Origin of the sequence: Paenarthrobacter sp. MSM-2-10-13, from assembly GCF_011605365.1 — a bacterium.
In the GTDB taxonomy this organism is placed as follows: Bacteria; Actinomycetota; Actinomycetes; order Actinomycetales; family Micrococcaceae; genus Arthrobacter.
The window spans coordinates 57,230-112,603 of record NZ_JAAOXO010000011.1; the positions used below are offsets into that span (position 1 = coordinate 57,230).

The window sequence follows — 55,374 nt, forward strand, 5'->3', positions numbered from 1 at the left end:
TTCCCGTGTTTGCCCTGACATCCTTTACGCGCTGTTCACCGTGTTTGTGGCGGTTTATGCCACCAAGGAACTGGGCATGACCACCGGCAACGTCCTGTCCGCCATCCTCATTGGCTCCGCGTTCCAGCTCTTCCTGATTCCGCTGGCCGGGGCCCTGACGGACCGCTTCAACCGCCGCTGGGTCTACGGCATCGCAGCGGCGGCCACCGCAGCCTACATCCCGCTGTTCTTCCTGATGATCCAGGGCAAGTCCGTAGCCATGCTGACAGTCGGCACCGTGATCGGCCTGGCACTCCACGCGTTCATGTACGGCCCCCAAGCGGCCTTCATCACCGAGCAGTTCCCGGCCAGGCTCCGGTACGCCGGCAGCTCGCTGGCCTACACCCTGGCCGGCGTGATTGGTGGAGCCGTTGCTCCCATCATCTTCACCGCCCTCTACGGCGCAGCAGGTGGCGGATGGTACTTGATCGCCGTCTACATCCTCGTCGCTGCAGTAGTCACCATCGTCGGCATGCTCCTGGGCCGCGACCCCAAGCCGGAAGAAGATGTCCGACTGATGCAGGGGACCCAAGCTCAGCCGGCGGCGTAGCGAAAATGGAAACCGTAATGCAAACCACCACTGCTAAGAGGGTCCGCTCCGTCAGGCCCGTCGGCACCCGGGCGGTTCTGGCCGAGCTGGACGGGCTGCAGGATGTCCTTGCACTGCAGGACATGCTCTACAAGTCCCCGCTTCCCGGACAGGTGGACGTTCTCGCCGCCGCGGAAACGGTCATGGTGGTAGGAGAGTCCGCAGCGGCGACCCGAGCAATAGGGTTGCGGCTCATGGAGCTCGAACTCACCGCTCCGGAGGGAACCGACTCCGGGTTGGTGGTCATCGATACTGTTTACGACGGCGACGACCTCGCCGACGTCGCGGAGCTCACCGGGCTGAGCGTGGACGGCGTCGTAGCTGCGCACACAGGCCAGATCTGGACCGTAGCCTTCGCTGGGTTCGCTCCCGGTTTTGGCTACATGGTGGGCGAAAATGAGGTCCTCACGGTACCCCGACGCTCCTCCCCACGTACGGCGGTTCCAGCTGGATCCGTTGCCCTCGGTGGTCAGTATTCTGCCGTCTACCCGCGCCGTTCCCCGGGTGGCTGGCAGCTGATCGGCCGGACCGGCGCACGGATGTGGGATCTGGACCGGGCCCAGCCAGCCCTTGTCAGGCCCGGCGACCGGGTTCAGTACCGCGCAGTCCGCGAGGTTGTGACTGCTGGAGCTTCGGAGGCCCGCGAGCCCGAAAAGGAGCACCACACTGAGTCCGGTCTTCGGATTCTCAATCCAGGTGCACAGAGCCTGATCCAGGACCTCGGCCGCCGGGGTTTCGGTCCGCTGGGTGTCTCCGCCGCCGGGGCCCTGGACAGGGCATCCCTGCGGCGGGCTAACCGGCTGGTGGGGAACGCTGCTTCAGCTGCGGCCATCGAATCGGTCAATGGCGGGCTCACCGTCGAGGCCGTCGGTGACCAGGTGATTGCCGTGGCAGGTGCGCCGAGTACGCTGACCATCCAGTCGCCGTCGAGGGTTGAGTCCGAAGAGTCCGACGACGGCGATCGGCCGGGCGCGACGCGGACCGTTCCGATGGCCACACCTTTCGCGCTGCTCGACGGCGAAGTGCTCACCTTGGGTGCTCCCGAGTCAGGGTTCCGAAACTATGTGGGAATCCGAGGCGGAGTGGATGTGCCGGAGGTGCTGGGTAGTCGCTCAGCGGACACGATGTCAGGGATCGGACCGGGCCCTCTCATGGCTGGTCAGGAGCTTCCCGTCGGCGAGGACACAGTTTCCACCGCGGTGGGTGAGCCCGAATTGCAGCCCAAGTTTCCGGGCGCCGGCGTTGCGGTACTGGATGTGGTCCCCGGGCCGCGCGCGGACTGGTTCGAGCCGGAAGCCCTTGATTCGCTCTGCGACCAGGAATGGCTTGTCACGCCGCAGTCCAACCGTGTGGGCATGCGCCTGGACGGGACTCCGCTCAAGCGCACCCGTGAAGGTGAGCTTCCCAGCGAGGGCACCATGGCCGGAGCCCTTCAGATTCCGCCGGCCGGATTGCCCGTCCTGTTCCTGGCGGACCACCCCATCACCGGCGGATATCCCGTGATTGGTGTGGTGCGCGATGAACATCTTGATCTCGCCGCGCAAGTGCCCATCGGCGGAAGGATCCGCTTCCGGCTGGTTCCGGATTCCCCAAGCTTCACCACGACTTTTACGAAGACCCCAGAGAAGTGAGTATTTGATGCGCAAGGTCCTGATCGCGAACCGTGGCGAGATCGCCGTCCGCGTCGCCCGAGCCTGTGACGACGCCGGCATCCTGTCGGTAGCCGTCTACGCGGACATCGATGCCGATGCCATGCACGTAGGCGCCGCCGACGAAGCCTACAGCCTGGGCGGAAACTCGCCGGCTGACACGTACCTGAACATCGGGAAGCTGCTGGCGGTCGCGGAGGAGTCCGGTGCTGACGCCATCCACCCCGGGTACGGTTTCCTTTCCGAGAACGCGGAGTTTGCACAAGCAGTGCTCGACGCCGGGCTTGAATGGATCGGACCCTCACCGGACTCCATTCGTCAGTTGGGCAACAAGATCACTGCCCGCGAAATCGCAGTCCGCGCGGGTGCTCCCTTGGTTGCCGGAAGCGACGGTCCCGTCTCCTCTGCAGCTGAAGCGCGGGCTTTTGCGGAGGAACACGGACTCCCGCTCGCGATCAAGGCGGCTTTCGGTGGTGGTGGCCGCGGTCTGAAGGTGGTCCGGGAGCTCGCCGAAGTTGAGGAAGCGTTCGATTCCGCGGTCCGTGAAGCTGTAGTGGCTTTCGGGCGTGGTGAGTGCTTCGTGGAGCAGTATCTTGACCGGCCGCGGCACGTGGAAGCACAGATCATCGCGGATAAACTCGGCAATGTAGTGGTGGTGGGCACCCGCGATTGCTCGCTCCAACGACGCCACCAGAAGCTTGTGGAAGAGGCTCCCGCTCCGTTCTTGAGCGATGAACAGCGTCAACGAATCTACGACGGCTCCAAAGCCATAGTGCGGGAGGCCGGGTACTACGGTGCCGGGACTGTGGAATTCCTGGTCTCAGCCGACGGCGCCGTGGCCTTCCTCGAGGTCAACACGCGCCTGCAGGTGGAACACCCCATCACCGAGGAAACTGCCGGGATTGACCTTGTGCAGGAGCAATTCCGGATTGCCGCCGGATTGCCGTTGAGCATCACGGAGGATCCTGTGGCGCGGGGACACTCCTTCGAGTTCCGTATTAATGCCGAGGACGTGGGCCGTGGATTCTTGCCGTCCCCCGGCACCGTGGCTTCCTTCGAAGCGCCCACCGGTCCTGGCATCCGCTTGGACACCGGGGTGCGGTCTGGCTCCTTCGTGGCGCCGCAATTCGACTCCCTGTTGGCCAAGCTGATCGTCACCGGAGCTGACCGGCAGCAGGCACTGCGCCGTGCCCGGCGTGCCTTGGCCGAAATCAACATCACGGGCCTGGCCACCGTCCTGCCGTTCCACCGCGCGGTCCTGGAGTCCGAAGACTTCACGTCCGTTGCCGGAATGAGGGTTCACACCCGATGGATTGAGACCGACTTCGCAGACAAGATCCCGGTGGATCCCGAATACAGCGTGGTTCCTCCCGGAGGGGAGCGGCGAACCATCACCGTGGACGTGGATGGGAAGCGCCTCGCGGTTGGCCTTCCCGCGGATCTGCTGGATGGCTGGGCGCGTTCCGGGCAGGGCATTCCTGCCTTTACCGCGCCGACCGATACGCCGGGTTCGGTCACCCGTGGAGACTCTCCCGCGGAATCAGCCCTCGTCTCCAGCATGGCCGGAACAGTGGTCAAGTGGCTCGTTGAACCTGGTGCTGAAGTAGCCGCCGGGGATCCCTTGGTGGTCCTGGAGGCTATGAAAATGGAAACCCAGGTCCCTGCGCACCGTGCAGGTACGCTATCCGAAGTCCTGTCAGCTCCCGGTGGCGTGGTCACGGCTGGTGCAGTGCTGGCGCACATCTCGTAAACCCGCTTTTCCGTTGCCAACCCGCTTTTCCGTTCCTGCCCAGCGACGGAAAAGCGGGTTGGCAACGTGATTGGGGGCTAGGACGTAACGGCAACACCCAGCACGCTGTCCAACAAGCTGTTACGGAATTTGCCCGAAGGATCGTTGGCCTGAACCAAAGACCGGAAGTCCTCGAACCGCGGGTAGAGCGCGGCGAAGTCGTACTGGCCGGGCGTGAAGAGCTTGCCCCAGTGCGGGCGGGCTCCGAACGGACGCAGGGCTTCCTCAAGCTCGGGCAGCACTGCTTCCACGTCGGTCTGGAGCGGCTTCCACGTGAAGTGCAGCGCGACACTCTGCTGCTGGTAGAACGGGCTGAGCCAGAACTCGTCAGCTGCCACGGTGCGGATCTCGGAAACGAACAGGAGCGGTGCGAGCTTGTGGGCGAGTTCCCGGACAGCCTGCAGCGCGGCTGGTGCTTGATCCAGAGGCAGGAGGAACTCGCTTTGCAGTTCCTCGCCGTTGCTTGGCGTGAACTCGTGACGGAAGTGCGGCAACCGGTCCAGCCATTTTCCTGCAACGTCCAGCTGCTCTGTGCAGTTCTCAGCGGACATATCCGGCAACGGGTGCATGGCCGCCGTCGTCGGGGTTGCACCGAACAGGTCCGGCAGGGGAGCTTCGGTGTCCAGAGCCTTGAGCCAGACTTGGGGGATGGTATCGCCGGTGTAGTCAGTGAAGAAGCTGACGCTGTAGGCACTGGATGCGATGGTTTGGAAGTTCGCCAACGCACCCTCCCAGGACAGGTTGGTGAGCACGCGCTGCCGGACCTCGTAGCTAGGTCGGATCGCGAGTTCCAGCCCTGTGACAATGCCAAGTGCTCCCATTCCCACCACGCTGGCGAGGAATTCGTCGTCGTCCGCTGTAAGGGTCACCAGCTCGCCGGAGGCGCGCACCAGGTCAACGCTGACGACGGCGGCAGCCAGCGACGGATTGTTGACTCCGCTGCCGTGCGTGCCGGTTTGGATAGCGCCGGCAACCGAGATGTGCGGGAGGGAGGCGAGGTTGTGGATCGCGTAGCCCTGTTCCTCAAGGGCGCGGCCCAAGGCCCCGTAGCTGATGCCACCGCTGACCTTGACTGTGCTTTTCGCGGTGTCCACCAATACCTCCTGGGGGAGGGCGTCGAGCAGGATGTGGGTTCCGTCGGTGTCTGCAACGGTGTTGAAGGAGTGCCGGGAACCAAGGGCCTTGATGCGGGTCGCGTGAGCTACGAGCTCGCGCAGCTGATCCACGGTGGTTGGCCGCTGGACGTCCGCTGACGAGTACTCAAGATTTCCTGCCCAGTTCTTCATCGAATGATCTCTCGCTTGTATTTTTAGACTCTGTAATTGTTAACGTTCACAACTAATTGCGTCAAGAGGAGTCCAAGTCGGCACCGGATAGAGTTCAAGAAATCCGCTGTCTATCAGGAGTCGCAACGTGAGCAAGGGATCCAAGCCCACCATTCGGGATGTGGCCAGGGCGGCGGACGTCTCGCTGACCACAGTTTCCTATGTGCTTTCCGGTCGTCACGGTGGCACTACCCGGATCAGTCAGCCCACGCAGGACCGTGTTCTGGCTGCGGTGCAAGAGCTCGGGTATGTGCCCAATCAGGCCGCGCGAGGGATGCGCCGGGGCAAGACTGACGTAGTTGCCGTGGCCATCGGAAACCTCGAGTGGCCGTGGGACCGGGCACTCGCCACCGCCGCAGCAACGATCCTGCCCCAGCACGGCTACCAACCAGTGATCCTGCTGGGTGATGACTGGCGGAAGTTCATGATGTCCGGCGGTGCGGACGGCGTCATCATCGGCTATTTCCCGGAAGCAAAGTCGGAGGACGAAACAGTCACTGAATTGGCCCGCCGTGGCGTTGCCCAGGTGGTCATTTCAGGCACCATGAAACAGGCCGGTTTCGATGTCCTTGCTCCCGAACCCGATGCCGGGCTTGCAGAATGCATGGAATTCCTCACTGCATCACACCGCAGGATCGGCTGCATTCGGAGGGCGAACCCGGCCGGCCGGCCCAAGAGTCGCTTCGCCGCCTACGCAGCAGGACTGAAGAACGCGGGCATCCCACTTGATGAGTCCCTGGTCAGAACGTCGCAGCACCGGCCGGCCATCGCATATCAGTCCGCGCTTGAGCTGCTGCAGCTAGCGGACCGGCCTACCGCGATCCTTTGCACGGACGATATGGAGGCGCTGCAGACGATCCGTGCCGCCTACCGCCTCGGCCTTCGCGTTCCCGAGGACGTTCAGGTTGTCGGGGTCGGGAACTCTACCGAGGGCCAGGAGTACGATCCAGCCCTGACAACAGTGGGCCCGGACCCGATCTTTGAGCAGGTTGTCCGCATGCTGCTCGATCGCCTGGCGGGAGTTACACCGGCGGAGGGCATTCGGGTGGCCTCGTCGTGGAAGTTGCATCGGCGAGGTACCACGGAGGGCTAGCTAGTCCTTCAGTGGGCGGCGAGCCAGCCAAGCAGCCACGATCGCACCCGAGATGTTGTGCCACAGCGAGAACACGGCCGACGGGAGTGCAGCCAAGGCACCGAAATGTGCCGTGGCCAGCGTCGCAGCCAAGCCGGAGTTCTGCATGCCAACTTCGAATGCGAGGGCACGGCGGGCCTTATCATCCAGGCGGCCGAGCTTACCGGCAAGGTAGCCGAGGCCCAGGCCGAAACCGTTGTGGAGGACCACTGCCAGGAACACGATGCCACCCGCGGCAATGATCTTGCTGGCGCTTCCCGCCACAACAATGGCCACGATCAACGAAATCACGACGGCGGATGCCCACGGAAGTGCCGGAAGCACCTTTGCGACGAGCTTCGAGAGGAAAATCCGGGCCAGAAGGCCCGCGATGACCGGCAGCAGGACGGTCTTCACAATGTCCATCACCATGGCACCGGCATCGATGTGCAGGAAGGATCCCGCCAGGAAGAGTGTCAGTGCAGGGGTCACCAAAGGTGCAATGAGTGTGGAAACGGAAGCGACGGCCACAGAAAGGGCCACGTCCCCCTTGGCCAGGAAAGCCATGACATTGGAGGCGGTGCCGGAAGGAGCGCAGCCAACGAGGATCAGGCCAACGGCCAGTTCCGGTGGAAGCTGCAGGAGGACCGCAATGAGCCACCCGGCTCCGGGCATGATCACGTAGTGCGCCACGATTCCCAACGCCACAGCCCACGGACGCCGGGCCACCGAGGCGAAGTCTGGTGGGGTCAGCGTGAGGCCCATGCAGAACATGATGACGCCCAGCAGGTAGGGAACTGCGACGCCCATGGGCTTGAACAGATCGGGAATCAGGAAGCCGAGAACGCCGGCAACCACCACCAGAAGGGGGAAAACTGTGACGGCAATACGCGCAATCTTGGCTTCAGCGGCTAGTGCGGCGTTGACGGGCGCAGCGGTTTCTTCTGTTTTCGATGGGGATTTGGTTGCCTCAAGCATTCATCCATGCTCACACTCGGCGCCCAAACCGAGCGAGTTCGTTACATCCACGCAGGGGTATATGTCAGGGGTTGAGCTTACCGGCAAGTCGCTCGCGCATACGGACGCTGGCTTCGTTGAGCCCGATGAACTCTACGTCACGCCCGTGATTCCGATACTTCTCGGTCACCGAGTCCAGCACGGCCACTGTTGAGGCATCCCAGATGTGCGAGCCGTGCAGATCGATGATCACACGGTCTATGCCCTCTGAGGAATCTTTCGCATAGTCGAACTGCGTGTACAGATCATTGGAGGAAGCGAAGAACAGTTCGCCGTCCACCGTGTAGGTGGCAACAACTTCACCGTTGAGTTCCAGTTCCGTCCGCTCAACAGTTGCGAAGTGGGCCACCCGCCGCGCAAAGAGCACCATGGCGGTCAAAACGCCGACGCCGACACCCACCGCGAGGTTGTGCGTCGCCACCACGGCGGCAACGGTAATGAGCATGACGGCGGTCTCGGACTTGGGTAGGCGCTTGAGCGTAGCAGGCCGGATGGAATGCCAGTCGAAGGTGATCAATGAAACGAAGATCATCACGGCCACCAACGCCGCCATGGGGATCATGCCCACAACATCGCCCAGGACCACCACCAATACCAACAGGAAAACGCCGGCCAGGAACGTCGAGAGCCGGCTTCGAGCCCCTGAGCCCTTGACGTTGATCATGGTCTGACCGATCACCGCGCAGCCACCCAGGCCGCCAAGGAAACCGGTGACGATGTTGGCCGTACCCTGACCCCACGAGACCCTCGTCTTGTTGGAACGGGTGTCCGTGATGTCGTCCACCAGCTTGGCAGTCATCAACGATTCCAGAAGGCCCACCAACGCCATGGACAAGGCGAAGGGTGCAATGATCTGGAACGTCTCCAGGTTCAACGGAACGTTGGGCAGGAAGAACCCGGGCAGGCTGTCCGGGAGTTCGCCTTTATCGCTGACCGTGGGAACATCGATGCCACCCACCACTGTCACCAACGTAATGAGAACAATGGCCACCAGTGGCGCGGGGATAGCCGAGGTCAAGCGGGGCAGCCCGAACACAATCACCAAGCCCACAACCACAATGGGGTAGACGATCCACGGCACGTTGAAGAGCTCGGGCATCTGGGACATGAACACCAGGATCGCCAGCGCGTTCACGAAGCCGATCATCACGGACCGCGGGATGAAGCGCATCAGCTTGGTGACGCCCAGAACGGCAAGGATGATCTGGAAGACGCCCGCCAGGATGATGGTGGCAATGAGGTAGTCGAGCCCGTGTTCCTTCATGACCGGCGCGATCACCAGGGCCACAGCACCAGTGGCAGCAGAGATCATGGCAGGACGCCCGCCCACAATCGCGGTGACCACGCCCATGGTGAAGGAAGCGAACAGCCCGATCCGGGGATCAACGCCGGCAATCACCGAGAACGCGATTGCCTCGGGGATCAGCGCCAGGGCCACCACGAGCCCCGCGAGGGACTCCGTCAGCAGGCGACGGGGCGAACGGAAAGTCGCCCGCAGTGACATGAGTTGCTCGGGAGTCATGGGTCCTTACAGTGCGGGCTTTACAAAGCAGTCTGGCGGTAACGCTCAATCTGCTTAAGACGCCGCAGGAGGCTGTCGCGCCGCGGGTGCGGGACGACGTCGGGCGCCTCAGCGGTGAGATCAATGTGTTCGGTTCCGTACTGCCACAGCAGGAGGTCATCCAGGAGGCGGTCCGGGCCGGGGGAGTAGCGGTGGTCCAGGGCCTTCCGGACCTCGGTGATCCGGTTGGCGCTGAGCAGCCCGGCAAGCTCCACGGTCTTGGTGAGTCCGTGGGCGGCGAGCAGCTCGGCAGCCCATCCCCAGTCGTCATCAACTTTACGGTCAACGTGCGGCAAGAGTGTACGCCAGACGTCACGAACCCGGTTGGGTGTCAGTGGCGCGCCCCCCTCACCCTCAAGATCCCAGTAGCCGCGGACTTCCTCATAACGCTCGTGAAGATCGGCGAAGGCGCTTTCCACGGTTTCCAACATGGCCGCGGTGGCCGTGAACTGGCGGTCGAAATGTGGTGTCCAAGCGCGCGGATCTTCGGCTTTGAAACGAATGTCGTGCTCGATCTCGCTCCAAGCGTGTGCGAACACCGTGCGGATCTGGCATTCGAAGAAGTAGCTGCCGTTGGCGGGCATGTCCGGGTTGAAGACGTGCTGGTACTCCTTCACGGCCTCGTTCTGGATGGTCCGCAGGATGAGGTGCCGGCTGGAGTAGCCGTACGTTCCGGACTCGATGGAGCCGATGTCCTTCTCACGGTCGCCGCGGCAATCAAAGAGTTGGCGCTGCCGCTTGATGATATTGGCTACGGCGGCGTTCTCCGCCGGCAGTTTGGTGATGACGCGGATGCCCACCATGTCATTCAACGTGCGGAACGGGTCCGGGAACTTCAGCAAGCGCGGCCCGCCGGGCTCCAAAGGTTCATCCGTTCGGGAAATCTTTTCGCGGAACGACTCAACGGTTTTGGTCCGCCCCGTGACGAACAAAGGGGTGACCTCGGCGTCGTTCAGCATGTCCCTCAAAGTGAGCAGCACATCCCGTGTGACCCGCTTCAATGCAGGGCGAACACGCTCATAGAGCGCCACATTCGCATCCACTGCGTCGCGCTGGGCCTGATCCAGGCTGTCCCAATTGCTTGCCATGCCCCCAGCTTACGGGGCGGGTCCGACACTGAACCGAGCCACCCGCCGTCGGGGTGCCTCTAGCCCAACAACCGAATCGTCAGGATAGGCTCAGTACAAAGGAGGGCGCAATGTTGCGGCACAAGTACAGCTACGGCGAACACCCCAGCCAATGGGGCGAACTCTTCATACCAGAACCGTCCAACGGAAACCATCGCGGCGCGGCTACAGTCGCCGGCGGAATCGCCGTTGTGATCCATGGCGGCTATTGGCGCTCACAGTACGGCGCTGAGCTTGGTGAACCCCTTGCTCGCGACCTCGCAGCGCATGGCATCACCGCCTGGAACCTTGAGTACCGGCGGGCCGGCAACGGCGGTGGTTGGCCTCATACCTTCGAGGACATCCTCGCCGGAATCGACCATCTGTCCCATATCGCCGGCGACCATGACCTGAAACTCGGCAAAGTAGTGGCGCTGGGCCATTCGGCTGGTGGCCACTTGGCCGTCTGGGCTGCCGGTCGGCAGAAGCTGTCCTCCATTGGAACGCCCGACGCCGACCGCCAACTTCAGCGCGGACCGGAGGACAACGCTGTGCATCTGACCGGTGTGGTCAGCCAGTCGGGCCTCCTGAACCTTGCTGCGGCAGAGAAGCTGAACCTCAGCAACGGCGCCGTCTGCAACCTCATGGGCGGCGATTCTGCTAGATACCCCAAACGGCATAAATACGCTGATCCCATGAGTTCGCTGCCCATCAACGTCCCCGTCTATGCCGTTCATGCCACGGATGACGAGGACGTTCCTGCGAGTCAGTCCGAAGCGTACGTGGCTGCGGCCACGGCGGCCGGAAGTGCGGCCCAGTTGCTGCGCGTCCCTGGCGACCATTTTGACCTCATCGACCCCAAGGCCGTGGCCTATAAGAAATGCCGCGAACTGGTGCAGCGGTTGCTCTCGTAATTAGTGGGCCGTAGGGGGCCGCCTCTGGCAGAGTGGTCTCCATGCTGACAGTCATTGGTGAAGCTTTGGTGGACGTCGTTCAACGCTCCTCGGGAATCGAGGCCCATGTGGGTGGGAGCCCGCTGAACGTTGCGGTTGGTCTGGCGCGGCTGGATCACCCGGTGCAATTCATTGGGCGCTACGGCCGCGACGCGTACGGCGACTCTATTGCTGCCCACCTGCGTTCGAGTTCAGTGATGGTGCCGCTTCCGCCGGATGAGAAGCCAACCAGCGTTGCCACCGCGCAGATCGACGACGACGGCGCCGCCACCTACGTTTTCGACCTCGCCTGGGAACTCCCCGGACTCGCCGGGCGGTTGCCGCTGATGCTGCAGGGCGCCACTTTGCTGCACACAGGTTCCATAGCCACCGCGTTGGAGCCAGGCGCAGCCGAGGTGCTTGCCGCCGTCGAGCACGCCCACCCGAGTAGCACCATCAGCTTCGATCCCAACTGCCGGCCCAGCATCATCACGGATGTTGAGTATGCACGAACCCAAGCCGAGCGCTTTGTGGTGCTGTCCGACGTCGTGAAGGCCTCGGACGAGGACCTCGAATGGCTGTATCCCGGCGTTGATCCTGTGGAATCCGCGCGCCGCTGGCTGTCCTTGGGCGGTGAAGAAGGACCGGCTTTGGTGGTGGTGACGCGGGGTTCACGTGGTCCGTGGGGCATCACTCGTGCGGGAGAAGCCCAGATTCCCGCGCCATCGGTGACTGTGGTGGACACCGTGGGCGCAGGGGATTCGTTCATGGCTGGGCTCTTGTCCGCCATTGTGGATCATGGGCTGGACGGCGCGCAGAACCGGGCCGAGCTCCGGGCGATGCCGGTGGAAACACTGACCGCCATCATGGATCACGCCACCCGTGCGGCCGCCGTTACGGTGTCGCGGGCGGGCGCGAACCCGCCCACACGGGCCGAGCTCAACCACGGAGTGGCCTAGGTCCTAGCCGGCCCCGTGCCCTTCAGCCACTTCTTCGCCAGCCTTCACGGGTCCCGGAGGAGTGCCCTTACCGAAGGGACTTCCGCCAAGGGACTCCCGTCCATGCGCGGTGAGCCAGCCGGATAGGTCAGGGCCGGCGGGGACGATCTTGGTGGGGTTAATGTCCTCGTGGACCATGTAGTAGTGCTGTTTGATCTGCACGAAGTCGATGGTGTCCCCGAACCCGGTTGTCTGGAACAGGTCCCGGGCATATCCCCACAGGGCCGGCATTTCGCTGAGTTTGTTGCGGTTGCATTTGAAGTGCCCGTGATAGACCGCGTCGAACCGGGCCAGGGTGGTGAAGAGCCGGACGTCTGCCTCGGTGATCGAGTCACCCACGAGGTAACGCTGACCGCTGAGCCGCTCTTCCAGCCAGTCCAAGGCAGTCCACAGCCTGTCATAGGCGGCATCGTAGGCTTCCTGGGATCCGGCGAAGCCGCACCGGTAAACGCCGTTGTTGACCTCGGTGAAGACGCGCTTGTTGACCTGGTCAATTTCCTCGCGCAGGTGCTCCGGGTACAGATCCGGCGCACCCGGGCGGTGGAATTGCGTCCACTCACTGGAAAAGTCCAGCGTGATTTGGGGGAAGTTATTGGTGACCACGGCGCCGGTGGGAATGTCCACTATGGCCGGAACCGTGATGCCGCGGGGGTAGTCGGGGAAGCGGCGGAAGAACGCTTCCTGCAAGCGCTCGATGCCGAGGACCGGATCCTTGCCGTCCGGGTCCAGATCGAAGGTCCAGGATCTGGCGTCGTGTGTGGGGCCGGGCTGGCCGAGGCTGATCACATCCTCCAAGCCAAGGAGCCGGCGCACAATCACCGTCCGGTTGGCCCAGGGGCAGGCCCGCGCCGCTATCAGCCGATACCGGCCCGGCTCAACGGGCCAGCCAGGCTCACCGTTGGGTCCGGCGGCACCGTCACGGGTGATCCTGTCCTCAATGTAATTGGTGTCCCGGGTGAACTCGCCACCAGTGACGTAAGCTCCGCGGGTGCTGTGTTCTTCGACTTCGCTGGTCTTCTCACTCATTGACCCAGCCTATGCTCTTCGTTCTGGGAATGTGCGTGACAGTGGGATTGCCGAGGATCCAAATATCCTTTGCTGCTATGATAAAACATGTCTAAGGGTTACTTGGGCCTATTTTAAGAAGGTTATAGGTGGCGAAACGGTCGGTGCCATTGCGCCCGCACATCCAGGATGCGCTTACTGTGTGGGGGCAGCTCATCAGGCGAGGGCGGCTTGAACGAAAGTGGACCGCCAAGGAGCTGGCTGCGCGCGCGAATGTCTCGGAGCAGACGGTGCTCGCAGCTGAGGCCGGCAGTCGCGGTGCGGCGGTTGGAACCATGATGGACCTCTCGGACCTCGTCGGGATTCCCATCTTCGGCATTGAGGACCGAGCCGAACTCGCGATTCGTCGTCATCGTGGCGAGGAGATGCTCGCTCTTCTCCCAAGCCGCGTGCGTCGACCTAAGAGCGGCAGTGTAGATGACAACTTCTGACGAACTCTACGTCTGGACATGGCTTCCGGGTGGGACCGAGCCCGTGGTAGCCGGGAGAGTAGAGCAAGCCGGGCCACTGGTCACCTTCATCTACGGGCTGGGCTATAGGTCCCGACCGGACGCTATCAGCCTGTTCGCACCGGAACTTCCCCTGCGACCCGGCGTCCAGGAGCCTGCAGACGGACTGAGCATCGCTGGCGTCCTGAGGGATGGGAGTCCCGACAGGTGGGGTCGCGGTGTCATCGAGAGAAGGCGGAACGTTGCACCGAACTCCCTGAGCGAAATCGAGTACATGCTAACTTCCAGCTCGAATCGCTTTGGGGCGTTGGACTTCCAAGTTGATCGTGAGAGCTACGTGCCTCGGGATGAGTCTGCGACCCTCGAGGAGTTGCATCGGGCGGCCATCATCCTCGATGAAGGCGGAGAGCTTTCGCCGAGTCTGGATGCGGCCATGATGCATGGCACCAGCCTTGGAGGCGCGCGCCCGAAGGCGACGCTCACCAACGAAGACGGGAGCGAGTGGCTCGCGAAGTTCTCGTCTTCTGACGACCGCGTCTTCTCCGCGGTGAACGCCGAAGGTGCCATGCTCGAACTTGCGCGGCGGGCCGGCATGAATGTGCCCGAAAGCAAAGTTGTCTCCTCCCTCGGCAAGGAAGTCCTCCTTGTTAGGAGGTTCGACCGTGATGGGGTCGGCGGACGGCGACACGCAGTGTCTGGACTGACCATGGCTCAGACCGATGAGATGTATGCACGGTACGTGTCATACCCCCAGATCCTTGATGTGCTCCGCGAGTACGCAGTGGATGCCATACAGCCGGGGCCGGAGCTGTTCCGACGCATCGCGATGAACATCGCCATCAGCAATAACGACGACCATGCCCGAAACCACGCAGCGTTCTGGGATGGAAAGCACTTGGAACTAACGCCAGCCTACGATCTGGCTCCAGGGCAAAGGTCCGGCGACACATTTGAGCAGGCGATGCGTTACGGGCGTGGTGACCGCGGCGCGAAGGTTTCCAACTTCGCTGCTTTGGTGGGCGAGTCCGAGACATACGGGCTGAACGCGGCACAAGGGCGGGACATCATTGACAACCTTGTGTCGAGCATCCGCGACAACTGGGACGCAGCTGCCGAGGTAGCGCGTCTGAGCAGGGCAGACAAGCACCAGCTTTACGAAACGCAGGTGCTTCCGAGAGCTGCGTTCTTTGAATATGAATCAGAGCAGTTGTAGCCGGGCGCCGATGCCCGTTCGAGCCCACGTAGACTGGCATGATGCGGCTCGTAGCAAGCGATATTGACGGCACAATCCTCGGTCACGACGGCAAAATCAGTGACCGGACCATCAAGGCATTTCAGGCGTGCCGCGACGCAGGGGTGGAGCTCGTCTTTGTCACGGGTCGTCCGCCGCGCTGGTTGTACCCGCTTCAGGAGCAGCTGGGTCACAGTGGGATCGTGATTTGTTCCAACGGTGCGGTGGTGTGGGATCTCGAATCCGAGCAGGCTCTCTCTTCATGCGCCCTTGATGCCAACGCCGTTTTTGAAGCCCGCCGCATCATCAAGGACATCCGGCCTGACGCGCTGTTCGCTGTTGAGACCCTCACGGGTTTCCAGCTGGAGCCGGGCTTCATTGAGAACGAAACCAGCGAGTTGCTTGCGGAGTTCACCCCCAAACCGCTGGCCGAGACGCTCACGGCGGAGGACGCCGTCGTGAAGTTCCTGGCGATCACCCGCAAGGGGACGCCGGATGAGTTCCTCGCCGAAGTGCAGCCGGCCGTCGCGCACTTGGTGAGCACGACGCACTCAGCGCCTCGGACCGCGATGCTGGAGATGTCTGTTCCCGGCATCAACAAGGCCGTCACACTCGCCCAGTACGCCGAGTCGCTGGGGATCGAAGCCGCTGATGTGGTGGCGTTCGGGGACATGCCCAACGACATTGAGATGCTTCGCTGGGCCGGTCACGGTTATGCGATGGCCAGCGGACACCCGGAAGCCATCCTCGCCGCCGGGCAGCAGGCGCCGCACTTCGACGACGACGGCGTAGCCCAGGTTCTCGAGGCAAAGCTCACAGAGCAGCGGGTCTAGTCAGGCTGCACCGGTGACCCTTAGGGCTGAGCGAGCCATGGGACATGCGAACCAGCGACGGCATGCCGCACGCCACTAAGACGTAGGGTTCCAGCGTGGCTACGCGAAGAATCGTTACTCTGCATGATGACCTGGACGGCACGTACGCGGAGGAGACAGTGTCCTTTTCCGTTGACGGCACTGCCTATGAAATTGACCTCAACGGTCCCCACGCCAAGGAACTCAGGGAGGTTCTGCGGCCCTTTGTTGCCGCTGCCCGGACAATAAAGCCGACCAGAAGGGCGCGGCGTCGCTTGACCAGCTAACCTCACGAATTACGGGTGCCGCACACCCTCACCGGCGAGCAAAGCGCGGTAGCCCTCTTTGTAGGTGGGGAAGGTGAAGTCGAAGCCCGTCGCCCGCAGGCGGGCATTTGAACAGCGCTTGTCGCCGGGGCCGGCGTCGGACGCGCTGTCAGGTGCCGCCGTCGTGGGTTCCGGGCACCCCATCTCTGAGGCGAGGAAGCGCATGACGTCGCCCATTTCCGCCGCGTGATCATCAACGCCTACGTAGACGGAGTCCGGAGAGGCTTCCATGGTTGTGAGGTGGACGATCATGGCCGCGGCGTCGTCCCGGTGGACGCGGTTGGTGTGCCGGGGTTGGGCGGGGATGACAGCTTTGCCGTTGCGGACCTGGTCGATCAGCCGGGTGCGTCCAGGGCCGTAAATTCCACCCAGGCGTAGGGAGATGGGCTGGGTGGCCGTGCCGCGCGTCCGGGAAAACAACAGATCCTCAGCCTCCACCAGAACTTTCCCGCTGAACCGCGTGGGCTCCGTGGGCGTGGACTCGTCCACAACAGCTCCACCGGAATCCTTATACACAGCGGTGGAGGAGACGAACAGGATCCGCTGTGGCTGGATGGACTGCCGTTCCAGCGCGTCCAGCACGTTCTTCACGCCGTTCAGGTACGCCGCCCGGTAGGCCTCTTCGGTGGAAGTGTCGGCGGCGATGGCCACCACCACAATGTCCACGTCCTCGGGCAGTTCCGGCACGGCAACCGAGAGGTCCGCAAAGACACCGCGGATCTCTCCGGGCAGCTTTTGGGGGGAACGGCGCAAGCCCACTACTTCATGGCCTGCAGCCGCCATACGCAGGCCAACTTCAGTTCCCAGGTCGCCGCAGCCGGCAATCAACACAGTCATGCCCCTAGTTTGTCAGTCCTGCAGTGTCACCTTGTTCCCAGCTTCCATACAACCTGCGTTCAACTTGCCTCTGTAGGCTTCCAGCCAAGACCCGTTCGCATCGTGTCTACCAGTCCTATTTTCAGGGTATTTGAAGGGGGAACCATGGCTAAGCGTCGGATCAACAATGTCAACACCGCGCCTTTGCGGCGCATCGAACCGGATCATCATTGGCGTTCGCTTCGTCAGGGCGACCGCGTCAATGTCACGCTGACTCCTGGTTTCGAGTCCGCAGGTGTTGTGGACGCCGTCACCGGCGATGCCACCGCGGTGTGGGTGGAGCTCGACGACGGTCGCGGCCGGACGCTGGTGCACGTCAGCGACGGCGTGGCGATCGTTCCGCAAACGACGGCGACCCTCCCGCAGGAGAGCTAAGCGCACCTTAGCGATGGGCTACGCTACGGGAGTGACGCTGCCCTATTTCCTCCGCAAGGACGGTTCAGTGGGCCCTTTGGCCTTCGCCCACCGGGGGTTCTCCTTGGATGGCTTGGAGAATTCCATGGCCGCTTTCCACGCTGCAGTGAAACTCGGAACTGTTCATCTGGAAACGGATGTCCACACGACGTCCGACGGCGTACTGCTGGTGTTCCATGACTCCTCTTTGGACCGCGTGACCGATTCCGGGGGCAAGGTTTCGGAGTTGACCGCTGCTGCGGTGGCTGCGGCGCGTATTGGCGGGGTGGAGCCGGTGCCAACTTTTGATGAGCTGGTCACGTCATTGCCCCAGGCCCGGCTGAACCTGGACGTCAAGGACTGGAACTCCGTGGGTCCTTTGGCCGCTGCGATCGAGAAGCATGGCGTCCATGACCGGGTTTTGGTCACCAGCTTCTTGGACAGGCGGCGCCGCGCAGTTCTTGCCAGGCTTTCACGGCGAGTTGCCTCTTCTGCGGGCAGCTCCCTCACCGCGATCTTCGTACTTCTTGGGCCCGTGCTTCCGGTTCCTTTGGCACGCAAGCTGCTCTCCGGCGTCGACGTTTTCCAGGTTCCTGTTCGCTACGGCCGGTTGCCCGTGGTGACGCCCGGATTCGTACGGCGCGCGCACCGTCTGGGTAGGCAGGTTCATGTGTGGACCGTCAACGATCCGGCGGAGATGGAGCGCTTGTTGGACCTCGGCGTGGACGGTATTGTGTCCGACCGGCTGGATCTCCTGAAGGAAGTCCTGGTGCGCCGGGGCCAATGGGTCTAAAACTCGGCGCAGGGGGTTGAGTACCATCGGCCGCCGCGCAAGGATATGGAGTGTGACCCGATTCCGTTTAGCCATCCTGGATGATTACCAGCAGGTCTCCGGCGATTACGCCCCGTGGGATTCACTGCTCGACGACGGCGTGAAAGTGAGCGTCTTCAGCGCGCCTTTCGTATCGCAAGAGCAAGCAGTGGCCGCTTTGGCACCATTCGACATCATTGTGGCGATGCGCGAACGCACCCGTTTCCCACAGGACGTCCTTGAGGCGCTGCCGAACCTGAAGTTGCTGGTGACCACCGGCATGGCGAATGCAGCGATCGATCTTGAGGCCGCGGCCGAACGCGGGATCGTGGTGTGCGGAACGGCGGGCTCTCCGGCTGCGGCGCCGGAACTGACATGGGCCTTGTTGATGGCCTTTGCCCGGAATCTGACGGTGGAGGAGAACTCGCTGCGGGCCGGTACCTGGCAGACCGGCGTGGGGTTCGAACTCGAAGGCAAGACGCTGGGAATTGTTGGCCTGGGCAAGATCGGCAAACGTATGGCCGGCTATGCGAAGGCATTCGGTATGGACGTCCTCGCCTGGAGCCAAAACCTTACAGCTGAGGTCGCCGCTGATGCGGGCGCCCGGAAGGTCAGCAAGGAGGAGTTGTTCCGTGAGTCCGACGTCGTGACGCTGCACCTTCGCTTGTCTGAGCGGACGGAGGGCATTGTGGGTTCGAAGGAGTTGCGTCTACTGGGCCCCGAGGGCGTGCTGGTCAACACCGCACGTGGCCCCCTGGTGGACGAAGCGGCGCTCATCCAGGCCCTTGAAGAGGGGTGGATCCGCGGCGCTGCGCTGGATGTGTTCGACGAGGAACCTCTTCCCTCCGGGCACGCGCTGCTGCATTCCTCGAGGACAGCGCTTTCGCCGCATGTCGGCTACGTGACGCACGAGAGCTACCGGCAGTTCTATGGCGGGGCTTTCGAAGATGTTAAGGGGTGGCTTGATGGGGCTCCCGTGCGGGTGATCAACGGATAGTTCTGTGGGGCTGCGGCGTAGGCTCCGCACCCTTTCGCGCGGATCGCACCAGAGGTTACGGGGGCATTTGGCGGCAACGGGTGCGACGCCCGAAGCCCCGGCCGGATCCACCCCTACGTTCAGCCCCTGAGAGCCAACGTTACGCTGCGGGCAAGCGCTTTCCGGGGCAAGCTGGCAAGATAGGACCCATGCGTATCCTCATCGCCCCGGACAAGTTCAAGGGATCACTGACCGCCGCCGAAGCCGCGTCAGCCATGGCCGAAGGTGCCCTGCGCGTTTACCCGGATGCCGTGACCACTCAGTTTCCCGTTGCCGACGGCGGGGAAGGTACCCTCGACGCCGCGATCGCTGCGGGCTACGAGGAACGGAACAACGCGGTTGTGGGCCCTATCCTCAAGCCTGTCGGAGCCTCGTGGGCCATCCGCAAGGATGCTTTCGGTGGGGCAAGCGCAGTCATTGAGACAGCCATGGCGTCCGGTCTGGCCCACATGGAGCCGACACCTGAGAATTCGCTGCGCGCCCATAGCTACGGCTGCGGCCAACTCGTAGCGGCGGCCCTCGACGCCGGCGCTACCGAGATCGTGCTCGGCTTGGGCGGCTCAGCGATGTCCGACGCCGGTAGCGGCGCCTTGCGTGCCTTGGGGCTCAAACCCCTTGATGCGGCCGGCAATGTAGTGCCCCTCGGCGGAGGTTCCCTCGCCGACGTCGTTGCCTTGGATGTCTCCGAGCTGGATCCCCGGCTGTCCGCCGTGAAGTTCAGGATCGCCGTCGACGTTCAAAACCCGCTGTACGGGCCGGAAGGTGCCGCGCACGTTTTCGGCCCCCAGAAGGGTGCGGATGAGGACGCCGTGGAAAAACTCGACGCCGGTCTCCGCAATTGGGCGTCGCTCCTTCGGGAGGCCACGGGCCGCGATGTCAACGTTCCGGGAGCTGGGGCAGCGGGCGGGTTCCCGGCGTCGTTCCTGGCTTTCAGTGACTCCGCGCTGGAAGGCGGGTTTGCGCTGGTGGCCGGGCTGACCGGCCTGGCGAAGCACTTGGGCGAGGCCGATCTGGTGATCACCGGTGAAGGTTCCATGGACGAGCAGTCGCTCACCGGCAAGGCACCCATCGCGCTGGCTGACGCCGCGAGTGTGCATGGCATCCCGGTGATCGCGGTGGCTGGACGCATCACAGTCACGCCGGAAGACCTGGCGAAACACGGCATTGTTGCTGCAGCCCAGTTGCTGGACGTTGCGCAGCGCAAGGATGGCGTCCCGGACGTCGCCGACGCCGTTGCTAACGCCGCCAAATACCTCGCGTGGGCTACCAGTCAGGTGCTTGAAGGAGCGTAGTTACTGCCGGTAGCCCTCAACTTCGCTGATGGGGCGCGGTTCAGCGCTGTCCGGGTTCTCCCCGGCATCCCGCTTCGCCCTGCGCTGGCGGAGCAAATCCCAGCACTGATCGAGCTGGGCTTCCAGGTGAGCCAGGCGCGCCGTGCTGTCGCCGCCGTCGTCGTCTGACCCGGCAGCGTCGCGGAGGCGGTGCTCTTCCTCCACAAGAGACTGAATTCGTTCCAAAAGGTCCTGCTCGTCCATGTTCTCTCTCCTTGGTTAACGTGGGGCGTACGTTGAACCTAGTCCTGCTGATGGGGTGCGTCCACCACTGACCGGCGGCATACTTGGGACATGAAATTCACAACCACCATTGTGGGCGAAGGCAACAAGGCGGGCATTGAAGTTCCCGAACAGATCGTTGAGGGGCTCGGCGCAGGCAAACGGCCGCCGGTGGTGGTGACCATCAACGGTCAGAGCTACCGCAGCAGCATCGCGGTGATGGGCGGGAAGTACATGGTGGGCGTTAGCTCGGCCAACCGGGAGCTGATCGGCGCCGCGGCAGGGGACACCGTCGAGGTGGGCCTGGAGGTGGACACCCAGCCGCGCGTTGTGGAGGTGCCGGATGATCTTACAGCTGCTCTGGACGCCGAGCCGGAGGCGAAGGCCTTCTACGGAACGCTCAACTACAGCGCGCAGCGGCGTTACGTGGAACCGATTGGGGATGCCAAGACCGCGGAGACCCGCGCACGACGGATTGCCAAGATGATCGCGGATCTTAAGGCCGGGAAGAAGTAGCCCTTTTGGCTCGGCAAACAAAAAGCGCCCTGAACCATGTCATGTTCCGCCTAGTGGCTTCACTACTAAGTAGTGACAGGCTGCAGGGCGCATCTGGAATGCGGAACCGCAGCCACGGCTGACGAGAAGACGAGACCCTTTTGTCGGCCGGTCACGGCGCACGAGCAGGGCCCCATCTGTTGGCTGGCCGGCCGTGTGTACGTCCGCTCGCTCAAGCGGACAGTGTGGCCGGTTCTGACTTAGACCCCCCGGGCCGGCCACACGCCCCTACGCGAGCGGCCCCCGTCCGGCGATCCATCAGATGCGTTACAAGAGCTCCCGCTGATATGCGCTGTGCTTCCTGCCCCACTTCCGCGCCATAAATCATCCCAGGTCGCCACAGACTAAGCGCCAGAGTTGTTGCGTTGGGGGATGATCCATGGAGCACGAGGAATGCCGGAACCACCACTGCCTGGAAGGGCGGATCTGGAAACAAATGGGTGAGTTCCCTGATGGGCCTTGCCCGGATTGCTCGGCCGTGGACGGAGCCTCCGTTCCGGACCCATGGAGTAGGCAGCCTAGAGCGTCGCGGCTGCGGAGCTTTCTGCAGCGGTTTCTCCTTGAATAGCTCCGGATCTTCCTGCCTGAGATAACTACAGTGCGGGTCTTAACTTCGGTTCGGAGCTGCGCTATCTTAATCCAACCTGCGTCGGGCTGGCTGGGGAGCGCACGCTACGTCAAACGAATCGAGGTATAGCAATGCGCATCAAAATTCTTTCCGCCGCACTCTGTGTCGGTGCCCTGACCGCGTTGTCCGCCACTCCGGCATTCGCCGCCGGCCAAGTGGAAAAGGGCCCTGAGAACTCCAATTCAATCTGCTCATATTCCGGCCTGAACGATGATCCCGATGCTGCCTACCCTGAGGGTGGAAGGGTGCAGTCCTACGGTCAAGCGGTCAGGCAGGGGCTTAAAGCTGAGCTGGCCGCCCGTGGAGAATCTCCCAGTCTCCTCTGCAACGGCCACAGGCTTCCCTGGCAGGAGGTGACGGGTAGCCACTGACGTTTGGATCAGGCAAATGGCTGTTTCTTCAGGGATCATTCCCTGCGGGAGACAGCCATCTGCGCCTGGCTGCTTAGGCGACTTCCGCCGTCGTTGATGCCTTCCGGGCTATCAGCCAGGTTCCCGCCGCCGAGGCGAGGAAGACCGCACCCAGGATGGCCCAGCCCAGCGCACCATGTTCGACGACGGTGGCGGTCACCACGAGCGGTGCGAGCATGGCGCCCAGCGCCGATCCCATACCGAACATCCCTTGGTAAGCGCCGGCTTGGAGTGGATTGGCGAGCTCGAAGCTGAGTCCCCAGGCTCCCGCTTGTGAGAGGATTTCCGCGAACGCATGCAGGAGGGCAGCGCCGCACAGCAGGGCGATGGCGGCGATGGCCGGCGCCCCGCCCGCCGAGGCGTAGAGCACGCAGGCCAGAGCCATGAGCACCCCACCAGTCAGCACGATCTTTCCTGCACGGCGAGGGTGGTCGGTGCCCCGGGAGAGCGGCACTTGCAGCAGGACGACACACAGGGTGTTGATGACAAGGATGACCGATATCAGGACCTCTGGGGCGCTGGTGTCCTGTGAAATCCACAAAGGAACGCCCATCTCGGCGAGCCCGAATTGCATGCCGAAAATACCGGACAGCACGGTCAGCAGTACGTAGCGACGGTCCCTGAAGGGGGAGATTCCGCGCTTCGGTGCAGGGGTGGCGGGATCGCGGCGCGGAGCGTCTACTCGCTTGGGGAGGCGGCGCAAGTACAGCGCGCTCAGGATGTAGACCACGCCGGCGCACACCATCATTCCCCGAAATGCGTCGGCGGTTCCGGCCAACAGTGCGAGTCCGGCAATCATGCCTCCAACAGCAATGCCGAGGTTGGTGATGGTGCGGAGGACTGCGCGCGCATTCACGCGGTTTGGGCCGTCGAACGCCCGGGCGATGATCGCGGAACGCGTGGCATTCGCGCCCCGGTTTACTCCCACTGCGATGCAGGCAATCACGACGGCGGTGCTGAAGTTCCCGGCGAATGTATAGCTTGCGATCGCGAGACCTTCGATGGCGACCATGCCCACCAGGAGTCGACGGGCTGAAAAGTGGTCGGCGAGTCGACCGCCGATATACGACGTGGCAACGCCGACCCCGCTGGACGCAGTGAGAATCATCGCGATTTCTACGGCGCTCAATCCCACGAAGCGGCTGAAGTACAGCACTGTCAACGTGAGGAAGATACCGCGGCCCACTGTGGCTACGAGGATGGCAGAAGCAAGGATCTTGAGGGTGGGATCTGAGAGTGCGACGCTGAGACTATCCGCGACCCGAGCCATTATCCACTTCAGCTGCCTTGGCTGCGCCGGACGGAAGAGGCCCGCTCCCGCTTGGACCTGGATGGATTGCTGGCTTTGGTGGACGACCGATTGTGGACACCGGACTTCCTGAACCCGCGGCCCGAGTCCCCACTTACGCGGATCGACGACGAATTTGCGGCATTGGAGCAGATTTCGGCCACCCAATTTCATGGGGACCTGATCCGGGTGCACGGCGCAGTTCCGTCCATCTTTTCCGGCCCTGTTGCTCCAGCTATCCGGCGAATGGTCCGAATCCTCCGGGAGTTTTGGGACGACTGCTTCGCGCCGCACTGGCTGCGCATGCGCACCATCCTGGAAGCGGACATCGTCTACCGCGGCCGGCAGATTGCGCAGGGTGGGTTGTTTACTATGCTGAACGACTTGTCCTACGCTGTGGAATTCGATGGCCGCGTGATTTCCGTGCGGTTGAAGAACCCGGCGTCGAGGACCGAGAAAACGGACGGCCTGGGGTTGACCTTGGTTCCCACCATGTTCACCCGCAGGGCTTCTGCTCCCGTGAACCATGGCGATCCACCGCTGCTGATGTACCCGGCTCGGGGCCAAGGTGCCATGTGGGAGGCGGAGCGGGTCACGAATCCGGCCGCCATAGTGGCCGTGTTGGGTGAGGTTCGGACCAGTCTGATCACGGCCCTTGCTGCCCCGGCCTCGTCCACCGAGCTGGGCCTACGCTTTGGCGTCACAACGTCTGCCGTAAATCAGCATCTTAGGGTGCTCCGGGACGCCGGACTGGTGACCTCAACCCGTTACGGCCGCAGCGTGCTCTACTTCAGGAGCGAACTTGGCGCGTCGTTGCTGCTGGGGTGACCGCTGAGGCGGCCCGACGGCGGCAGGCGGGTGGCGCCGTCGTGCTTTTAGTCTTTGCGCAGACTGTACGTGCTGACCACGTTGCCCTTGGTGGTGGCGTACTGGTTCTCGAGGACGAGCCGGTGCAGGGGATCGCCGTCTTCAAAAAGTCGTCGCCCGCTGCCGGCCACAACCGGGTGCGTCATCAGGGTGAGTTCGTCCAGGATGCCTGCAAATAGCAGCTGGCGGACCAGGGAAATGCTGCCGCAGACCGCGATTTCGCCGCCGTCCCGCGACTTCAGCTCTGTGACGAACTGCTCAACATCACCCTCGATCAGGTGCGAGTTCTCCCATTCAAGGGGTTCGGTGAGGGTTCGGGATGCAACGAACTTCTCGATCGGGTTGATGAAGGCTGCAAAGTCGTCGTCTTGCTGCGCGTTCGGCCAATATCCGGCCCATTCCTGGTAGCTGACACGGCCCAACACCACGGTGTCCACGGTGTTGATCATCTTGGTGAGTCCCGTACCGAGTTCGTCGTCGAAGCTGTCGAACTGGAACTTGAAGGGGTCCTGAACTACGCCGTCCACTGAGTGGAAAAGGCCAGCGGTGACTTTGCGCATGTGGATCTCCTGTTGGACGGCGGGTGCTCGATTTGTTGCTTTTAGGCGGCGCGGCTGGCGGTTTGGAGGCTGCGGGATGGAAGGGCGGTCACGTTGGCGGGTTCCGCGGCAAGGCGAACTGGAACGGCATGGAGTGCTGCGTAGCCCTGCAGCTGATCCAGTGCGTCCGGGTCAATGGTCGCTTGGGAAAGATCCATCTCAACGCCGAGTCCTCCACCCAAACCCTTGGTGCGCTGAACCACCGGGTAGAGCCCTTGGAGGCTGGAGGTGGTCACTCGACCGGTCGCTGCGATCTGGATCTGTTCGCCGTCAACGTCGACGCGAACAACTACGGAGAGCTTGTCGCTGGCCAATGTACTGCCTTTCATCTTTGCTGCCACGCTGCAGCGTCCCCCAGCGTATTCGCAGAGTGTGACCTGCGCAACATTACGACGGCGGGGCTGCCGCCAGCGCCGCGGTCACATAGCACGTATTTCTGCGAGGAAACTGTATTCTCTACCGAGAGGCCTCTATCAGGCCATCCATAGCCTGAATATTGGGGGATAAGTGCGCTCAAGTACCGCCGCTGGCGTGCCGGAAAAATCACGTCAACTTAGCCTTTTGTCGAAGCTGACGGCTGCGCTTGTGGCAGTGCTATTGATGATGGTCGCGCTCCCCGCCCTACCGGCCAATGCCGTCACAGTGGCGAGCGAAGCTCCCCAACTCACGGCCGTTGAATTGGTCTCCGCAGCCCAACTAGCGCCTGGGCAGACTGCGAAGGTGCGATTTACGCTTAGCCAGCCTGCGCAACGCGTGGAGTTCCGGTACCGTGATGCGTCCTTGTCCGAGCCTCGTAGCCTGATCTGGACGGGAGACCCTGGGCCCGGCCCATTCACAGCTGAGGCCACGGCAGCCATTGGCGCCAGCGACTTTTACGAAGGTCTGCAGCGGTTGACCGACGTTCGTATTGTCTTCCAAAAAAGCGGTCAATCCTACCCGGCCGAAACTGCGGCCCGAAGGAACAGCTCATCCGATTTTCTGTTCAGCGACAACGCTGGGGATCCGCTGCTTCAAAATGCTGACTTCGCCGTCAGTAACCCTTCGAGAGTTTTGCGGACCCCCCAAGCCTCGGTTTTGCCGAAATTCCAAGCGAAGCAAGATGTGTGGAGCAACTGGAACTATGGGGTAAACGGCACGGTATCTCCCGGTACATGGACCGCAGGCGTCACGAAGGTGCACGTGCAGTGGGTTTCGGGGGGAGTTGCGAAGCTCTTTCGCTACGAATCCGGAACGGAGCCATTCGAAGGGTCCGTCCGATCCGCTGATGCGGGGAAGGAAGTGTCCTTGCGCGTCACAACGGTAACCCCGGGGTTCACATCGGTATCCGCGGAATCGGAGCCCTATCTGTTCGTCACGAGCGGCCCGATCGCTGTCTCAGGGAAGCCCTGGATCAACTCCGCATTGAAGGCAAGTTTTGACGTCTCGTCCATCAAGGGCATCCCGGTCGGCACGACTCCCAAGGTGGAATTTTTTTGGCTTACTAAGTCCACGTCGTATTCCGCTGGCACGGGGCTTCCCCCTGGCGTGGACTATGTTGTCAAAGACGCAGACGGCGGAGGAACTGTGCGCGTCACAGCCGTTGTTTCGCTTGGAGGCAAAGTTGTAGGCCGTTTCGTCAGTGATTCCACTGAATATGTGACTAATCCGGCCCCGTCTCGGAACTATGTCAATCGGGAAGTCAGCGACTTTCTGATGGCCCGGACTAGTGACGGCAGGCTCTGGATGTGGGGCCGCAACTTCGGAGCGTTCCCCAAGGAGATTGGAACGGGTTGGAACGTCTTTGACAAGATTTTCTCTCCCGGGGACTTCAATGAGGACGGGCACGCCGATGTGCTGGCCCGGAAGCCCTCCGGAGAACTGTGGATGTACCCCGCTGACGGTCAATACTGGTGGAAACCGGCTTCGTTGGTGGGCGTTGGTTGGCAGGGCATGACTGAACTCATTGCTCCCGGCGATTTTGACTCGGACGGCCACGATGACGTCCTGGCCAGAAACCGGGACGGCAGGCTGCTCCTCTACCCGGGTAACGGCAAAGGTGGCTGGCTGGCTCCACGGCAAGTCGGTGCTGGCTGGAACATGTTCAACAGGGTCTTCTCAACAGGCGACTTTGACGGAGACTCGCACGCAGACATCCTCGCCACGAATGCGGGTGGCCAGTTGTTCCTCTATTCCTCCAATGGCAAGGGTGGTTGGCTTGGCTCGAAGGTGATCGGCTCGGGTTGGCAGTCCTTCAAGGGCGTGTTCAGCGCCGGCGACCGGGACTACGACGGCTGGACCGACATTTACGGAATCGACGGCGCGGGGTACATGTATCTCTACCCCTTCAAGTCGGGAAGCTGGAAACCCCGGACTTTGGTTGGCGCCGACTGGGACGTCTTCACCGCATTGTTCTAAAGCAGCGGGCAACTTTGCAGGGAAACGCCACGTGCCGCCGTCGTACTTCTTGTGAAAGTACGACGGCGGCACTAGCTGTAGGGGGTCGCTGGCCGCTAGGCTGTCTGGCCTGCGTGATTTACAGCCCATTGGGGAAGGTGCCAAGGACACCCCGACCTGTTGCGTCCTCAACGTTATAGATCATCGCTGATGAGACCTTGGGATCGTTGTACCAATCGTCTAGTTCAACCCGGGGTCGACCCAGGCCGCTGGCGGCTGCATCGGGTCAATACATATTCAATGGGCGTCGACAATCAATTCCGTTATGCGTCAACCGCCCCTTTCTGCACTGCAGGTGATTTCCTCCTACCGCGGCTGCCGCTATGTACGCAGAAGCGTGTCGTGCACCGTCACGTGCTCGCCGACCTGAACGGTCAACAGGCCGTCCAGTCCCTCACAGCGGGTCCACACTCGGAACACCATGCCTCCATGCTCGTCACGCACGGAGATCTTCGAGGCGGTCTCCCGCTCAAGAGCAAGCCGCACTTCATCTCCGTTAAGCCAGCGGACGCTTGCTGACCCAGCGATCTCGTCCCAGGTCACCTTGACGGTGCTCCCATCGTTCGCCCGCGCGATCACTGATACCACCCACGACTGGCTAGACGGCTCGATCACAATTCCGAGATCATTCAAGTCTTCCAGCCGCGGAACCTCAAGTTGCGCGCTCATAACCACATGCTGTCACACTCGGCAAGCGCAATGACCTGGGCTAGCTGCACGCATAGGGATCCCTGGGTTCTTGCGGTGATTGCAACACTTAGCCGATGGGTGTTGTCATGGCAGGATCTTCAATTCATGTGAGGCCTGATCTTTTGCAGGTTCCTTGGGCCGGGATGCAGGCTGGCGATTTCATCACTGATGCCGTTGTTCCGATCGATACGAGCCGGCGTACCGGGCGCAGGTTCTTGCTTGAGGCTGGTGGTGTCAGGCCTCGGCGGGGACCGTGGTCATGGACCAATCGAGGCCCGAACCAACCTCGTTGAATCCCAGCGATCTCCCATGAGCCGCCACCCAGCCCACACCAGAAACGACAGAAAAACCCGCGCAACTGTGGCAGGAACTCTACGTGGCGCTGCTCGAAGGAGTCTGCGAAAGGGCCCGCAGGTAACTTTCGGCCAGGTCAGTCCAATCCTCTGCGGATGCTTTGTCGTCGGCAACAAGCTTTAGGCAATCGGTTACCGTGTCATCCGCGTACCTCGGCATCAAATGCGGCACGGAGCGGCGTTCCCAGGCCGCAGTGAGGCCCTTACGGCTTTCTGACTTTCCCATTTCAATCCAGACGTCGTTTCCGACAGTCAAGTCATTAACGCTGTTGAATTCCGGTGCTTTGGGCCAAGAACTCCACGCACTGGTAAATGCGGACGCAACAGCCGTCCTATCGTTGGGCAGTCGCAGAATTCCGTAGTAGAGGCACCCCAATGCAAGTCCCTCGACCACCCGCTTCACTTGCTGACGCTGCGCTGTGGCACCGGTGCTATTGACAAGCTCAATCAACGGGCGAGTCTCTGCAGACTCCGGCAAGGTCTCCTCTGACACCCGGGAAATACGCGGCATCGCGGTGACCCGCGGCGCTGGCGGAACATCCGAGGTAGTCACGCTATCGAGAACCCAATAGCGGCTGCCGGCCATCTTGCGCTGAATAGACCGCAAGATCACGATTGTTTCGTCGTCTTGGAAACCAGTGGTCATAGACCAGTCCAGCCCCGATCCCACGACACCGCTGGCGAACACGATTTCCGTGGCCAACAGGGCACGGCGCCAATCGGGTTTGCTGAGAGCTCCTCCCGCCCTGATCACCTCACCAATTCGGGAGCCCTCACCAAGCAGATCATTGATACTAAGAAAACCCATGGCCACAGCCATCGCATCAGATGGGCGGGCGGGGCCACCCCACTCCAACAAGCCCCGCCAGAGAAGCAAGCGCTCCTCATCACTGAGATCTAAAGCAACTGTATTCACCATACTGACCGACGCTCTCCGATGCTGTTTCTTAACTACTGCATAAACCAGAAGCCCCATGAATCCTTCGGACGGAACACACTTCCTCCGTCTTATGGAAAAGATCCCGCATGACAACAGTTCCGTCCTTGGGGTATGCGGTCCTGCCTGGTGCTCCATTCCCAGCCGGACGACTCAGCCCGTTTTCGCGGACATCTTAAATCAACTTCGCCAGCCCCTCCTTGATATACGAGAGAAAGTCACCCCGGCTTGTCAGGAGCGTCCGGCCGACCGTTTATATGTTTCGGCCCGACATACTCTTCCTGCTGCAGATCAGCCGGGTCGGAAACTATCTCCGCGGCCGATTTTGGCATCCGGCGGCGCGGTGAGAAGTCGACTTTCCAGCTATCGAGTTCGAAGACGTCGTTGTCCTTATCGAGATTGATCGCAACTAGGACGGGAAAGCCATCCTCATCGTTAAACCAACCCTCCGAAAGGGTAAGTCCATACCTTCTGGATGGCTTCGTGCTCTCAAATAGAAGGCTGCCCATTCCACCGTCGTTCATGTCGCTAACCCGCAGGGCGTCTAGATCGAGCGCGCTCCACTTTGGCTCGTCCACACGATCAAGCAGGGTTTTCATGATGAGGACTTCGCCAGGAAGAAGCGATCTGAATGCCATCTCAAGATCTTACGTTCGCTATGTACCCTCTCGATGCCGTGGAGAAGCGGTGGGGCAGGGGTGAAGACGGCGAGTTCGTCAAGGCCCTTGCCGACAAAGTGATTGACCACTTCAAGGTCTACTAACCGACTGTCGATCCCGAGGCCTTGAGTGGATGGGACTTGCTCCGCTTGCGGACCTCAATGAATTCACGGGCACTCCTGCCCCTTTCGGCCCCTAGTCTCCGCTGATAGTTTGGCCATACTCGTTCAGGCCTATGTGGGGAGAGACTATGAAGCGTCACAAGACCATTGCCACGTTTGCAGCAGCGATCGCACTTGCCGCCGGCGGCCTCGCGGTTGCGGCGCCGGCGCAGGCTGTGGGCTACACCTACCTGTACCCGACAGACTTCAGCTCACAGTCCTCGTGCAACACGAAGCGCTTCACCATGAACTCCTCCTGGACCCGCGCAAGCCAGTGCTTCACCATGACCGACACCGGGAAAGTCGTGTGGAAGTTCTCCGTCACCGTGCGTGGCTAGTCTCGCTACCAAGCCTTCAAGTCACGAAACGCCAAGTGCCGCCGTCGTACTTCTTGTAAAAGTACGACGGCGGCACTTGCCGTAGGTGGGTCAGTGACCGCTAAGCGGTCTGGCCTGCGTGCTGGCCCTCGGAGATTTCCTCCACGAGCTTGCTGTTGAAGGCCGGCAGGTCGTCCGGGTTGCGGCTGGTGACTAGGCCTTGGTCGCACACCACTTCCTCGTCAGTCCAGTTGGCGCCTGCATTCTTCAGGTCCGACTGGAGCGTGTGGAACGAGGTGACGTTGCGGCCCTTGATGACGCCGGCGTCGATGAAAATCCACGGGCCGTGGCAGATCGATGCAACCGGCTTGTGCTGTTCGAAGAACGCGCGCGTGAAGTTTTGGGCGTCCTTGTCCACTCGGAGGTTATCCGCGTTGACGACGCCGCCCGGGAGAACCAGCGCGTCGAAATCGGAGGCGTTTGCGTCGGCCACGGCAAGATCGACGTCGAAGGTGTCACCCTTCTCCACGCCATTGAAGCCTTGGAGCTTTCCCTTGGATGGGGCCACGAGCGTTGGCTCGCCGCCCGCGTCCTTGACGGCCTGCCATGGGCTGGTGAGTTCCACCTGCTCCACGCCGTCCGTCAACAGGAATGCGACCTTCTTGCCTGCGATGTTGTGTTCTGACATTATTCCTCCTCGTTGCGCAGCGGGGTGCTTTTTGGGCGTGGACCGCCGCTGTGAGAGTTGTTTGTCTGACCTGTTCCAGCCTAAGTAATGAAACTTTAGTAAGCAAGCTGACTATCCACAATACTCTCGAAGAGTTGCTTAAGTATCGAATATCGATAGAATCAGGTTGTTGGTCGATAAAGGAGACTCATGGGAAAGCTGACAATCCTCGCGTTGCGGGTAGTCATCGCGTTAGTGCTGGCGGGTTCATTGTTCGTGCAAGTACGGATGGTCCCGCTGCTCTCAACGGACCTTGTTGAGGCCGGTGCCCCGGATGGTCCCCGCATTGCGCTGCTCGCCATCGTGGTCCTGGGTATTCTGTGCGTCCAGGTGGTGGCGGCCTGCGTGTGGCGTTTGCTGACCATGGTGCGCCGCGGGACGGTGTTCTCCCACACGGCCTTCCGATTTGTGGACGTCATCTTTGGGGCCATCGCAATCGCGTCGGTACTGATGTTTGGCATCGCAGTGATCCTGGCGCCAGGTGAGATTGCCCCTGGCGTCGTGCTGCTGATCTGTGGGGCGGCGTTGTTGATCGGGGGAGTGGCCCTGGTTGTGCTGGTGATGCGAACCCTCCTCGCCCAAGCCGTAGCCCGGGACGCAGAAGCGGAGCATCTCCGGTCCGAGCTGGACGAGGTGATCTGATGCCGATCATCGTGGACATTGACGTCATGCTCGCCAAGCGCAAAATGCCCGTAGGAGTGCTCGCCGAGAAGGTAGGCATCACCCCGGCCAACTTGGCCGTGCTAAAGAACGGCCGTGCGAAGGCGGTGCGTTTTACTACGCTCGAAGCGCTGTGTGAGGTGCTGGAGTGCCAGCCAGGGGACCTGCTGCGGTGGGAGTCCGAAGATCGCTGGGATACCGGAGACCCATCTGTCGACGCGCCTCATCCAACAGTTCCATGGTCCCAACAGACTCCTCAGGAGTCATGAACGGGCTCTTGGTCAGCCCGGCCTGCAGGCAACGCGTCACCTCGCGCAGCTCGTAACTGAACCCGTGCCCCAGCACCTCAAATTCCTCCGTCCGCAGTGTGCCACTACGAGGCTGGATAACGAGCTCGGCCGGCTTGAAAAGGGGAGCCGAGGATCGCAGCCAACCTTCCGTTCCTCCCACCGTCACCACGCCGGGGCACTCAGTGCCGATCGAGGTGATGAACTGAGCGTGTGCCCCACCCTGGTAATCCAACGTGACGGAGCTCTGCAGGTCCACTCCCTCAGGAGTCAAAACTCCGTTGGCCAGCAAACTGCGAGGCTCGCCGAAAACTCCCAGGGCCCACGTCAACGGATAGACGGCAAGGTCCAGCAACGCTCCGCCCCCGGCAGCCGGATCCCAGATCCGTGAAGCGGGATCGTAGGCAGGTACAAAGCCAAGATCGGCCTGAAGCCAGCGCGGCTCTCCAATTTCTTCCGAACGCAGGATTTCCATGGCGCGGCAGAAGCTCGGCAGGAACCGGGTCCACACTGCCTCCATGAGGAAAAGCCCCTTGTCCCGGGCGAGGTCAGCCAGCTCACGTGCCTGCACGGCATCCATGGCCAGGGGCTTTTCGCACAGTACGTGCTTGCCCGCATTGAGCGCGGCCAATGCGACGACGTGATGCTGCGCGTGCGGCGTGGCGACATACACGACGTCGACAGCGGGATCCGCCAGCAGCCGCTCGTAACCGGGCGTCTCCCCGACGTCGGAATACGCAGAGACGAAGCCAAACTTCTCAGCAAAGCTCCGCGCCGACGCCTCCGTGCGCGAACTGACAGCCTGAAGGACAGAGTCCTCCAGGAGCGCGAGGTCTTCCACCACCCGTTGTGCAATAGAGCCTGTGGCCACGACTCCCCATCGGATGGGATGGCCTGTCGCCCTGGAGGGCGCTACGGTGCTGACGGGAGCAGGAATCATGGAAAAGCCTTTCAAGGCATAGAGCTATACGGAATCGCGGATCACGATCGAGGTAGGCATTCTGTTCACGCGTTCTGCCGGTTTGCCCTCGATCAGGTTCACCAGGGTTTCGGCCATTTTCTTGCCGAGTTCAACAATCGGGTGATGCACGGTGGTGAGAGCTGGGGTTACGGAGGTAGCGAAGGAATCGTCGTCAAAACCCACCACGGCGATGTCCTCCGGGATGCGCAAACCGCGCCCTTGAATGGCGGTGTAGGCGCCGGCAGCCATCTGGTCGTTCGCTGCAAAAACGGCGTCAACAGGCACGCCGCGGTCCAACAATCGATGCATGGCTTTGGCGCCCGAGGCCAAAGTGAAGTCGCCCTCCTCCACCAAGCCTTCCCCCAGGCCTGCCTCCCGTACGGCCGTCCTCCACCCAGCAAGGCGGTCCAGCCCGGGAGGCATGTCTTGGGGGCCGGCAATGGTTGCAACGTTTTTTCGGCCGCTCTCGGTCAGTAGACGCGTGACCTCATAAGCCGCTTGCTCGTTGGCCACGTCAACGTAGTAGCTCTCCTTGCCACCTACCAAGGGCCGCCCCGCAAACACCATGGGCAAGGACCCCGAGAGGTGCGTCCAGGAGTTATCGCCACTGTGGTGCGACACCACCAGAACCCCGTCCACGTTGCCCCCAAGCAGGAAGCTGCGGGTCTTCTCCGGTTTCGACTCCGAGGAGATCACCATGTTCAGCGTGTACTCGGTATCGGTGAGATACAAGGCGATGCCCTGCACTACCGAGGCGAAGAATGGGTCTGCGAAGACCTTGGACGTCGACTCCGGAACGATCAAAGTGACCGCATTTGCCCGGCGTTTGGCGAGCGAGCGTGCTGCGCGGTTTGGCGTGTAGTCGAGGGCAAGGATCGCTTTCCTCACGGACTGTGCCATCTCCGGATCCACACTGGGGCTGCCGTTGACCACGCGGGACACGGTGGCCCGCGAAACCCCGGCCAAGGCAGCCACCATCTCAAGGGTGGGTACCGGCCGGGGGCCGCTGGTGTCCTGCGTCATGGTCATCTCCGGAACGTAAGAAAAAGTAAGCCTTTGAAGGCTACTTTAGGCGCTCACGGTGGCGTCGGCTGATGCCTTGGCCGAGGCGATGACCCTCGAATATGCCAGTCCGCTATCCTTCACCGTGCGCTCAAAGGTGTCGTAATCCACGCGAACCACGCCGAACCGTTTGCCATAGCCCCAGGACCACTCAAAGTTGTCCAGGAGCGACCAAACGAAGTAGCCGCGCACATCAGCTCCCTGGTCCAATGACTCTCCGACTGCCGTGATGTGATCCAGGACGAACTGGGTCCGCTCGGCGTCATGGACCGCCCCGTCAGGACTGACGACATCGTCGTAAGCGGCACCGTTTTCGGTGATGTACAGCGGTGGCAGCGTGGGGTATTCCTCGCCAAGACGCACCAGGAGCTTCCGCAGCCCGTCCGGATTGACCTCCCAGTTCATGGCCGTGCGCGGCAGGCCGCGGCTGGGGAATGCGATGTCCTCCGAACCAATCCAGCACGACGACGTCGGGCGGGTTGCGCCGCCCGAGTGGCCGTCGCCGTGTTCATCAGTGGGGTGACCACTGATGAGGTCATCGTGGTAGTGGTTGACCCCCAGAAAGTCGATGGGAGCACCGATGATCTCCAGGTCGCCAGGTTTGATGACGTCCCGGATGCCGAACTGCTCAAGGTCGTTGAGCGTGTCCTCCGGGTAAACACCACGGAGAATCGGATCGAGGAAGATCCGGTTCTGCAGCGAATCAAACCGGCGGGCGGCGTCAAGGTCCACAGGATCGGAAGGATCCCGTGGGATGGAGTTGCTCAGGTTGAGCGTGATCCCCAGCTGTTGGGCGCCGCGGCTCCGGAGCTCATTGACCACCAGGCCGTGGGCGAGGTGCTGGTGATGGATTGCCGCCACTGCAGCATCCGGCTCCTGACGGCCCGGAGCATGCACGCCGGCCGCATAGCCAAGGAGTGAGGAGCAGAAGGGTTCGTTGAAGGTGGTCCAGTGCTGAACCCTGTCTCCCAGTGCCGAATAGACGTCGTTGGCGTAGTCCACGAAGCGGTAGGCGGTGTCGCGGTTGGCCCAGCCGCCCTTCTCCTCCAGCGCCTGCGGCAGGTCCCAGTGGTAAAGGGTCAACCAAGGGAGGATGCCGGCGTCGAGCAGTTCATCCACCAAACGTGAGTAGAAGTCCAGGCCTTCGGCGTTCGCGGCCCGGCCACCGGGACGGACGCGTGACCAGCTGGTGGAGAACCGGTAGGAATCCAGGCCCAGCTCCTTCATGATCCTGACGTCCTGCGGCATGCGGTGATAGTGCTGCACCGCGTCCTTCAACGTTTCACCGTTGGCAATGGCGCCCGGAACGCGGGCGAAAGCGTCCCACACGGAATCTTCCTTGCCGCCCTCGTGGCTGGCACCTTCCACCTGGGCTGCGGCGGTGGCCGAGCCCCAAAGGAAGCCCTTGGGCCACACCCTGTTAAAGGGAGTGATCGCTGGGTGGGTTGTTGCTTCGAATGGCATTAGCCCTTCACTGCTCCTTGCATAATTCCGGATATGAGTTGTCGTCCCGCCACGACGAAGAGGGCCAGCAGCGGAAGTGTTGCCATGACGGCGCCGGCCAGGACTATGGAGTAATCCACATACCGGGCCGACTGCAGTTGGCTGAGCGCCGTCTGCAAGGTGGGATTGCCGGCGTCGAGCACCAGCAAAGGCCACAGGAAATCAGTCCACGCCGTCATGAACGTGAACAGGCCCAGGATGGCCATGGCCGGGCGCGCGGCCGGGAGTGCCACATGCCAGAACGTTGAGATCATGGACGCTCCATCCATGCGCGCCGACTCGATCAGCTCGTCCGGGATCACGTCCACCAGATACTGCCGCATGAAGAAGACACCGAACGCCGTGACCAGCGTAGGGATCACGACGGCGCCGATCTCACCGGTCCAGCCCAGCGTGCGCATCAGCATGAACAAGGGGATGATGCCGAGCTGCGTGGGGATGGCCATAGTGGCGATCACCGCTACCATCATCCAGTTGCGGCCGCGGAAGCGCAGCTTGGCAAACGCATATCCGGCCAAGGTGGAGAATCCCACCACGGAAATGGTGATGATGCCCGAGATCAGCACGCTGTTGCCCAGCGCAAGCCAGAACGGGACGGTGTCGAACACCTCCCCGACGTTGGTCCAGAAATTTCCGCCCGGGAACAACGGCGGCCACGTCTCCCCGAGGGCCTCGTTGGAGCGGCTGCCGATGATCACGGACCACCAGAGCGGGTAGGCCGATGCCAGGAAAAAGGCGAGCAACAACCCATAGGTGAGGAACCCGGGCCGGCGGCCGTTGCCAAAGAGTGCTTTCCTGGCGGTCAGGGACCGGGAGGTTCGCTGCGGAGCCGGCGCTTGTGGTCGGTTTTGCGTGAGGGTCATTGCCCGCTCCTCGGGGTCGATTCTGGTGCCGTTACCGGTTCTGCCGCTACCGCCTGGGCGGCCAGGCCGGCGTCGTGCGCTTTTGCTTTCGCCGCGGAAGAGCGCTTACGACGGCGGCGACTGGCTGCTCCGCGATCGTCGCCGTTGGTGGCGATGCGGCGTGAGATTAGCCAGTTCACGATGCCGAAGAGCAGGATGATCAGGAACAGGAGCCAGGCGATGGTGGAGGCTTTGCCGAAGTTCTGCCGCTGGAAGGCCATCTCCCACAGGTACAGCACGGTGGTCTGGAACTGTCGTGCCGTTCCGCCCGCCGCCACCGGATCGAACAGCCGGGGCTCCGTGAAGATCTGCAACCCGCCAATGGTCGCAGTGACAATGACGAACACCATGGTGGGCCGGATGCTCGGCAGCGTGATGCTGAAAAAGCGCCGGACCGAACCGGCGCCATCGATCGCTGCGGACTCATAGATATCCCGCGGCACCGACTGCATGGCAGCCAGGAGAATCAGGGCGTTATAGCCGGTCCAGCGCCAATTCACCATGGTGGCAATGGCGATGTGGCTGGGAAGGGTGTCGTTCTTCCACATAACGGGGTCAATGCCGAAGCTGGCCAGGATGTTGTTGATCAGCCCGTACTGCTCGCCAAACATGTTGGTGAAGATCATGGCAACAGCCACGGGAGTCACGACGTAGGGGAGCAGGATGCTCATGCGCCAGAACGTCTTGGCGCGGAGGTTCTGGTCCAGCACCGCGGCAATGATGGTTGCCATGATCAGCTGGGGAATGGTGGAGATCAGGAAGATGCTGACGGTGTTGAACAGGGAGTTCCAAAAGAACCTGTCCTGAAGAACCTCTGCGAAGTTCTGGAATCCCACAAACTCTCCCTGGCCTTTGAGCAGGTGCCAGTCGAAGAGGGAAACGAAGAACGTGTAGCCCAGGGGAAAGAGCCCCACCAGGGCGAACAGGATGAAAAACGGTGCGATATAGAAGTACGGGGATGCCTTCATGTCGAAGACATTCAGGCGTTGGCGGAACGTCGGTTTCGGTTTGGTGGCGGCCGCTCTGCCGGCTGCCGGGCGATTCAGGGTGGTGGTCATGGTCGGGTCTCAGACTCTGTGAGGGGGCCTCCGGTTTCCCGGAGGCCCCACGGCCGGGTGCTGCTAGTTGTTGACCACGAGGTCGTTGAGAAGCTTGACGGCTTCATTCCAAGCCTCATCTGCGGTGCCCTTGCCCGAGTCGAGCATCTTGAGGGCCGGACCGAAGACGTTCTCCTGAATGACAGAGTCATCCGGACCCTTGAACTGTGCGATCACACCTTCAGCGCGGGACTCAAAGATGGCGCCATAGGGAGCGTTGTTGAACAGTTCGTTCGGCTTTGCCGCTTCCACGATCTTTGCCTGTGCTTCCAGGGTGCTGGGGAAGTTGTTCGCCGCAGCGGACTGCTTGATCTGCTGCTCAGGTGCGGTCAGCCATGCTGCCAGCTTGGCTGCTTCAGCGGGGTGCTTGGAGGTCTTGGGAACCGAGAGGAAAGCACCGCCCCAGTTGGAGGCACCGCCCGGGAAGACATCCGCTACATCCCAGCCGCTTGCCGGTCCGCCGCCGGCGGACTCGAGCTGGCCCTTGATGGTGCCCAGCATCCACGCCGGGCAAACGTGGGTAGCGAAGGATCCGTCCACGAAGGCCTTGCCGTTACCCCAGTCGAACTGGGTCTGGTTGGCGGAAAGACCATCAGCGGTTCCGGCGGCGAGCATGTCGAACTTAGCCCGCATTTCCTTGTTGCCTTCGACGTTCAGCTTGCCGTCCTTGGTGTAGTAGCCCTCGTCCATCTGGTTGACCATGGAATTCCAGACGAAGCCGGACTGGTCATACCAGGCCTTGCCGGTGGCCTCTTTGTACTGGCGGCCCAACTTGAAGTACGTTTCCCAGCTTCCGTCCTTGCCGCCGAAAAGTTCCGCGACTTTCTCGCGGTCACTCGGCAGGCCCGCCGCCTCGAAGAGCTTGCCGTTGAAGCAGAGTGCCTGCGGTCCTATGTCCGTGCCGTAACCGATCACACGGCCATTGGGGTCCGTGCCCTGCTTGAACTTCCAGTCCACCCAGTTGCCCTTGATGTCCTCTGCGCCGTGCTCCTTGAGGTCCACGAACTGGTCCGAGACCTCCATGATGGAGCCGAGCCAGCCTTCCTCGATAGCCGTGACGTCGCTGAGCCCGGAGCCTGCGGCGAGCTTGGTGAACGCATCGGTCCGGGCGTTGGAACCACGGTCGATGTTGGTGGCCTCGATGGTGACGCCGGGGTTCTGCTTCTCATATTCGGCATACAGGTCGTCGTATCCGAAGGTGCCGAAGGTGGTCACGGTCAGTGTGACGGGGTTGTCGGCGCTCGCTGCCTTATCGCCTCCGCCGCTGCAGCCCGCTGCTACGAGGGCCAGTGAGGCTACGCCCGCCAGGGCAGTGAATTTCCTTAGTCGTGAAAACTCCACGATCACTCCTTTGTGTGTTCGAGCGACCGTACGCCAACGGCGAGAGAGCGCTCTCTGGGATGTGGTACCAATGTATGTGCTGCAAGTCACCTACGTCAAGAGAGCGCTCTCTGAGAATTGCTCTGTGTCTTCGGGCGACCACCTCGGTGCCCGTCACTCGAAGGGTTAGCTCTCGGGGCTTTGGGTGGCTCATGTCGCCGAGAATCTGTCCCTCGATGATCACTTCCGGGGCGGCTGAAAGTTTGAAAAATCGCGTGCAATAAGAAGCGATTAGGAGGCCAAATGCAGCTGCAGAACCCGTTGAGGGCGATTTGTCCGACGCTTGAGGCTGATGTCCTCATGGCATTGGCTGACGGTCGTCCAAGTACACCCGGGCATCTGGTTCGGGACCGCGGCATCCAAGCCTCTGTGTCGGGCACTCGGCGATGCTTGGAGCGCCTTCAAGAGGGCGGCATTGTGATGGGAATCCAAGTCGGAAACCGAACCGAGTACGCCCTGAATTCATCCCACATGCTCGCTTGCGTCATCGCAGAAGCATCCCGGGGCAGGGATCGATTCATGCGTTTTGTTTCCCGCGCAGTATTGAGATGGCCTGAACGCCCGCTGCAGGTAACCCTTTTTGGTTCAGCGGCACGCGGAGACATGCGCAATGACTCTGATATCGACTTGCTGTTCATCATTCATGACGGTGCTGACGACGACCTATATGAGCAGATTGGAAACCTGGCCGTGGACGTGTACCGCCTTACCGGCAACGACGTTCGTCCGATGATTTACGAAGCGGCCGAAGTGCGGGCGGCACCGATATTCGACTCGATTATGAGGGAAGGCGTCCACGTTCACGGTGACCGTCACTGGTTGTCGCGCGCCTGCTTGATGCGGCGGCTGCCTAGTGACGGCGAGGTCAGATGCGAGTGCGCGTCTAGAGGATTCGCGGGCTTTCCTCGACGTCGACCTTTAGTTTGGATAGTAGGCTGGGCTGAACCACGTGGGGGCGCCGGTTCCTCCCGCATGCCGAAGGAATCGTCGAATGAAACTCTCCACGCCCAGCTGCCCAAGCACCCCGGAAACGTCACCCAAACGGCGGCCGCAAGGGATTGTCGGCGCCAAAACGGCCGCTGCCTTGCTCGCCACCATGCTTCTCATCGCGTCCGGTGCGACGCCGGCCACCGCTTCCGATGAATCGCCCACAGTCCAGAACGACCACGCCATGGGATCTACAATTCGTGGTCATGAAAGCGCAGGCCACTTGTTCACCCTTCAGGCCACGGAGTCCGCCTCATCATTGCCGGGGGTGCCCGGAATGGATGTCAGTAGCCACCAAGGGGTGGTGGACTGGACCAAGGCTGCAGAAAACGGGGCCAGGTTCGCGTACGTCAAAGCCAGCGAGGGAACCGAATACAGCAACCCGTACTTCGCCGACCAGTACGCCGGGGCAGCTTCGGTTGGGATGCTGCGTGGCGCGTATCATTTCGCACTTCCCAACGCGTCTTCCGGTGCCGCTCAAGCCAGCTATTTCCTGCAGAGCGGTGCAGCCTGGACTCCTGATGGTGAAGCACTGCCTGCGCTGTTGGACCTCGAGTACAACCCCTACGGCAGCTCTTGCTACGGAATGACCCCGGGTCAAATGGTTTCGTGGATCTCCGACTTCTCCACCACCATCCTGTCGCGAACCGGGCGCCTTCCCGCCATCTACACCACCACGGACTGGTGGAACACCTGCACGGGTAGGGCCAACGGATTCGGCAACCACCCGCTGCACATCGCGAGGTGGTCAGCGACGCCCGGAGAGCTGCCCGCGGGTTGGCAGGCCTACACCCTGTGGCAGCACGCTGATTCAGGCGTGTTTCCGGGTGATCAGAATGTTTTCAACGGTACTGTCCAGCAGTTGGCAGCCTTCGCCAGCAACCCAGGCCCCATCTAGCAAGGGCATTAGTACCGGATGGGTTGAGGCGAACGGGACCAAGACGTACCGCCCGCTTGAACCGGTAGCCCGCGATGCCATGGCCGCCTTCATGTACAGGCTGGCCGGTTCGCCGGAGTTCAATGCCCCAGCGGAGTCGCCGTTTGCGGACGTTGACACCACCAACCCGTTCTACAAGCAGATCACCTGGCTCGCCAGCAAGGGCATTAGTACCGGATGGGTTGAGGCGAACGGGACCAAGACGTACCGCCCGCTTGAACCGGTGGCCCGCGATGCCATGGCCGCGTTCATGAGCCGTTTCGACACCAAGTTTGGGGACCAGCAAGGCTGCTCCCGGATCCACACCTCATCCGCAGGTCCCGGCAGGAAGCCCTACTTCCCCTTCTTCCCGCCCCTCTTGGCCGCAGCATTCATTGCTGACTTCACCGCAGGCGGCAGCCCCGCCGTCTCGGTTTCCGGCTCGGCCACAGTCCCGCGCCAGTGGGCCAGCCCCTTCATGCCGTGGTAAATCACCAGGGCAGCGGCTGACCCGAGGGCAATACCCGTGAACTTCAGCTCGCCAATGGTCCACGTGTAATCAGCAATGCCGATGATCAAAGCCACGGCGGCTGTGGTCAGGTTGATCGGGTTGGAGAAGTTCACCTTGTTCTGCACCCAGATCTTCACGCCGAGCACGCCGATCATGCCATACAGCATGGTCGCGGCGCCGCCCAGGACGCCCGCCGGAACGGTGGCGATCAATTCGCCGAATTTCGGGGAGAAGCTCAGCAGGATGGCGAAGATACCGGCCACCCAGTAGGCCGCCGTCGAGTAGACCTTGGTGGCGGCCATGACGCCGATGTTCTCCGCATACGTTGTGGTACCGGAACCGCCGCCGAACCCGGCAAGTACCGTCGCGGCGCCGTCGGCCATCAGCGCGCGGCCGGAGACGCCGTCGAGGTTTTGGCCGGTCATCGCGGCCACCGACTTCACGTGCCCCACGTTCTCGGCCACGAGGACCAGCACCACGGGAACGAACAGCCCCACTACGCCGATGTGGAATTCGGGTGTCTGGAAAAGCGGCAGGCCTACCCACGCGGCGGCGTCCATCTTTTCGTAGTTGACCTCGCCGCGCATCATCGCCACGAGATACCCCACCACAACACCCACCAGGATGCTCAGGCGGCCAAGAATCCCGCGGAACAGCACGGAAACCAGGATGATGGTAACCAGCGTGATCAGCGCGGTGACGGGAGCGGCGTCGAAGTTCGCTTTCGCGGCCGGCGCGAGGTTCAGGCCGATCAGCGCCACAATCGCGCCGGTGACAATGGGCGGCATTAGCCGGTTGATCCATTCGGCGCCAAACTTCTGGACCACCGCACCGATAAGCGCCAGTACGACGCCGGCAAGCACCACACCGCCCAAGGCGCCGCTCACGCCGTACTGCTGCTGGGACGCCATGATGGGGGCGATGAATGCGAAGCTCGAACCGAGGTAGCTGGGCACCCGGCCTTTGGTGATCACCAGGAACAGCAGCGTGCCGATACCCGAGAAGAGCAGTGTGGTGGCCGGGGGCATGCCCGTGATGATGGGGACAAGGAACGTCGCGCCGAACATGGCAACCACGTGCTGCATGCCGATGCCGATGGTCAGGGGCCAGGCGAGCCGCTCGTCGGGGGCCACCACGTGGCCGGGGCGGATGGACTTGCCATTGCCGTGGAGCTTCCATTTGATGCCGAGCATGCTCATGGCGGGGCCTTCCTCAGAAGAGTATTGGGATTCGGTGCAACATTACCGCCAATGCGGACCTTGGGGCGGCGGCGAATGCTGGTCTCTAGCGGGGAACCAGCCCGAACAGGAACTTTGTTTTGACCATTACCCACAGTGTGGCAAGCAACGCGATGTACACGGCAGTGTTCAGCCACAGGTTTCCGTCCCGCAGGGCAGGGATGTTGGCAATGGCCACAATAAAGAACACGTGCATGATGAACACGTACAGTGTGGCCTGGCCCAGAGGTATGAAGAACCAGCCCACGGCACGAGACAACGGCTTCCAGAAAGCACTCAACAATGCGTACAGGGCAATGGTGATGAGGAAGACGTTGAGCACCCGCCCCGGGCCAAGGTAGGTCCTACTGAAGAAGGTGTCGTAGACGAACCTGAACGTGCTTTCCGGGATCAGTGCGAGCCTAACGTCCAGTTGATTGGTCAGGTAAGGGCCGCTCCAGGAGAACACGGCACAGACAGCGGCCAGGAAGACGCAAACTCCCAGAAGCAGGCGGCGCTGCGGGTCACCGAACCACTCGATGATCTGACGCCGATAGAACCCGGCGGTCATCCCCACAACAAACAAGAGCTGCCACACGAGAAGCGGGAAAGAATCCTCGAACTGCGACGGCAGCAGGCGGAAACGGAAAATTGATCCCGCCGTGTAGAGGCCGACGCTGAGCGTGAGGACCAGCCACGTGAATCCGCGCGAGAGCGCAACGAGGATCAGGGGGCTAATCAGCAACAGGATCACGTAGAGCCCCATGATGTTGAACTGCCACGGCCCAACCTGCAGCAACAGCAGAGCCGGGATGAGACCCTGCGGGACGGGGAACTGCAGCAGTCCCTCCATCCCGGCGTAGAGATCGTACGTAGTGCCTGCCGCTGCGCGGCCTGCCCCGCCGGTTCCTTGATCCGTGAAGGTGGTGACTGCTGCGGCGTTTATGAAGGGAAGCAGGCTCAGCCCGTACACGATCAACACCACGGCAAGGGCCGTGAAGTACAACTTCCAAGCGCGCTTGGTGGTCCCGTCTACAACGTCACCCAGGTCGGTGGCTATCCGGGGACCGTAAACCATGCCGAGGACCACACCGGAGAGCATGACGAAGAGCTCCGCACCGGAAACCACCCCCAAGGTCTCCTGGCTGAGCAGCTGGAAAACGGAGTTGATGCCCACATGGTTCACCACCACGAACACGATGGCCAGGCCCCGGAGCATGTCGATCCGCGCATCACGCTTACCCGTGCCGGTGTAGGACCATTTACTGGCGAAAGCCCGCGAGGACAACAGCCACAATGCCGCCACAGCAATCAGCACGGACCCGGCCGAAGCCCACGCCGCCCAGCCTTGGATGACCGTCCCACTCTTCGCTTGAGGGGCTTCGATGCCGGGCACGTTGTCCAGTCCCTTCTCAGTGACGGGTCCAAGGGTGAGGCCTGAGGTGTCCAACGAGGTTCGGAACGGGGTGGCCAGCTGGGGCTCAGCAGTGCTCCTCCAGTCAATGGGCACCCGCCCTGGTTCGCGCACATCGGTGGTCTCATTCCACACCACAGCCCGGACCGCCCCATTACCGGGCTCCGCCACCGAGGCAAAGACCTGGTGCCACCACGTTTGCTTGACGTCCAGCTCAGAAGCGCCACCGGCTCCGGGCGAGTAGAAAGCCCCCGTCTCAACCAAGAGAGGCTTGCCGCGGGCCTGTGCATAGGTGTTGTAGAAATTGTCCGTCCCAGGCCCGCCGCTGGAAATTCCCCCGCTGGATACGTGCAGGGCTTCATTGAACTCACCCGCCGCGGGCAGCGTATTGCTGGCCTTACCGGCGCCCGTCGTGTCGTGATAGACGGACAGCCCAACCCAATCCACCACGTCATCGCCCGGATAGTACGGCTCAAAAGCGGAGTCATCCTGATCCCACACGCCATTGCCGCTCGTGTCCACCGATCCCAAGGGCACGCCCTTGGGAGGCGTAGACGTTTCAACCTGGAACGGGTAATCCTTCTCAGCTGTGGGAGACCACACCATCACCGGATCCGGCAGGGTGGACCGGAGTGCTGCGGCTACGTTGTCGAAAGCAGCTCGATAAGCTTCCGGCTCCTGTCCCCAGCTGACCCACGGGGCGTTCATTTCCGGTGCGAAGCGGATGAAGACCTTCCCTCGAAAGCCAGCTGCCGCCGTCGTGATTTGACGCGCAAAAGCGGACGCAACGTCGTCGTTGATGTCCTTCAGGGCGATCCCGGGGCGGACCGTGAGCAGCGCGTGCGAGCCTTGGTCCGCGATCTGGGAGAAGTAACCCTTCAAATATTCGCGGCCGCCGTCATCCACGGGCATGGACACGTTCTGGCCGTACAAAGCCGCGGGCGTACCGAGTCGCTGGGCGTAATCCGCAGCTGAGTCCTTGTCCCAGTCCAGCAAAGCCCCGAAAAAGCGTGTTCCAGGATCCTCGACGCCAGGCTGCTGCTGTTCGGAACCGAGTGTCTGCGTGGACGCCAACGCCTGCCCGGTTGGCATCAGGAACATCACCAAAAGCACCACAAGAACAGCCAGTGCCCGCTGGCGGGCCGCTAAGGGAAAGGTAGGCATCAGGCCCCTTCTGGTGTCGTCATTCCCACGGCTGAACGTCCCCCACAACGGGTGGCAGCTCGTATGCACGATGCTACCGACTTTTGCGCTGTGCCCAACGTCACGGGCCGTCATGGGAAGAGGACAACGGAAGTTGAAGTTGCAACCATGGAAAGCAGAAGTGCCCGGCCGGTTCAGGGTCAGGCCCAGCGAAAGGTTTACCCATGACGATTGCACACGAAGAAGCAGTCATTGACGCCGCAGCAGTCGACGCCATCTTTGCCGAAGCCCGCACCGCCAACAGCTTCGCCGGCGAGGTCACCGACGAGCAGGCCCGCGCCATCTACGAGCTCACCAAGTTCGGCCCCACCGCATTCAACTCCCAGCCGCTCCGCGTGACCTACGTCCGCTCGGACGAGGCCCGCGCCAAGCTGGTGGACACCCTGTCGCGTGGCAACCAGGCCAAGACCGCGTCCGCCCCGCTGGTTGCCATCCTGTCCTACGACACCGACTGGCAGGGCCAGTGGGACAAGTTCCTCCCCGCCTACGACGCGCCGAAGGCCATGTACGACGCCGACCCCGCTTTCGCCGCTGCTACGGGCAACAACAACGCTCACCTGCAGGCCGGCTACTTCATCCTCGCCGTGCGCTCGCTGGGGTTCGCCGCTGGCCCGATGACCGGTGCCGACTTCTCCGCAATCGACGCCGAATTCTTCCCGGCCGGCGACCAGAAGAGCTTCCTGGTGGTCAACATCGGCCAGCCCGGCCCGGACGCCTGGGGCGAAGCCAAGCCGAAGTTCGCTTACGACGACGTTGTGAGCACCGTCTAGAGTCTTCCCGCAGCAGAAACGCCCGCTCACTTTCGTGTGAGCGGGCGTTTTGCCTTAACGGGGCGACCCTCTGGACGTTCTCTCACATCCCTCGGCTTTGGGGCCAACGCTCTATCACTTCCACCCGGGAGAGAGGGACCCGGATTTAAGGCTGGAATGTGAGAGAAGATTTGAGGAAGTTACGCGATAACGCCGTCCACCAACGCCTTGGCCTCTTCCTGGACCTGCTTCAGGTGATCCGCACCCTTGAAGGACTCGGCGTAGATCTTGTACACGTCCTCGGTGCCGGAAGGCCGTGCCGCAAACCAGGCGTTCTCCGTGACAACCTTCAGGCCCCCGATTGACGCGCCGTTGCCGGGAGCCTCGGTGAGCTTGGCCGTGATCTCTTCGCCTGCAAGGGAAGTCGCGGTGACGTCCGCGGCGGAGAGCTTGCCCAGCTTGGACTTCTGCTCGCGGGTGGCCGCAGCGTCAATGCGTGCGTAAACAGGCGCGCCGAACTGGTCAGTCAAACCCTTGTACAGCTGTGAAGGAGACTTGCCGGTGACGGCTGTAATCTCCGACGCCAGCAGGGCCAGCAAGATGCCGTCCTTGTCCGTAGTCCACACACTGCCGTCGAGCTTATTGAAGGATGCTCCGGCCGATTCCTCGCCACCGAACGCGCCTTCACCGGAAAGCAATCCAGGCACGAACCACTTGAAGCCCACGGGAACCTCAACCAACTTGCGGCCGAGCCCACTTGCAACGCGGTCGATGATCGAGGACGAAACCAGCGTCTTGCCCACCACAGACTCGGGGTTCCAGCCGCTACGGTTCCGGTACAGGTAATCGATGGCTACGGCCAGGTAGTGGTTGGGGTTCATCAAACCACCATCCGGTGTCACAATGCCGTGGCGATCGGCGTCGGCGTCGTTGCCAGTGGCGATGTCATAGGCGGCGGTACCATCGGCACCGGCGGCCATCCGTTTGATCAGCGACGCCATGGCCGACGGCGACGAGCAATCCATGCGGATCTTCTCGTCCCAGTCGAGGGTCATGAAAGCCCACTGCGGATCCACGGTGGGGTTGACCACCGTGAGGTTCAGCTGATGGCGCTCGCCGATCTCGCCCCAGTAGTCAACGGACGCGCCGCCCATGGGATCAGCCCCGATGCGGACGCCGGCGTTCCGGATGGCGTCAAGATTCAGCACGGAAGGGAGGTCGTCCACATAGCTGCTGAGGAAGTCGAACTTGCCGGTGGTGTCGGCGGCCAAGGCATCGTTCAACGGCATGCGCTTGACCCCGCGGAGGCCGTTCTCAAGCAACTGGTTGGCGCGGTCAGCTATCCAACCCGTTGCGTCCGTGTCAGCGGGGCCGCCGTGCGGAGGGTTGTATTTGAAACCGCCATCACCTGGCGGGTTGTGGCTGGGGGTGACCACGATGCCGTCAGCTTGGGGAGTGCCCGGGGCGGCTTCGCGGTTGTACTTGAGAATGGCGTGGCTCAGTGCCGGCGTCGGGGTATAACCGTGGCGTGCGTCCACCAGAACGGTGACGCCATTGGCAGCTAGTACTTCCAGTGCGGAGTTCTGTGCCGGCTCACTGAGGGCGTGGGTGTCACGTCCGATGAACAGCGGCCCGGTGATGCCCTGACGGCCACGGTATTCGACGATTGCCTGCGTGATCGCGAGGATATGCGGCTCGTTAAACGACGCCTTCAAGCTGGATCCGCGGTGCCCGGACGTACCAAATGCCACGCGCTGCGCAGGGTCGCCCAGATCTGGAGTTACGTCGAAGTACGCGTCCAGCAGGGCTGTGATGTCAACAAGGTCCTGGGGAAGGGCAACTGTGCCCGCTCGGCTAGCCATGGGGTCCAGCATGCCAGACCTTGGCGTCAGCTGACACGAAATGTCCGCCGATCCGGCCCCTGTGACGCCGAATGGCGTTGTTACGTCAGGACAAAAACCGCCAAGTCAGCAAAGATTCATTCCCCGTTCAGACCACAGCAGGCGCACCCGTTCCCCCTGGGCGCGCCACTTGTTCACCGGTGGCGCACCCTTTCGCGCTATTCGCTCCAGAGGTTAGGGGCGCGATCGGGGGTAGGGGTAGCGAACAACCCAGTGGGAACGAAACCAGGAACGCTAGACGGCGGTGTAGCCACCATCGACGAGCACGTAGGAGCCGGTCATGAAGCTGGCCTTGTCGGAGAGGAGGAACGTGGTGACGTTCGCGACTTCCTCGGCCGTGCCCAAGCGGCCAAGCGGGTGCTTTGCTTCGAGCCCGCTGACAACTTCCTTCGGCGCGGCGGCCAGCAAGGGAGTGTCGATGTAGCCGGGGCCGATTGCATTGACGCGAAGGCCCTGAGCTCCGTATTCAGCGGCAGCGTTCTTGGTCATGCCCACAACGCCGTGCTTGGCTGCGGTGTACGCGGCGTTGCCGGGAGCGGCTACGGCGCCGTGGATCGATGCCATGTTCACAATGGCGCCCTCGGATGCGCCAGCGGCAAGGATGGCCGGGACTTGGTAGCGCATTCCGTAGAGGACGCCACTCAAGTTAATGGCGATGACCCGGTCCCAGTCTTCGATGTCGATTTCTCCAACGGGAGCACTGGCGCCGCCGATACCGGCATTGTTGACGGCGTAGTTGAGGGCTCCGTACGTCTCCACTGCGAAGTCGACGGCTTTCTTGCTGTCCTCGGCCACTGCAGTGTTGCCTTGGAACGGTACTGCCGTGCCGCCGTCGGCCGTGATCTGCTCGGCTACGCGCGTGGCGGCGTCGAGGTTGACGTCCACAACAACAACGTTGACGCCGTTCTTCGCGAGGTCCTTGCTGATTGCTTCCCCGAGGCCGGAGCCTCCGCCGGTGACGAGCGCGGTTTTGCCTTCAAAGTTACCCATGATTCCTCCTTTGCGGGACAGGGCCCCGCAGATTTAGTTGGTGAGCGATGATTTAGGTCGCTATCGATGAAAACCAAGTCCGGCTCGAAAATATTCCATGCGTATGCATGAATATGCCCCTACGTGATTCGGTGGCACACGCGCGGGTCGCGCGCTACCTTATGTGGCGCCCCTGGCGGCGGTAGTGTTGGGACCAAAGACCACATCCAGGGGGATACCTATGTCAGACCAGCCATCCAAGGGCAACGAGGATAAGCCTGCGGGCTACGAACCGCCCCAGTACGTCCCGCCCGCACAGTTCAGCGCGCCCGAGCCGGGCACGTCCCATCAGGGCCCGTCCGCCGAAAGCACACCTGAACAGGGCGCTCCCGAACACGGCGCTCCGGAATACGGCGCCAACGCCACCCAGCCGATCCCGCCCTACGAGCAGGGCTCGCAAGGCCAGAACCCGTACACGCCGGGTGATTACAGCCAGCAGCCCCCCTCGCCCTACGGCCAGCCGCCCAGCCCGTACCAGCAGCAGGCGTTCAACCAGCAGCCCTACGGCCAGCAGCCTTACGGTCAGCCGCAGTCACCCTACGGCCAGCCCGCCTACTACGCCATGCAGGCCGAGCCCAAGGGCCTGAGCATTGCCAGCATGTGCTGTGGCATCGCCGTCTACGTTGGCTTCGGGTTCTTCATCCTCCCGCAGATTGCAGCTGTGATTCTGGGCCACCTCGCCCTGAAGCGTGAGCCTGCAGGCAAGGGCATGGCGATCGCCGGCCTGGTGATGGGTTACCTCGGCGTGGCGCTGACGCTCATCTTGGGCATCATCTTCTTCGTCGCCATTGGCGCGTCAAGCAGCGGCCGCTACAACTACTAAGACGCGTACGACGGCGACCCTTGCGTCAGGTGGGATTTCCACCGGACCCAAGGGTCGCCGTCGTTAAGGTTGCGTGCCGTGTGCCGGGAAGCCTAGCGAACGCCGCCCATCAGCTTCTTGATCGCGGGCGTAGCCGCAGCCAAGCCAACGGCCAGGACCACTGCAACGCCGCCGATCCCCAGGAAGTACGGGAGTTCGTCCTGGGGGTTGTACAGCCCGGCGAGGATGCCGGCCAGCGTGGTGCCGAGTGAGACGGACAGGAAGAACAAGGCCACCATCTGGGTGTGGAACGCCTGCGGGGCGAGCTTGGTGCTCACGGACAGGCCGATGGGGGAAAGGAACAGTTCGGCCAAGGTGAACATGAACAGGATGCCCACAAGCGCCAGCAGTGGAGTTTTGCCCTCGCCGGCCAGCGGGATGAAGGCCAGGAATGCCAGGCCCATGATGAACAGGCCGGCGGAGAACTTCAGCGGCGAACTCGGCTGCTTGGAACCCAGCTTCGTCCAGAGGGCAGCCATGACGCCGGCGAAGATGATGATAAACACCGGGTTGATGGACTGAACCCAGGCGGCCGGCATTTCCCAGCCGAACAGGTTGCGGTCCAGCTTCTCCTGCGAGTACACGGCGATGAAGGTGAATTGCTGCTGGAACAGTGCCCAGAACCCGGCCGATGCAATGAACAAGGGGATGAAGGCCACCACGCGCTTGCGCTCAATGCCGGTGACCAGCGGGCTTCGGAAGATCAGGAACAGGTAGATCACAGCGGCGCCAATTGCGGCGTAGGCCATGCTGCTGGCGAGGTTGTTGGCGTTGACGAGCCCCGTTCCAAGCAGAACGCCGATGACAACCAGGATGGCCAGGAAGATCAGACCATACTTGGTGCGGTCCTTCGCCGGGAGCGGGTTGGGAACGCGGTGCGCTTCCTCGGGGAGCCTTTTGCGGCCCAACGCGTAGATGACCAGGCCGATGGCCATGCCCACGGCTGCGGCGCCGAAGCCCACGTGGAAGCCGTAGCTCGTCTGCAGCCAGCCGGTCACCAGCGGGCCGATGAGCCCGCCGATGTTAATGCCCATGTAGAAGATGGAGAAGCCGGCGTCGCGGCGCTCGTCCTTCTCGCCATAGAGGGTGCCCACCAATGCCGTGGCGTTGGCTTTCAAGCCGCCGGAGCCGATGCCTACGAGCACCAGGCCCGCTATCAGGCCCGGAACGCCCGGAAGCAGCGCCAGTGCGATGTGGCCGGCCATGATCATGATGGCCGAGCCGAACAGAACTTTTTCGGAGCCGAAGAGACGGTCGGCGAGCCAGGCGCCGAGGATCGTCGACAGGTAAACGCCACCACCGTACGCGCCCACCAAACCAGCAGCGAGCCCCTGGTCAATGGAAAGACCGCCCTGCTCGGCGGTGAAGTACATGTAGTAGAGCAGGATTCCCTGCATGCCGTAGAAGGAGAATCGCTCCCACATTTCCACGGAGAAGAGGCTGGCCAACATCTTTGGGTGGCCGAAGAATGACGTATCGCCCGCTGGCTTTGCGGACTCAGCCGTGGTTTGAGGTGTGCTCATTTTCTCAATGCTGGCACTGACTGCGGGCATTGTCACATCGATCAATGCCCGGGGCAACCACTTTCCATATGTTAGACGTGCTGGTTACCGGGCCTCCAGGACGGCTGCAAGCTGGAGAAGTTGCAGTTCAGATCCCGGCCGGCCGATGATCTGAATTCCCATGGGCAACCCTGAGGCAGTTGTGTGCACCGGGATGCTGATGGCCGGGAGCCCACAGACGTTCACCATGGAGGACCACGGAGCGTACTCGCACTGCCGTTTGTAGTCCTCATCGGCATCGCCGGCCCACTCGCTCGGCCACGGCTCGCCGCTGTGGCCGCCGCCGGTGAACCAGCCGATGGGCCGCGGTGTCTGCGCCAAAGTGGGCATGAGGATCAGGTCCCACTCCGCGTACTGCGCCAAGGTGTCGTGCTCGAATTGCCGCAGGAAACTCAGCGCTTCATTGACTTTCGAGGCGCTCCGCTGTTGCGCCCGACGCCGGAACGTCCGGGTCAACGGGGTCAGCAGCGCCTCACGCTGGGGTGCTATGCGGGCACTCCCGACGCCGGCAGTCCAGGCTGTTGTGAACGCTTCGGGATAGCGGTTGTCGTAGCGGATGCCGGCCTCGGTGACGCTGTGGCCGGCTTTTTCCAGCAGCTTGGTCCCGAGCTCCAAGGCATCAGCTGCTTCTTCGTCGATCTGGAACGGGTAGATACCGGCCCACGGGCTGTCCAAGCTCACCCCGATCCTCAAGGGCTCCGGTGCCTGCCCCACATTGGCGAGGTATCCGCCGTCGGGCGCTTGATCCCGCGGGACCAGCGCGTCCATCAGCAGTGCTGCGTCTGCCGCGGTCCGGGCGAGCGGCCCGGCAACCACCAATTTAGCGGCATCGCCCGCGCTGGCGCCGCCCGGCACCAAGCCCCGTCCCGGCTTTAGGCCCACCAGTCCGCAGGCGCCTGCTGGAATCCGGATGGAGCCGCCGCCGTCGGTACCCGGCGCGAACGGAACCAGCCCCGCAGCTACGGCGGCAGCGCTGCCGCCCGACGACCCGCCCGAGCTTCGTCCCAAGGCGTGCGGATTGCGCGACGGCGGTGCCACCCGGTTTTCGCTGTAGGCCGTAAGTCCAAATTCCGGAACCTGGGTCTTACCCAGCGAGATGACGCCCTGCCCTTTCAACGTTGCTGCGAGGGCGCCGTCCTCCGGAGCTGGTTTGTGCTCGAGGGCTGCGCTGCCGTGCGTGGTGGGCACGCCGGCCACATCCGTGAGGTCCTTGAAGGCGGTGGGCATGCCGTGGAGGGCGGGGAGTTCTTCGCGGCGGCCCTCCCGGGCCAGCCTTGCGTGCAGCGCGTCTGAAGCCGCGGCGTCTTTGAGGGCCTGTTCGGCCGTGACGGTGACGAAGGCACCCAGTTGCCTGTTCCGCGATTCGATGGCCTGCAGGAAATGCTCGGCGGCTTCCCGGGCGGAGAGATCGCCCGCAGCGAGGGCATTGCGGAGCTCAACGGCTGTCAGTTGCGAAATTTCTTGCAGGGGAGGCTCAACCAAGGAATCGTGGCTCCAACCGTTCCTCCACAGCAACAGCGTCCACGCTTTCGCCGGCGCCGGCTGTCACCCGGAAGGCAGCCTTGTTCTTCACTTCGGACACCACCTCCACCAGTTCCGTTCCCCGGTAAACCAGCCCGACGCCGTCGTCCGTGCAGTGGGTCTCGCCCAAAGTGCCGTTGGCCACCAGCTCGTGGATGGCCGGGGCGCGCCGCAGTTCGGAGTCGTAATGGACGCCGTTGGCGTAGGGGAGAAAACCGAGCGCATTGGTCACAGGCCTGAGTTCCGGGCCGAAAGAATCGGTCACACCACCCTGATACCAGCAGATGGACCCTGCCGAAACGCCAGCCAATACCACTCCGCTTTCCCAAGCCTTCCGCAGGATTCCGTCCAGTCCGTGCGCCCGCCACACAGCCAGCAGGTTCACCACCGAGCCGCCGTTCACCCACACAACATCCTGCTCCAGGAGGTGCGCTTCCGGGTCCTCGATGTTGGGCATGGTGAAGAGGTTGAGATGACTGAAATCGAACCCAGCAATGCGTGCTGCCTGGTCCATTTCCGCAGCCCACCAGCGCTGATCACCGGATGCAGTCCCGATATGTGTCACCCGGGGTGCCCGGCCGCTGACGCCCGAGAGCTCCACTGCGTAGTGCATCAGGTGGTTGAACTCGATCCGGGTCCGCTCACCCGGCTTGTAGCCGCCGGACGTCGCCAGAATGGTTGCTTGTCCAAAGGTCATTCGGGCACTCCTAACGGGCCGGGGGTGGGAAGGCGCTTCCGTCCCAGTCTTAACGTCCTGGCGCCGGGAAGCAAGGGCAGGTGTTTCCGTGGCGTTGCGGTGTCCCGTGAAGTTACGGTGCCATGCATCGGGGACTAGGCTGGATGCTGGACTAAATCGATGGGAAGGGAACGCCATGAGCGACTTCGATACCGTACCTGTGGGCGACATTCCGGCAGATGCCAGCATTCTGGACGTCCGCGAAGACTACGAATGGGTGGCCGGGCACGCGGAAGGTGCAGTGCACATCCCCATGGACCAGCTGCCGGCACGCCTGGACGAACTTGACCCGGATGACGATCTCTTTGTCATCTGCCGCACCGGAGGCCGGTCATTCCGCGCTGTCCAGTGGCTCGTGGGGCAGGGCTATTCTGCCGTGAACGTTGCCGGTGGCATGGACATGTGGTTTGAGGCGGGGAAACCCATGGTTTCGGATAACGGGCTCAAGCCGGTAGTTCTGTAACCCGCGTATATAACCAGCAAGGAATATCTCCGATGTCAGCAGTCACCTACACCTTCCTCGGCCCCGAGGGCACCTTCACCGAAGCTGCCCTCATGCAGGTCCCTGGGGCTGCCGAAGCCACTCGAGTCCCGTGCACCAACGTCAATACGGCGCTGGATCGGGTCCGGGCCGGAGAGGCTGACGCGGCCATGGTGCCCATCGAGAACTCGGTGGAGGGCGGGGTCACTGCCACGCTGGACGCGATTGCCACGGGCCAAGAGCTCCGGATCATCCGTGAGGCCCTTGTCCCCATTACCTTCGTGCTTGTGGCGAGGCCCGGCGTCGAGCTTTCGGACATCAAGCGGATCTCGACGCACGGCCATGCCTGGGCGCAATGCCGTCTGTGGGTGGATGAGCACCTCCCGCAGGCCGATTACGTCCCCGGATCCTCGACGGCGGCATCCGCCATGGGCCTGCTGGAGGACGACGCTCCCTATGACGCAGCCATTTGTGCCCCGTTGGTTGCTGCCGGACAACCCGGCCTCAACGTCTTGGCCGAGGACATTGGCGACAACCCCGAGGCTGTCACCCGGTTCATCCTGGTGAGCAAGCCCGGCCTTCTTCCGGACCGAACGGGCGCGGACAAAACCACCGTGGTGGTGCCGCTGCCGGAGGACCACCCAGGCGCGCTCATGGAAATCCTGGACCAATTCGCGTCCCGCGGCGTGAACCTGAGCCGCATCGAATCGCGGCCCACTGGACAATACCTGGGCCACTACTTTTTCAGCATCGACGCTGATGGGCACGCCACTGATTCGCGGGTGGCTGACGCGCTTGCAGGCCTGCACCGGATCAGTCCGGCAACCCGGTTCCTGGGCTCCTATGCCCGTGCCGACAAGCAGCCGGCCGTGGTTGCTCCCCACACTTCTGACGCTGCTTTCGCTTCGGCGCACGCGTGGGTGGATTCAATCCTGAGGGGCTCCTAGCCCGCTATCCACAGGCGGAGCGTCTGCCCTTTCGCAAGAATGCTTCTGTGCGTATGCTTGCCTGATCCATAAACGATGGATGAATGGCAAATGAAAGGAGCGGTCATGTCTGTACACCGGGATGACAAAGACGGCCAGGGCATGATCGTCAATCC

The 55,374-nt window shown here is 62.3% G+C and carries 54 protein-coding genes and 2 pseudogenes (2 of these 56 only partly in view); 29 read left to right on the forward strand and 27 right to left on the reverse strand.

Annotated elements, in window-relative coordinates:
- The 3 genes in view from HAV21_RS18025 to HAV21_RS18035 are tightly spaced (at most 7 nt apart) and all read left to right on the forward strand, a layout consistent with a single transcriptional unit that may run on beyond the window.
- Positions 1-589, forward strand: partial view of an MFS transporter gene (locus tag HAV21_RS18025; RefSeq protein ID WP_166842638.1) — the end only. It extends 761 nt beyond the left edge of the window; 589 of the gene's 1,350 nt are visible here — the last part of the coding sequence; its start codon lies off the left edge, out of view; the stop codon is at positions 587-589.
- A 5-nt stretch (positions 590-594) separates the two neighbouring features.
- Entirely contained in the window at positions 595-2,259 is a 1,665-nt protein-coding gene (locus tag HAV21_RS18030; RefSeq protein ID WP_166842639.1) for a 5-oxoprolinase/urea amidolyase family protein, read from the forward strand.
- Between the two features lie 7 nt (positions 2,260-2,266).
- Positions 2,267-4,027, forward strand: coding sequence for a biotin carboxylase N-terminal domain-containing protein (locus HAV21_RS18035; RefSeq protein WP_166842640.1), 1,761 nt, complete (start codon positions 2,267-2,269; stop codon positions 4,025-4,027).
- Positions 4,028-4,104: 77 nt separating this feature from the next.
- Here the strand turns inward: HAV21_RS18035 and HAV21_RS18040 are convergent, their stop codons facing one another.
- Positions 4,105-5,352, reverse strand: coding sequence for a D-arabinono-1,4-lactone oxidase (locus HAV21_RS18040; protein ID WP_166842641.1), 1,248 nt, complete (start codon positions 5,350-5,352; stop codon positions 4,105-4,107).
- Between the two features lie 127 nt (positions 5,353-5,479).
- Between HAV21_RS18040 and HAV21_RS18045 the strand changes: the two genes are divergently transcribed.
- On the forward strand, positions 5,480-6,484 hold the full coding sequence (locus tag HAV21_RS18045; protein WP_166842642.1) for a LacI family DNA-binding transcriptional regulator: 1,005 nt from the start codon (positions 5,480-5,482) through the stop codon (positions 6,482-6,484).
- On the opposite strand, the gene HAV21_RS18050 is transcribed toward HAV21_RS18045, so the two are convergent.
- From HAV21_RS18050 to HAV21_RS18060, 3 genes are all read right to left on the reverse strand, one after another.
- Positions 6,485-7,480 carry a bile acid:sodium symporter family protein gene (locus HAV21_RS18050; protein WP_166842643.1) on the reverse strand — a complete coding sequence of 332 codons (996 nt, stop codon included), beginning with the start codon at positions 7,478-7,480 and terminating at the stop codon, positions 6,485-6,487. It abuts the gene before it with no gap.
- A gap of 64 nt (positions 7,481-7,544) precedes the next feature.
- Positions 7,545-9,041, reverse strand: coding sequence for a SulP family inorganic anion transporter (locus tag HAV21_RS18055; protein ID WP_166842644.1), 1,497 nt, complete (start codon positions 9,039-9,041; stop codon positions 7,545-7,547).
- Between the two features lie 20 nt (positions 9,042-9,061).
- Positions 9,062-10,168, reverse strand: coding sequence for a RelA/SpoT domain-containing protein (locus tag HAV21_RS18060; RefSeq protein ID WP_142937253.1), 1,107 nt, complete (start codon positions 10,166-10,168; stop codon positions 9,062-9,064).
- A 110-nt stretch (positions 10,169-10,278) separates the two neighbouring features.
- Here HAV21_RS18060 and HAV21_RS18065 point away from each other — a divergent pair, with 110 nt between their 5' ends.
- Positions 10,279-11,100 (forward strand): alpha/beta hydrolase, encoded by an 822-nt coding sequence (locus HAV21_RS18065; protein ID WP_166842645.1) that lies wholly within the window; start codon positions 10,279-10,281, stop codon positions 11,098-11,100.
- 41 nt (positions 11,101-11,141) lie between these two features.
- On the forward strand, positions 11,142-12,077 hold the full coding sequence (locus tag HAV21_RS18070; protein WP_166842646.1) for a carbohydrate kinase: 936 nt from the start codon (positions 11,142-11,144) through the stop codon (positions 12,075-12,077).
- A 3-nt stretch (positions 12,078-12,080) separates the two neighbouring features.
- Here the strand turns inward: HAV21_RS18070 and HAV21_RS18075 are convergent, their stop codons facing one another.
- Entirely contained in the window at positions 12,081-13,142 is a 1,062-nt protein-coding gene (locus tag HAV21_RS18075) for a glutathione S-transferase family protein (RefSeq protein WP_166842647.1), read from the reverse strand.
- A gap of 128 nt (positions 13,143-13,270) precedes the next feature.
- On the opposite strand from HAV21_RS18075, the gene HAV21_RS18080 reads away from it, so the two are divergent.
- The 4 genes from HAV21_RS18080 (at position 13,271) to HAV21_RS18095 (ending at position 15,999) form a co-directional block, all read left to right on the forward strand.
- The gene (locus HAV21_RS18080) at positions 13,271-13,612 is read left to right on the forward strand and encodes a helix-turn-helix transcriptional regulator (RefSeq protein ID WP_166842648.1); all 342 of its coding nucleotides are present in this window, start codon (positions 13,271-13,273) and stop codon (positions 13,610-13,612) included.
- A complete protein-coding gene (locus HAV21_RS18085; protein ID WP_166842649.1) occupies positions 13,599-14,843 on the forward strand; it encodes a HipA domain-containing protein in 1,245 nt (414 codons plus the stop codon). The genes HAV21_RS18080 and HAV21_RS18085 overlap by 14 nt, the downstream gene beginning before the upstream one ends.
- Before the next feature lie 41 nt (positions 14,844-14,884).
- Positions 14,885-15,694, forward strand: a complete 810-nt coding sequence (locus HAV21_RS18090; RefSeq protein ID WP_208097081.1) for an HAD family hydrolase — start codon at positions 14,885-14,887, stop codon at positions 15,692-15,694.
- 95 nt (positions 15,695-15,789) lie between these two features.
- Complete coding sequence (locus HAV21_RS18095; protein WP_142937248.1) at positions 15,790-15,999, forward strand: Lsr2 family protein; 210 nt, start codon at positions 15,790-15,792, stop codon at positions 15,997-15,999.
- A gap of 9 nt (positions 16,000-16,008) precedes the next feature.
- On the opposite strand, the gene HAV21_RS18100 is transcribed toward HAV21_RS18095, so the two are convergent.
- The gene (locus HAV21_RS18100) at positions 16,009-16,875 is read right to left on the reverse strand and encodes an SDR family oxidoreductase (RefSeq protein ID WP_166842651.1); all 867 of its coding nucleotides are present in this window, start codon (positions 16,873-16,875) and stop codon (positions 16,009-16,011) included.
- Positions 16,876-17,019: 144 nt separating this feature from the next.
- Between HAV21_RS18100 and HAV21_RS18105 the strand changes: the two genes are divergently transcribed.
- From HAV21_RS18105 to HAV21_RS18120, 4 genes are all read left to right on the forward strand, one after another.
- A complete protein-coding gene (locus tag HAV21_RS18105) occupies positions 17,020-17,289 on the forward strand; it encodes a hypothetical protein (protein WP_166842652.1) in 270 nt (89 codons plus the stop codon).
- 13 nt (positions 17,290-17,302) lie between these two features.
- Positions 17,303-18,100 carry a glycerophosphodiester phosphodiesterase gene (locus tag HAV21_RS18110; RefSeq protein ID WP_166842653.1) on the forward strand — a complete coding sequence of 266 codons (798 nt, stop codon included), beginning with the start codon at positions 17,303-17,305 and terminating at the stop codon, positions 18,098-18,100.
- 52 nt (positions 18,101-18,152) lie between these two features.
- The gene (locus HAV21_RS18115; RefSeq protein WP_166842654.1) at positions 18,153-19,115 is read left to right on the forward strand and encodes a D-2-hydroxyacid dehydrogenase family protein; all 963 of its coding nucleotides are present in this window, start codon (positions 18,153-18,155) and stop codon (positions 19,113-19,115) included.
- 188 nt (positions 19,116-19,303) lie between these two features.
- Positions 19,304-20,446, forward strand: coding sequence for a glycerate kinase (locus HAV21_RS18120; RefSeq protein ID WP_142937244.1), 1,143 nt, complete (start codon positions 19,304-19,306; stop codon positions 20,444-20,446).
- Here HAV21_RS18120 and HAV21_RS18125 read toward each other — a convergent pair whose 3' ends face one another.
- Positions 20,447-20,689, reverse strand: a complete 243-nt coding sequence (locus HAV21_RS18125; protein WP_105691148.1) for a DUF2630 family protein — start codon at positions 20,687-20,689, stop codon at positions 20,447-20,449. It lies immediately after the preceding gene.
- Between the two features lie 90 nt (positions 20,690-20,779).
- On the opposite strand from HAV21_RS18125, the gene HAV21_RS18130 reads away from it, so the two are divergent.
- Entirely contained in the window at positions 20,780-21,223 is a 444-nt protein-coding gene (locus HAV21_RS18130) for a YdeI/OmpD-associated family protein (protein ID WP_142937243.1), read from the forward strand.
- A gap of 738 nt (positions 21,224-21,961) precedes the next feature.
- Positions 21,962-22,261 (forward strand): hypothetical protein, encoded by a 300-nt coding sequence (locus HAV21_RS18135; RefSeq protein WP_142937242.1) that lies wholly within the window; start codon positions 21,962-21,964, stop codon positions 22,259-22,261.
- Positions 22,262-22,334: 73 nt separating this feature from the next.
- Here HAV21_RS18135 and HAV21_RS18140 read toward each other — a convergent pair whose 3' ends face one another.
- Complete coding sequence (locus HAV21_RS18140; RefSeq protein WP_166842655.1) at positions 22,335-23,570, reverse strand: MFS transporter; 1,236 nt, start codon at positions 23,568-23,570, stop codon at positions 22,335-22,337.
- 51 nt (positions 23,571-23,621) lie between these two features.
- On the opposite strand from HAV21_RS18140, the gene HAV21_RS18145 reads away from it, so the two are divergent.
- Positions 23,622-24,416 carry a DUF5937 family protein gene (locus HAV21_RS18145; protein ID WP_243753370.1) on the forward strand — a complete coding sequence of 265 codons (795 nt, stop codon included), beginning with the start codon at positions 23,622-23,624 and terminating at the stop codon, positions 24,414-24,416.
- A 47-nt stretch (positions 24,417-24,463) separates the two neighbouring features.
- Here HAV21_RS18145 and HAV21_RS18150 read toward each other — a convergent pair whose 3' ends face one another.
- Both HAV21_RS18150 and HAV21_RS18155 read right to left on the reverse strand, forming a co-directional pair.
- On the reverse strand, positions 24,464-25,015 hold the full coding sequence (locus tag HAV21_RS18150) for a dihydrofolate reductase family protein (protein WP_166842656.1): 552 nt from the start codon (positions 25,013-25,015) through the stop codon (positions 24,464-24,466).
- A 41-nt stretch (positions 25,016-25,056) separates the two neighbouring features.
- Positions 25,057-25,383: a hypothetical protein gene (locus HAV21_RS18155; RefSeq protein WP_166842657.1), complete on the reverse strand. Its 327-nt coding sequence runs from the start codon at positions 25,381-25,383 to the stop codon at positions 25,057-25,059.
- A 955-nt stretch (positions 25,384-26,338) separates the two neighbouring features.
- Here HAV21_RS18155 and HAV21_RS22370 point away from each other — a divergent pair.
- Entirely contained in the window at positions 26,339-27,448 is a 1,110-nt protein-coding gene (locus HAV21_RS22370) for a VCBS repeat-containing protein (protein ID WP_243753371.1), read from the forward strand.
- Positions 27,449-27,808: 360 nt separating this feature from the next.
- Here HAV21_RS22370 and HAV21_RS18165 read toward each other — a convergent pair whose 3' ends face one another.
- The 3 genes from HAV21_RS18165 to HAV21_RS18175 all read right to left on the reverse strand — a co-directional run bounded on the left by HAV21_RS18165 (position 27,809) and on the right by HAV21_RS18175 (position 30,105).
- Entirely contained in the window at positions 27,809-28,156 is a 348-nt protein-coding gene (locus tag HAV21_RS18165) for a hypothetical protein (RefSeq protein ID WP_166842658.1), read from the reverse strand.
- A 393-nt stretch (positions 28,157-28,549) separates the two neighbouring features.
- A complete protein-coding gene (locus HAV21_RS22060) occupies positions 28,550-29,338 on the reverse strand; it encodes a hypothetical protein (protein ID WP_208097085.1) in 789 nt (262 codons plus the stop codon).
- Positions 29,339-29,685: 347 nt separating this feature from the next.
- Positions 29,686-30,105 carry a hypothetical protein gene (locus HAV21_RS18175; protein WP_208097087.1) on the reverse strand — a complete coding sequence of 140 codons (420 nt, stop codon included), beginning with the start codon at positions 30,103-30,105 and terminating at the stop codon, positions 29,686-29,688.
- Here HAV21_RS18175 and HAV21_RS22520 point away from each other — a divergent pair.
- Entirely contained in the window at positions 30,099-30,230 is a 132-nt protein-coding gene (locus HAV21_RS22520) for a hypothetical protein (protein WP_279539024.1), read from the forward strand. The two genes, HAV21_RS18175 and HAV21_RS22520, sit on opposite strands and share 7 nt — an antisense overlap.
- A 146-nt stretch (positions 30,231-30,376) precedes the next feature.
- Entirely contained in the window at positions 30,377-30,625 is a 249-nt protein-coding gene (locus tag HAV21_RS18180) for a hypothetical protein (protein ID WP_166842659.1), read from the forward strand.
- Between the two features lie 100 nt (positions 30,626-30,725).
- On the opposite strand, the gene HAV21_RS18185 is transcribed toward HAV21_RS18180, so the two are convergent.
- Entirely contained in the window at positions 30,726-31,292 is a 567-nt protein-coding gene (locus HAV21_RS18185; RefSeq protein WP_024818924.1) for a type 1 glutamine amidotransferase domain-containing protein, read from the reverse strand.
- A 189-nt stretch (positions 31,293-31,481) separates the two neighbouring features.
- On the opposite strand from HAV21_RS18185, the gene HAV21_RS18190 reads away from it, so the two are divergent.
- Complete coding sequence (locus tag HAV21_RS18190; protein ID WP_166842660.1) at positions 31,482-31,973, forward strand: DUF2975 domain-containing protein; 492 nt, start codon at positions 31,482-31,484, stop codon at positions 31,971-31,973.
- Positions 31,973-32,260 (forward strand): helix-turn-helix transcriptional regulator, encoded by a 288-nt coding sequence (locus tag HAV21_RS18195; protein ID WP_166842661.1) that lies wholly within the window; start codon positions 31,973-31,975, stop codon positions 32,258-32,260. Before HAV21_RS18190 ends, HAV21_RS18195 begins: the two co-directional genes overlap by 1 nt.
- 547 nt (positions 32,261-32,807) lie before the next feature.
- Here HAV21_RS18195 and HAV21_RS22600 read toward each other — a convergent pair.
- From HAV21_RS22600 to HAV21_RS18225, 6 genes and pseudogenes are all read right to left on the reverse strand, one after another.
- Positions 32,808-33,218 (reverse strand): annotated as a pseudogene (locus HAV21_RS22600) (Gfo/Idh/MocA family oxidoreductase); the annotation flags it as partial.
- Between the two features lie 24 nt (positions 33,219-33,242).
- A complete protein-coding gene (locus tag HAV21_RS18205) occupies positions 33,243-34,262 on the reverse strand; it encodes a LacI family DNA-binding transcriptional regulator (RefSeq protein ID WP_166842704.1) in 1,020 nt (339 codons plus the stop codon).
- Positions 34,263-34,307: 45 nt separating this feature from the next.
- Positions 34,308-35,765: a GH1 family beta-glucosidase gene (locus tag HAV21_RS18210; RefSeq protein ID WP_166842662.1), complete on the reverse strand. Its 1,458-nt coding sequence runs from the start codon at positions 35,763-35,765 to the stop codon at positions 34,308-34,310.
- Complete coding sequence (locus HAV21_RS18215; RefSeq protein ID WP_166842663.1) at positions 35,765-36,667, reverse strand: carbohydrate ABC transporter permease; 903 nt, start codon at positions 36,665-36,667, stop codon at positions 35,765-35,767. Before HAV21_RS18215 ends, HAV21_RS18210 begins: the two co-directional genes overlap by 1 nt.
- Positions 36,664-37,764 (reverse strand): sugar ABC transporter permease, encoded by a 1,101-nt coding sequence (locus HAV21_RS18220; protein WP_166842664.1) that lies wholly within the window; start codon positions 37,762-37,764, stop codon positions 36,664-36,666. The genes HAV21_RS18215 and HAV21_RS18220 overlap by 4 nt, the downstream gene beginning before the upstream one ends.
- A gap of 63 nt (positions 37,765-37,827) precedes the next feature.
- A complete protein-coding gene (locus tag HAV21_RS18225) occupies positions 37,828-39,144 on the reverse strand; it encodes an extracellular solute-binding protein (protein ID WP_142937230.1) in 1,317 nt (438 codons plus the stop codon).
- 1,030 nt (positions 39,145-40,174) lie between these two features.
- Here HAV21_RS18225 and HAV21_RS18230 point away from each other — a divergent pair.
- Both HAV21_RS18230 and HAV21_RS18235 read left to right on the forward strand, forming a co-directional pair.
- The gene (locus tag HAV21_RS18230) at positions 40,175-41,068 is read left to right on the forward strand and encodes a lysozyme (protein ID WP_166842665.1); all 894 of its coding nucleotides are present in this window, start codon (positions 40,175-40,177) and stop codon (positions 41,066-41,068) included.
- Positions 41,064-41,366, forward strand: a pseudogene (locus HAV21_RS18235) (S-layer homology domain-containing protein); the annotation flags it as partial. The gene HAV21_RS18230 and the pseudogene HAV21_RS18235, both read left to right, overlap by 5 nt.
- 74 nt (positions 41,367-41,440) lie before the next feature.
- On the opposite strand, the gene HAV21_RS18240 reads toward HAV21_RS18235, so the two are convergent.
- Together HAV21_RS18240 and opgC are read right to left on the reverse strand one after the other, a co-directional pair.
- Positions 41,441-42,796, reverse strand: coding sequence for a solute carrier family 23 protein (locus tag HAV21_RS18240; RefSeq protein WP_142937227.1), 1,356 nt, complete (start codon positions 42,794-42,796; stop codon positions 41,441-41,443).
- Between the two features lie 85 nt (positions 42,797-42,881).
- Positions 42,882-45,392: an OpgC domain-containing protein gene (gene opgC / locus HAV21_RS18245; RefSeq protein ID WP_166842666.1), complete on the reverse strand. Its 2,511-nt coding sequence runs from the start codon at positions 45,390-45,392 to the stop codon at positions 42,882-42,884.
- 203 nt (positions 45,393-45,595) lie between these two features.
- Here opgC and HAV21_RS18250 point away from each other — a divergent pair, with 203 nt between their 5' ends.
- Positions 45,596-46,201 carry a malonic semialdehyde reductase gene (locus tag HAV21_RS18250; RefSeq protein ID WP_166842667.1) on the forward strand — a complete coding sequence of 202 codons (606 nt, stop codon included), beginning with the start codon at positions 45,596-45,598 and terminating at the stop codon, positions 46,199-46,201.
- Positions 46,202-46,380: 179 nt separating this feature from the next.
- On the opposite strand, the gene pgm is transcribed toward HAV21_RS18250, so the two are convergent.
- Together pgm and HAV21_RS18260 are read right to left on the reverse strand one after the other, a co-directional pair.
- Positions 46,381-48,042: a phosphoglucomutase (alpha-D-glucose-1,6-bisphosphate-dependent) gene (pgm, locus tag HAV21_RS18255; RefSeq protein ID WP_223941388.1), complete on the reverse strand. Its 1,662-nt coding sequence runs from the start codon at positions 48,040-48,042 to the stop codon at positions 46,381-46,383.
- 273 nt (positions 48,043-48,315) lie between these two features.
- Entirely contained in the window at positions 48,316-49,071 is a 756-nt protein-coding gene (locus HAV21_RS18260; protein WP_166842668.1) for a glucose 1-dehydrogenase, read from the reverse strand.
- A 220-nt stretch (positions 49,072-49,291) separates the two neighbouring features.
- Here HAV21_RS18260 and HAV21_RS18265 point away from each other — a divergent pair, with 220 nt between their 5' ends.
- A complete protein-coding gene (locus HAV21_RS18265; protein WP_166842669.1) occupies positions 49,292-49,933 on the forward strand; it encodes a DUF4190 domain-containing protein in 642 nt (213 codons plus the stop codon).
- Positions 49,934-50,025: 92 nt separating this feature from the next.
- On the opposite strand, the gene HAV21_RS18270 is transcribed toward HAV21_RS18265, so the two are convergent.
- The 3 genes from HAV21_RS18270 to HAV21_RS18280 are packed head-to-tail and all read right to left on the reverse strand — an operon-like array spanning position 50,026 to position 53,752.
- Complete coding sequence (locus HAV21_RS18270; protein ID WP_166842670.1) at positions 50,026-51,525, reverse strand: peptide MFS transporter; 1,500 nt, start codon at positions 51,523-51,525, stop codon at positions 50,026-50,028.
- Positions 51,526-51,579: 54 nt separating this feature from the next.
- Positions 51,580-53,016 (reverse strand): amidase, encoded by a 1,437-nt coding sequence (locus HAV21_RS18275; protein WP_166842671.1) that lies wholly within the window; start codon positions 53,014-53,016, stop codon positions 51,580-51,582.
- Positions 53,009-53,752, reverse strand: a complete 744-nt coding sequence (locus HAV21_RS18280; protein WP_166842672.1) for a peptidase E — start codon at positions 53,750-53,752, stop codon at positions 53,009-53,011. The genes HAV21_RS18275 and HAV21_RS18280 overlap by 8 nt, the downstream gene beginning before the upstream one ends.
- A 175-nt stretch (positions 53,753-53,927) precedes the next feature.
- Between HAV21_RS18280 and HAV21_RS18285 the strand changes: the two genes are divergently transcribed.
- The 3 genes from HAV21_RS18285 to HAV21_RS18295 form a co-directional block, all read left to right on the forward strand.
- Entirely contained in the window at positions 53,928-54,254 is a 327-nt protein-coding gene (locus tag HAV21_RS18285) for a rhodanese-like domain-containing protein (RefSeq protein ID WP_142937219.1), read from the forward strand.
- A 32-nt stretch (positions 54,255-54,286) separates the two neighbouring features.
- Positions 54,287-55,219 (forward strand): prephenate dehydratase, encoded by a 933-nt coding sequence (pheA, locus tag HAV21_RS18290; RefSeq protein ID WP_166842673.1) that lies wholly within the window; start codon positions 54,287-54,289, stop codon positions 55,217-55,219.
- A 105-nt stretch (positions 55,220-55,324) separates the two neighbouring features.
- Positions 55,325-55,374, forward strand: partial view of a hypothetical protein gene (locus HAV21_RS18295; protein WP_142937217.1) — the start only. 181 nt of this gene lie beyond the right edge of the window; 50 of the gene's 231 nt are visible here — the first part of the coding sequence; its start codon is at positions 55,325-55,327; its stop codon lies off the right edge, out of view.

Excerpts from the sequence above, each read along its gene's own strand:
- HAV21_RS18030 (WP_166842639.1), top strand. The coding sequence starts at position 595 with ATGGAAACCGTAATGCAAACCACCACTGCTAAGAGGGTCCGCTCCGTC.
- HAV21_RS18035 (WP_166842640.1), top strand. The coding sequence starts at position 2,267 with ATGCGCAAGGTCCTGATCGCGAACCGTGGCGAGATCGCCGTCCGCGTC.
- HAV21_RS18040 (WP_166842641.1), bottom strand. The coding sequence starts at position 5,352 with ATGAAGAACTGGGCAGGAAATCTTGAGTACTCGTCAGCGGACGTCCAG.
- HAV21_RS18050 (WP_166842643.1), bottom strand. The coding sequence starts at position 7,480 with ATGCTTGAGGCAACCAAATCCCCATCGAAAACAGAAGAAACCGCTGCG.
- HAV21_RS18055 (WP_166842644.1), bottom strand. The coding sequence starts at position 9,041 with ATGACTCCCGAGCAACTCATGTCACTGCGGGCGACTTTCCGTTCGCCC.
- HAV21_RS18060 (WP_142937253.1), bottom strand. The coding sequence starts at position 10,168 with ATGGCAAGCAATTGGGACAGCCTGGATCAGGCCCAGCGCGACGCAGTG.
- HAV21_RS18065 (WP_166842645.1), top strand. The coding sequence starts at position 10,279 with ATGTTGCGGCACAAGTACAGCTACGGCGAACACCCCAGCCAATGGGGC.
- HAV21_RS18070 (WP_166842646.1), top strand. The coding sequence starts at position 11,142 with ATGCTGACAGTCATTGGTGAAGCTTTGGTGGACGTCGTTCAACGCTCC.
- HAV21_RS18075 (WP_166842647.1), bottom strand. The coding sequence starts at position 13,142 with ATGAGTGAGAAGACCAGCGAAGTCGAAGAACACAGCACCCGCGGAGCT.
- HAV21_RS18085 (WP_166842649.1), top strand. The coding sequence starts at position 13,599 with ATGACAACTTCTGACGAACTCTACGTCTGGACATGGCTTCCGGGTGGG.
- HAV21_RS18090 (WP_208097081.1), top strand. The coding sequence starts at position 14,885 with ATGCGGCTCGTAGCAAGCGATATTGACGGCACAATCCTCGGTCACGAC.
- HAV21_RS18100 (WP_166842651.1), bottom strand. The coding sequence starts at position 16,875 with ATGACTGTGTTGATTGCCGGCTGCGGCGACCTGGGAACTGAAGTTGGC.
- HAV21_RS18105 (WP_166842652.1), top strand. The coding sequence starts at position 17,020 with ATGGCTAAGCGTCGGATCAACAATGTCAACACCGCGCCTTTGCGGCGC.
- HAV21_RS18110 (WP_166842653.1), top strand. The coding sequence starts at position 17,303 with ATGGGCTACGCTACGGGAGTGACGCTGCCCTATTTCCTCCGCAAGGAC.
- HAV21_RS18120 (WP_142937244.1), top strand. The coding sequence starts at position 19,304 with ATGCGTATCCTCATCGCCCCGGACAAGTTCAAGGGATCACTGACCGCC.
- HAV21_RS18125 (WP_105691148.1), bottom strand. The coding sequence starts at position 20,689 with ATGGACGAGCAGGACCTTTTGGAACGAATTCAGTCTCTTGTGGAGGAA.
- HAV21_RS18130 (WP_142937243.1), top strand. The coding sequence starts at position 20,780 with ATGAAATTCACAACCACCATTGTGGGCGAAGGCAACAAGGCGGGCATT.
- HAV21_RS18135 (WP_142937242.1), top strand. The coding sequence starts at position 21,962 with ATGCGCATCAAAATTCTTTCCGCCGCACTCTGTGTCGGTGCCCTGACC.
- HAV21_RS18140 (WP_166842655.1), bottom strand. The coding sequence starts at position 23,570 with ATGGCTCGGGTCGCGGATAGTCTCAGCGTCGCACTCTCAGATCCCACC.
- HAV21_RS18150 (WP_166842656.1), bottom strand. The coding sequence starts at position 25,015 with ATGCGCAAAGTCACCGCTGGCCTTTTCCACTCAGTGGACGGCGTAGTT.
- HAV21_RS18155 (WP_166842657.1), bottom strand. The coding sequence starts at position 25,383 with ATGAAAGGCAGTACATTGGCCAGCGACAAGCTCTCCGTAGTTGTTCGC.
- HAV21_RS18165 (WP_166842658.1), bottom strand. The coding sequence starts at position 28,156 with ATGAGCGCGCAACTTGAGGTTCCGCGGCTGGAAGACTTGAATGATCTC.
- HAV21_RS22060 (WP_208097085.1), bottom strand. The coding sequence starts at position 29,338 with ATGGGTTTTCTTAGTATCAATGATCTGCTTGGTGAGGGCTCCCGAATT.
- HAV21_RS22520 (WP_279539024.1), top strand. The coding sequence starts at position 30,099 with ATGCCATCTCAAGATCTTACGTTCGCTATGTACCCTCTCGATGCCGTG.
- HAV21_RS18175 (WP_208097087.1), bottom strand. The coding sequence starts at position 30,105 with ATGGCATTCAGATCGCTTCTTCCTGGCGAAGTCCTCATCATGAAAACC.
- HAV21_RS18180 (WP_166842659.1), top strand. The coding sequence starts at position 30,377 with ATGAAGCGTCACAAGACCATTGCCACGTTTGCAGCAGCGATCGCACTT.
- HAV21_RS18185 (WP_024818924.1), bottom strand. The coding sequence starts at position 31,292 with ATGTCAGAACACAACATCGCAGGCAAGAAGGTCGCATTCCTGTTGACG.
- HAV21_RS18190 (WP_166842660.1), top strand. The coding sequence starts at position 31,482 with ATGGGAAAGCTGACAATCCTCGCGTTGCGGGTAGTCATCGCGTTAGTG.
- HAV21_RS18195 (WP_166842661.1), top strand. The coding sequence starts at position 31,973 with ATGCCGATCATCGTGGACATTGACGTCATGCTCGCCAAGCGCAAAATG.
- HAV21_RS18205 (WP_166842704.1), bottom strand. The coding sequence starts at position 34,262 with ATGACGCAGGACACCAGCGGCCCCCGGCCGGTACCCACCCTTGAGATG.
- HAV21_RS18210 (WP_166842662.1), bottom strand. The coding sequence starts at position 35,765 with ATGCCATTCGAAGCAACAACCCACCCAGCGATCACTCCCTTTAACAGG.
- HAV21_RS18215 (WP_166842663.1), bottom strand. The coding sequence starts at position 36,667 with ATGACCCTCACGCAAAACCGACCACAAGCGCCGGCTCCGCAGCGAACC.
- HAV21_RS18220 (WP_166842664.1), bottom strand. The coding sequence starts at position 37,764 with ATGACCACCACCCTGAATCGCCCGGCAGCCGGCAGAGCGGCCGCCACC.
- HAV21_RS18230 (WP_166842665.1), top strand. The coding sequence starts at position 40,175 with ATGAAACTCTCCACGCCCAGCTGCCCAAGCACCCCGGAAACGTCACCC.
- HAV21_RS18240 (WP_142937227.1), bottom strand. The coding sequence starts at position 42,796 with ATGAGCATGCTCGGCATCAAATGGAAGCTCCACGGCAATGGCAAGTCC.
- opgC (WP_166842666.1), bottom strand. The coding sequence starts at position 45,392 with ATGCCTACCTTTCCCTTAGCGGCCCGCCAGCGGGCACTGGCTGTTCTT.
- HAV21_RS18250 (WP_166842667.1), top strand. The coding sequence starts at position 45,596 with ATGACGATTGCACACGAAGAAGCAGTCATTGACGCCGCAGCAGTCGAC.
- pgm (WP_223941388.1), bottom strand. The coding sequence starts at position 48,042 with ATGGCTAGCCGAGCGGGCACAGTTGCCCTTCCCCAGGACCTTGTTGAC.
- HAV21_RS18260 (WP_166842668.1), bottom strand. The coding sequence starts at position 49,071 with ATGGGTAACTTTGAAGGCAAAACCGCGCTCGTCACCGGCGGAGGCTCC.
- HAV21_RS18265 (WP_166842669.1), top strand. The coding sequence starts at position 49,292 with ATGTCAGACCAGCCATCCAAGGGCAACGAGGATAAGCCTGCGGGCTAC.
- HAV21_RS18270 (WP_166842670.1), bottom strand. The coding sequence starts at position 51,525 with ATGCCCGCAGTCAGTGCCAGCATTGAGAAAATGAGCACACCTCAAACC.
- HAV21_RS18280 (WP_166842672.1), bottom strand. The coding sequence starts at position 53,752 with ATGACCTTTGGACAAGCAACCATTCTGGCGACGTCCGGCGGCTACAAG.
- HAV21_RS18285 (WP_142937219.1), top strand. The coding sequence starts at position 53,928 with ATGAGCGACTTCGATACCGTACCTGTGGGCGACATTCCGGCAGATGCC.
- pheA (WP_166842673.1), top strand. The coding sequence starts at position 54,287 with ATGTCAGCAGTCACCTACACCTTCCTCGGCCCCGAGGGCACCTTCACC.